This window comes from Microbacterium sp. (assembly GCF_047607465.1).
Lineage (GTDB): Bacteria > Actinomycetota > Actinomycetes > Actinomycetales > Microbacteriaceae > Microbacterium.
On the sequence record NZ_JASGCY010000003.1, the window covers coordinates 1 to 56,840 of the forward strand.

Consider the following 56,840-nt stretch of genomic DNA (forward strand, 5'->3'; position numbering starts at 1 on the left):
CGAGCACCAACTCGGGCAACTACGGCGCGAGCACCAACTCGGGCCACTGCGGCGCGAGCACCAACTCGGGCAACTACGGCGCGAGCGCCAACTCGGGCCACGGCGGCGCGAGCACCAACTCGGGCGACTACGGCGCGAGCACCAACTCGGGCCACTACGGCGCGAGCACCAACTCGGGCCACGGCGGCGCGAGCACCAACTCGGGCCACTACGGCGCGAGCACCAACTCGGGCCAGTACGGCGTCGCCGTGAACGTCGGTTACAGAGGGAAGGCGCGCAGCAGTGTTGGTGGATGGATCGCGCTCATGGAGCACGACGAGTCCGGGGAGCCGATCGATTTCCAGGCGTTCAAGGTGGACGGCGAGATCATCAAGGCCGACACGTTCTACACTCTCAAGGACGGAAAGGCGGTGGAGGCGGAGTGATCTACACACCTGAGAACATCACCCGCCTGGAGCCGGAGCAGGTCTTCGTCTTCGGCAGCAATGCGGACGGCATCCACGCAGGCGGCGCGGCGCGAGTCGCGTACGAGAAGTTCGGGGCGGTCTGGGGCGAAGGCCACGGCCATCACGGGCAGTCGTACGCGATTGACACGATGAGCGGGTTCGACGTGCTGGCGGCGGGCGTCTACGTCTTCATCGACTATGCGCACTCGCACCCCGGTCTGACGTTCCTGGTTACACCGATCGGTTGCGGCATTGCCGGGTACACACACGCCGAGATCGCACCCTTGTTCGAGGGCGCACCCGCGAACGTGATCCTGCCGGAGGTATTCGCATGACGCGGTTCGACAGTTTGACTGATCAGGTCATGCACGGCATCTACGCGCGTGACGCACTGCGTGACAGCGAGAACATGATGGCGCGCATAGCGCAGTGGGACACCCTGCGACCCGCCGAGAAGTGGGCGGAGTTCGACAAGGGGTCTTCGTCACGGTTTTTCGACGTGCCAGGGTTCACGCCGGCCTGGTGTGACTCGTGCAAGTCCGAAGTGCACCCCGACTACCGCAACGACCCCGAGGGCGAATGCCCGTTCTGCCACACCTGGTTGAGCAACAACGTGCCAGACCGGGCTGCGGCCTAGGGGCAAGGAGAAGAGAAGATGAAGAAACCTGATCGCAAGGCACTGATCGAGAAGGCGCTGGCGCTGGATGCTGCGCGCAAAAGCGCACGGGCACGCGAGGAGATGATCGCGAAGGCGCAGGCAGAGGCGCGAATCCGGGAGTACCACGAAAGGTACAACGCCTACCTCGCGTTCCTGGTGGACGACGAGGGCTTGAGCGTCAACGAGATTTCGCGGCTGATGCGCAAGAACTGGCGGACGATCGACGATGCCGTCAAGCTCGGGCGCAAGCTACGCACGCCGAAGGTGGAGGTGTTGGACGACCCGCACATGGTCTACGACTGGGATGGGGAAACCCTGACCGTCACGGCCTCCCCGGTGGCGCTGATCCCCTTCGCTCCGATGCTATCGACTTTTCCGACAGCATCGGAGACGTGGAGCTTCACGGCGGACGGCGGCCGCATCCTACCGGTCGACGCGAACGTCGACGCGACGTGGGGTAACCCGGTCGTCCAGGCCGTCATGACCGAGCAGGGTAAGCGGGACGCGCTCGCGTTCATCGCCAGCGTCAAAGAGTAGGAGGTTGCAATGGCGCGTTTGAAAACGCACGACTACCAGACGGAAACCATCGAGAAGGTTCTTGCGGAACCAACGCGCGCTGCGCTGATCGGGGAAGGCGTGGGGCGGGGGAAAACGCTCTGCGCCACTGAGATCGTCCTGGCTGGCGGGTGGAAGCGCGTGCTTTTCATCGGCATCGCGGAAACGTTCGACCAATGGAAGGCAACCATTGAGGGCCAGTCGGCGGGCGCTGCGAGCATCCGCCGACTGGACTCCACGAAGGCCGGGAAGCAAGTTTATGCCGACTTCCTGGCCGGTGAGGACGGCTTCTTCTTTGCCACGATTCACTGGCTGATGCGCCAAGATTTCGCGTACCGCGACAAGCTCGACTTCGAAGGCAACCCGATCGAGAAGATCGACAAGAAGACCGGGATGCTGACGGGCAAGTTCGAGCGGGAGAAGGTGCACCTGAAAACGTTCGACAAGATGTGCCGCCGCAAGCGGGGCGGCCTGGATGCCGTGGTGTTCGACGAGGCCCACGCGGTCAGTAACCGCAAGTCGACCGGCCGAACGACGCTTCTCAGTTTCCGGGGCCGGCTCCTCGAGGATGGTGAGCATGAGCAGATGTGGAAGATCGCACTCTCGGCGACATGGGCGGGGAACAGTTTCGAGAACGCCTGGTCATTGACACGCTGGCTGTGGCCGACGCTGATTCCGGCGTTCTGGAACTGGCACGACGAATGGTGCGAGGTTGAGAAGGTGTACATCCCTGGCAGGAGCGACCCGGTTCCGCGGGTGGTGGGAGAGAAGGAGCCGGGGGCGTTCGTGAAAACCCTCCCCTGCTACGTGGCGAACGGTGCCACCGAGGAGGCCCCTGAGGCCACCGTAATCCACGTCGACCCGACCCCGCAGCAGGAGGCACAGATGCAGGATTTGAAGCGCGACCTGATGACCTGGGTGGAAACCGATGGCGGGGAGCACCCGCTCGTAGTGGACGTGCCGGGTGCGCTGTATGCGCGCTTCAAGCAGTTGGCACTGGCGGAGCTGACGATCGGTGCGGACGGCGAGAGCGTCGAGTTCGCCCCGGGCGCCGCCAGCGCTAAGCTGCGCGCCCTGAAAGGCATCCTCGACCATTGGGGTGCGCAGCCGGTCGTCCTGCTCACTGACAGCAAGCTGTTCGCCAACCTGGCGACAGACCGGATGCGGGCGGCCGGGTACAACGCCGTCGCCTGGACGGGGGATGTGCCGCGGAAGGAACGCGAGCGCATCAAGCAGGCGTTTATCGCGGGCGAGTACCAGTACCTTGTCGGCACGGTGCAGGCAATGGGTACCGGCCTCGACGGGCTTCAGGCGGTGTGTTCGAAAATCGTCTGGCTGAACAAGCCGGACGGCGACCCGAAGCTGGAAATCCAGGCTCGCGGGCGCATCCTCCGGCAGGGGATGACGAAGAAGTACGGCGAGTTCGAGGAAGTCGTGCTGGTGCAGAACGAGTCGCACGACACGAAGATTCTGGAAACCCTGCTCGCGAAGGCAGAGACATTGCGGGCGTCGATTGGTAAGGAAGCACTTGCGGCTTGACGTTGCAAAATGTAACCTAAAGTTTGAACTTGAATTGAGGGAGGGTGACACATGTCGAAGCTGTTGATCTTGCGGGGCATCCCCGCATCAGGAAAGTCCACGTTCGCGAAGGCGTGGGTGCAGGAAGACCCGCCGAACCGCATCCGGGTGAACAGGGATGACCTGCGCGGGATGGGGCGGGCGAGTACCCGTACTGATGAAGGCGAAGTCCCCACAGTTCTACCTGCACGAGACGGCGCAACTGGACGCCGGCGAAATCGACCTGGAAGGCGGGGAAGCGGCATGAAGGGAATCGCCGCTGTGCCGGCACTGCTCGGGGCGCTCGCCCTGGCGGGCTGCACCCCCTCTGAGGCACATGTCCAGGGGACTCCGCAGCCGAACGTCGTGGGGTCTGGATGGGGCCTTGCTGACAAGCTGTACGCCGAGACGATCATCCTCCCGGACGGGCGCACGGTGACGTGCGTGGTCCTGGAGAACCGCGCGCAGAACTACTCGTACGGCGGGGTCTCCTGCGACTGGGACTCCGCGAACAACCTGATCCCAGAGGAGGGGAGATGACGCAAATCACGGTCCCGAACATCGTCACGCCGTGCTGTGGCGAACCCATCATCATCCTGACCACCTGGGAGGGAGGGTATTCGGGCGGGACAAGCGCCCCAAGGGGCACGCCATCAAGGTGCTCACGCGGCTCGCGGCTCGCAGCTCGCAGCTCACAAAACCAAAGACAAACCAGAATTGGTTTTCTCGAAGCAACCGGGAGAGACGATGACTGAGATGCTGCCCTATCGCTGCACAAAGGCGGTCGCGCTACCCATCCCGTTCATGCTTGAACAGTGCGTGCTCGATCACGGGCATGACGGTGGACACAAAGTCATACTGGAATGGGGTGACTCGGATTTCGACGAGGAGGAGGGCGAATGGTAGCCGACTACACCATTGAGACCGTGAACCTGTGGGACCACGCCAGGGGCGAGATCGAAGCGGCCCGATCCGCCGGCACCGACCCGCTCGAGATCGCGGACACTCATGAGCGCACGGCGGCAATCATCCGCCACATCGTGAAAATGGAGGGGGAGTTGTGAACAACGCGCAGCGTGCTGCGCAGTTGTACCGGGAAGGCGTCACGCGCCTGGAGTTGACGATCAGGTTCGGGGTGTCAGAGCGCACCATGCAACGCTGGCTCCGGAAGGAGCTGGACTCAGGCGAGTATCGCGCATCCCGCCCGCTAGCGCCGGAGGCCAGGGCGCGGGCCGTGGTCCTGTGCAGGGACGGGGTGCCGGACGGCTGGGTGGCGGAGGATGTCGGCGCCGACCCCGCCACGATCCGCAAGATCCGACGCGAAGAAGGCATCCCGCCGACGCCGGAGTGGAAGATTGTGGCACAGCAGATCAGGCACAACTCCATCCTGGCCGGATACCACGCCGACCTGCGCCCGAGAGGGCGCACACACTAGCGCCCGTCTTGGTTCCTCTTTACCAATGGATGGTGACCATTGATGAGAAAATCCAGGCCGTAGAAGATTTCCTAGACTGGCGCGAGCAGTCCGGCGCGACAGACCCGATCGCCTCCTCGGTGGAGCGATGGCGCTCCAGCCTTCAAGCTCAGGCCGACTTCGACTTGCTTCGCGAACTTCGGAAGGAAGCGGAGTTCGCGCGGGGCAACGCGGAGGATGCGCTGGCGCTCATGGAGAAGATCATCGGTGGCTAAGGCGTATAGGCACAGGCATGGGCGCCGACCGACGAAAGAGTACGCCGGCGTCATGGCTACCGCTGTGGACGACGAGGGGGCACCGCAACCGTTGTGTGCGGGCCGGTCGGCAGAGTTCATGGACTACGAAGGCTACCCGCCTTCCGAAGACGAGGCGAAAGCCATGTGCGCCGGGTGTCCGCTCTTGGAACAATGCAACCTGAACGCTCGCCAGCAGCTCCCCAGTTGGGGCGTCTGGGGCGGGATCGCCTGGATCGACAGGCGCCAGGCGCACATTCTCAAGCCCGCTGACCCCCGCTGGTCCTGGTGCGAGAACGAAACATGACTTGGATAAGAACTTGTTCTTGACATGCTCTCCGATCACATGTAGCCTCTAAGCAGTCATAAAATGTGACCTTGTTACATCGACAAGAGGGAGGGCGAATGACTGGCTGCGGAGGGATCCCCAGGAGGAAGTGAGGGTGGCCGGTTTCAGGCCGGCCACCCTTGCCACCAAAATTAAGCGGTAAACCCAACCATAGACTCGACAATCCAAGGAGGATGTCATGATCACGATGACGATCGCCGACCTGACCGCGAGGAAGGTCGCACTGGCCGAACAGATCGACCGGCTCACGCAGGAGAAGAAGCAGATCGACGAGAAGCTCGCCGAACTCGGCCCCGGCAAGCATGACGCGGGGGAGTGGACGGTCACCGTCTCACCCAACCGCCGCATCGACACTGCGCGCATCGAACAGCGCTTCCCCGTCGCGCAGTACCCGCACCTATACCGCCCCGCCGTCGACACTGCGGCACTGAAGGAGTACATGGCCCCGATCGAGCTGAACGCCTTCTACATCGAAGGCCAGCCGCGAATCCTCGTCAAGTGACGTTCCAGTCCGCCAAGGAGTCCGTGTACTCGATCATCGAGCACGCGATCACCCAGGAGCCTCGCACGTTGCAAACGACAATGGGGCCGAGCGAGCTTGCGATGGGCTGCGAGCACTGTCTGGCTGCGCGCCTGGCGGGCTGGGCGAAGGCGCCGGAGGCGGCCTGGCTGCCCTGGATAGGAACCGCTCTGCACGCCAAGCTGGAGGAGACGTTCAAGCCGTTGCCCGGCTGGCTTGTGGAAACCCGCGTACAGGTGGGTGAGGTACGAGGCCAGGTGGTCAGTGGCACGTCAGACCTTTTCGCTATCGAGCTGGGGCAGGTGATAGACCATAAGTGTGTCGGGAAGTCCACGCTGGACGGCGCGAAGCGCGGGCCGACTGAGCAGTACCGAGGGCAAGCGCACCTGTATGGGCTGGGCTTCTTCCGCGCAGGGTTCGACGTGAAGAGCGTTGCGATCAACTACCTCCCGCGCAATGACATCAGCCTTCGACGAGGAGTCTGGTGGGAGGAGGAGTGGGACCCCAAGGTCGCACTCCAGGCCCTCGCTCGCGTGGAACGCCTGGGCGATCTGCTCGACTCATTCCCGAGCATGGAGGCACGAGACGCCTACATAACCAACCTCGCTCGCAGTTCGAAATGTTTCGATTGCGGCAAGTATTGGGACGCCCCAAAGGCGTCGAAACCGACAACACTCGACGAACTGGTTGGGGGCGTCTGGTGAACCATCAGTCAGCAAAGACGCATTGCCCGAAAGGGCATGAGTACAGCGACGCGCACAAAGACTTCCGGGCGGCCGCTCGAAAGAACAAGAAAGACAACATGATCAAGGAGATAAGATGAGCAACACTCTCGATGACCTGATTGCCGGCGGCGGCAAGACGGCCAAGTTCGAAAAGCCTGGCACGACCTGGAGCGGCGTGGTGGTCAAGGCCGAGCCCCGTCAGGCGACCAACTTCGATACGGGCAAGCCCGACCATTGGGACGATGGTCAGCCGAAGATGCAGGCCGTCGTCTCCATCCAGACCGACCTTCGCGAGGACGAGACCGATGACGGCGTGCGCGCTATCTACATCAAGATGTGGGGCGACCAGAAGAAGGCGTTCCGTCTCGCGGCACAGCAGGCCGGCGGTGCGCCCCACCCCGGCGACATCTTCACGGCCACCTACTACGCGGACGGCGAGAAGCCGCAGCGCGGGTTCGCACCCAAGCTGTTCCGCTACGAGATCAAGAAGAAGTCCGCACTGGACGCCGCGCTCGAGGCGCCGGCACCGGCCACCCCGCAGGCGGCGGGTGCGGGCGCAGACCCGCAGCTCGAAGAGCGGATCAAGGTGCTGATCGGCAAGTCGCTGGACGACGAGGCCATCGCTGGTGTCATCGAGGGCGCGACGGTTCAGACGGTGAACGCCGTCCGACTCCGCCTCGCCGCCGCCGCGTCCAACGGCTTCTAAGTAGTACGGTCTGGCCCACCGCTAACGGGCCGCACGGGCTGGATGGGTAGCGCCAGCGCGGAGGTTCGAATCCTCCCCAGTCCGCACGATACGAAGTCAGATCGACCGAGAAGGGAGCAGGGTCATCGGGAATCTCGACACGGCTCTCGCACTGGCCGACCTGGGCGCTCACGTCTTCCCCGCCTTCGAGGCGGACGAGGTGGTGGATGGGCGCCTCAGGGAGGCGAAAACCCCGCGCACGCGGCGAGGGCACCACGAAGCGACCAGTGATAAGAAGCAGATCCTCGACTGGTGGACTCGCTGGCCTGACGCGCTAATCGGCGTGAACGCCGGAGCGTCGGGTCTTGTCTGCGCGGATATCGACATGGGGGAGGATCGCGCAGGTAACAGTCACGACGGGTGGGCAACGCTGGCCGAGAACGGCCTGGACGACCTGCCCGAGACTTTCAACTATGAGACCCGCCGCGGCGGCAGCCACTACGTCTACCGCCCGGTCGACGGCCGCCACCTGGCTCCGACGAAGAACCATGTCACGCCGGAAGGTGTGGTACTGGACTCGGTGGATCGCCGCGCAGGCTCAAGCTACTTCCTGTGGTGGACAGAGCGCATACCGGCAAGCCGCGACGAGTTCGCGCCCGCGCCAGCGTGGCTCCTGACGCCATCCGAGGAGCCAGAGCTGGCGCCGTACAGCGGGACGGTCGACGAGTGGCTGAGCAAGTGCGCTCCGGGCGAGCCGGGACAGTTTCTTCTCGAGTTCGTGGACAGCATCCCGAAGAGCGACTTCGGGCATGACGACATGATTCAGATGCAGGCAGCTCTTGTCGGCATGGGGGCCAGCGGCAGGAGCGGCATCCCGTGGGCATTGGAGCGGCTGAAGGCTGAATGGCTGCGAGGGCCTTACGACACGCAGGTCTACCGTGAAGACTGGGCTCTCGGACTGAGGGGGGCAATCGAAAAGTACGGCGCCTTTGAGGCGGACATCCTGGGCGAGTTCGCGACGCCACCCAAGGCGGAGCCTGCGATCGACTACGTGGACGCGGCCGGGAGGGTGGACGACGCGCAGTTTTTCGCCGCCTGGACGACCCTGCCCAATCCGCCCACGCCGGAACGCTTGGTGGAGCAGGTGCGCCTGGTCCTCAACCTGGCGTTGGAAGACGGCGGGGTAAACCGCCGGGAGGCGGTCGAGATCGCCTGGAATGCCGCAGCTCGCAAGCACGTATCGTGCCCGATCACATCTCGCGAGGGTGTGGAGGCCCTCGCATCCGCTACCTTTCCGGGCGAGCCGGATGTCGAAGTGGAAGCGAAGGACAACCGTGTCCAGCTCTTGGCGGCGGCCGAGGCGGCGGCGCTTCAAAACGTCACATGGTGGGGCGATGACAAGAGGGAGGAGAACTTCATGTCACGGATGAAACAGATCAACCCTGTGATGAGCGAGGCGTACTACCGCCTGAACCGCTGGATGATCCTTTCGCTCATCTTCGCCAGCAAGGCTGTCATCCCGACCGAGAACGGGACGATGGTTCCACTCAACTTCTATGGCATCCTGCTCGGGCCTTCAGGTACAGGCAAGTCGGAGTCGTTGAACTGTGTGACCGACATGATGAACGCCTATTACCTGCCTGAGGACGATCCTGACATCGGTGGCGATGCCACTACGGCCGGCCTCACGCAGGCCCTCATTCGCAAGGATGGGCGCTCCAGCTTCTTCCACGGGGACGAGGCAGACGCGGTGTTTCGTAGTTGGTCGGACTCGCAGGGTGCCTTCAGTGGCATGAAAAACCGCATCATGGACATCTTCGGCGGCAAGGTCCCGATGCTTCACCGGACTGGGGCGAAAGACATCTCCGGCATCCGGGCGAAGGCATACCTGTGCGTGCACCTCACGGGCGTGGACGAGCGGATCGCGGACGCGATCGAGCCGCACGACTGGGAGAGCGGGTTCGTCAACCGGTTTGTCTGGGCGAACGGGCACCGCAAGTCGCGCACCCGTGAACAGAAAAGGTTCCGCATCAGGCGCCCCGGCAAGGGCGCCCAACGCGGCATCGAGACCTGGTACGCGCAGTGGGCGTCCCGCTTCCGTCAAACAGTGGAGTTGAAGCTGACACGCGAAGACGGCAACCCGACATGGATCGACTTCGACGACGATGTGCTGGAAAGGCACATCGACACAACCGAGAAGTTTGAGCGGATCGCCGAGAACAGCGCCTACCCGGATCGGCTGAGGCCGACGTTCACCCGCATGGAGATGACGGTTTTGAAGTGCGCGGCGCTTGTCGCGATCACCGAAAGGCGCACCTGCGTGGAGATGAGCGACTATTTGCTCGCGCTTGAGCAGGCAGAGGAATGGACGGAGAACATCTTGGAGATGGTAGAGGCCACCGACGAGTCGCCACGGGCGAGGCAGGTGAACAGGCTGGCAAGCATGCTGGAGGCTAACGGCGGCGGGATGAAGCGCAGCGAGATCCACTCAGTGAAAGGTTACGCGGGCGACGAGAGGACCACCAACGGCCTGATCAGCGAGCTGGTCGCACAGGGGCGCGCAGACGTGCTCCCGTTCGGCAAGAACGATGCACTCATCCGACTTGCGGGGTGGGGGGAATGATCAACCTGACGCCGCTCGAAGAGGCGGCATGGGTGTACGAGCATCAGGTCAACTACACGCGGCAGCAGCGTTACGATGCGGTCGCGTCGCTCTGGGGTTGGGGTATCTTCTCCGCCATGCATGTCGGCGCGATCGTGGGTATTTCGCACACGACGGTCTACAAGCTGACCGCGCCGCGCGAAACCCGCATGCGGGGGAAGTTCGACCCGGCATGCCTGGCTGGCTTGCTCAAGCTACGAAACGCCCACGCACGGGGCGAGCGTGTCAGCGCCGAGGATGTGACGGCGATGTTGGACGCAGGCCAGGGCACGTCCGTGATGTTCGCAGCTCGGCTGAGCGGAATCCCCGACTGGTGGTTGAGGCGCCGTTACCGGAAGGAGGAGAAGTGAGCATTGTTGATGTGATCCCGCTTCCCGTATTCCCGTGGCCGGTCAGCGAAGCTCGCATGGGCTTGCTGAAGGCCGCGAAGGCCCGGATCAGTACGGACGTGCGGATAGTCCCTCAGGAGGCCGCCTACGGCTCGCCAGGGCGCGTCCTGGCATGGGGGGCGGTGCCGCCGTTCACCTGCAAGAGTGTTCCGATCCGGGCGGAGAACGCGGAGAGCATCGATTCCATCGAGGCGGCGCTGCGGTTTTGGCTTGAAGACTTCGGGGACACCTGCTTCGACGAGGCGTGGCTTTACTCGCAGTGGATGGGGTGCGACGTGCGGCTGGTTCACGAAGAAGACCAGGCGGGCAAGGTGCGCTTTGTCTGACAAGTCGGCACTGTGGGGCGACTGGGCGGCGTACCACAAAGCGTTGAACGACGAGCACGCGGAGCCGGTGCGCGAGCCGGACGAGCCGATCCGCGTCATCCAGCCAGGGCGCGAACTGGACGGCACAGAGAAGGCCGCACTGAAAGGGACGCTCGGCTCGCTGTTCAAGCGCCTAAACGGTCGAGGGTGGACGGTGCGAGTCGGGTACTCACGCGCATGGAACCCGGCCGTCCGCTACGAGAACGACGGTGACGACTACTCGAAAGGCGACGTGCGATACGCCGCCTTCGAGGCGGACTGTTGGGAGGTGTTCGCGCACAAGAGCGCGGCCGGCGCGACGGTCGGCCTGCACGCGACCTGGGCGCAGAAAGACGGCAAACCGCTGTCGTTCCTGGGGGCGCGAACGCTGGACCCGTACCTGGGTGAGGAGTGGCGCCCAACCGCTTCCAAGCCGCGCAAGCAGCGCGACTGGGAGGCGGAGGAGGGCGTCCCGGCGCCCATGAGCTTCACGGAATGGCTCAAACTGGTCGCCCCCACCGAGGCGGAGTTGAAAAAACGAAAAAAGGAGGCAGCAGATGGCTGAAGAAACGAACCCGCGCCGGATCAGGCGCATGGCGAAAGACTACGCGACACGCCACTACGCGCAGCAGGGTGCCAAAGAGCGGAATAGGATCTGGTTCGCGTGGGACCGCGGTTACTGGGCGGCCCGAAACGAGTTCACCGAGCGGCTCCGCCACCTGGAGGCGTGCAAGACGGACGCCGACCTGCTCGCCGCCGCCGACATCCTGGTCGACGAGTATCTGGGAGAGGCCGAAGCATGAGCGTCACGCCTGGGAAGAAGCTCCTCACACTTGAGGTGACGCCGGAGCAGAAGGCACGCATCGAAGAGAATGCGGCGTGGTGGGGGGAGAGCATCGCGGCGTACGTCCGGGCGGCGGCACTCGGCGAGACCATCGAGCGGCCGAGGAACAGAAGGAAGGTGGCGGCATGATGACGATCCTTCAATTGTGCGCGGACACGGGCTCCGACACTTGGCCGTATCGCAGCGACCCCGGATATGAGGTGATCACAGTGGGCGCTGATATCGGCGTGGAGAACTACTCGCCCGACAGGCCGATCCGCGGCATCATCGCGAACCCCGTCTGCACGCATTTCAGCGCGGTCAGGCGCGGCAAGCCGGGTCAGAAGTACCCTCACGTCAGCGACCACGAGGAGGGGATGCGACTCGTGCGCGAATGCCAGCGAATAATCGCCGAAGCGAAGCCGAAATGGTGGGCCATCGAGAACCCTGCCATTGGTGCGCTGCGCAACTATCTTGGCAAGCCTGGCTTCACGTACCAGCCGTGGCAGTACGGTTCGCCCTGGACGAAAGCTACGGCCCTCTGGGGCAACTTCACTCCGCCCCCCCCCTCTGTACGAAACGTGGGATGACGTGCCGGGCAAGCTGAACCTCTGGGCCAGGCCGGGACGGAAGCCGAGCATCGCCTACCTGCACAAGAGCGCGTTCAACCTCATCCCCGAGTTCCGAGACTCCGGGATGCCCGCACCGACAACCGACGCCGAACTGCGTTCGCTCTGCTCACAGGGCTTCGCAAGAGCATTCAAGGAGGCAAACCCATGATGACCGAAGAAGAGGTGTGCGACGCGCTGCGGAACTGGCGTGCTGGCTTGGAGTTTGCGGCGCTGACCCATGATAAGACGGGGGAGGCCATTGCGACAGGCTACGTCGGCGCGCTCGAGATGGTGCTGCGGGGTGGGAAGTGAGCCATCTCCGCGCGGTCGACTACTACATCGAGGACATTCCGCACGCCGCAGCCTTGGATCTCGTGCAGCGCTATCACTACGCAAAGGGTGGCTCGAATACCGCAGTGTTCCGTCACGGCCTGTTTCGCGCTGGGCAATCCGAGCCAGTCGGGGTTGCGTGGTGGCTGCCGCCGACAAAACCCGCCGCGGTCAGCGTCGCTGGCGATGGGCGGAAGGGGGTTCTGGTGCTTACGCGCTTGGTCGTGGCGCCGGAGATCCCGACTAACGGCGCCTCGTTCCTTCTCGGGCGAAGCATCAGGCGCATCCGCCAGAACCCTCGCTGGACACACTTGGTCACGTACGCCGACGAGGGCGAGGGGCACCTGGGCCAGATTTATCGGGCGACCAACTGGGAGTACCAGGGCGCGATGCGCGGGCACCCGGGCTGGGTCGACAAGGAGGGTAGGCGCGTCTCAGTGAAAGCGGCGACCAATCGCACCTACGAGGAGATGGAGGAGATGGGGCTTACGAAGCTCCCCGCCTCCCGCAAGCACAAGTTCACGATGGATCTACGAAAGGAAGCGGCATGACTTTCCAACTGAGCGTTGATCCCGGTCTCAACACCGGAATCTCCCTCGGCTTCTACGACGCGACCACGCCATACCGCCTGCTGGGGCGTTGGCAGGTTCACAACGGGCTGACCGGGTTCATCGCCTGGATGGACGCCAATGCGGGCACGCTCACTGGTGTCGATGAGGCGGTGGTGGAGCGGTTCGTCTACGAGAAAGGCGCCAACGCCGACATCTCCGGCGTGCCGATCGAAGGGGTGGTGGCGCTGTGGGCGCATCAGAGCGGGGCGACGGTGCTCTGGCACACCCGTTTCGACAAGGCCGGCCTGACCGGTTACCCGCCCGAGGCGACCACGAAAGCTCAACGGCAGCGGGTCAGGTTCGACCTGCTGGAAAGGTTTGACATGTTCGCGCCCGGCACCGAGAACGACGACTCGAACGACGCGATCTGTCACAGCCTGGTCAATCTCAAGAACCGAAGGCACGCCCCAACGCTTCGGATGCTGGCAGGAGGAAAGGATTCAGCATGAACCCTAAAGACATGAGTACCCGCAAACTGAAGCGGGTGTATTTGCGAGCCGTGAAGCGCGAGTGGCGTTGGGCGTCCCGGAAGGGGAGTCCCAGCTACCTCGAAGTTGAACGCGCCGAGGAGCAGGCCGAGGCGGGCCTCTTTGTGCGGGCCTGTGCCGACGAGTTGCGCCATCGGGGGTGGTCGGCATGAGCCTCATTTTCATGACCGAGCACGGTTCCCGCTTGTACGGCCTTGCGCATGAAGGCTCCGACTTCGACTTTTTCGCCGTCTACGACGACGACCGACTGATGAGGCGGTGGGTGGAAGGCGACTCCGATTGCACGGAGGTTGGCCTGCCGCGATTCCTTGAGTTGGCGTTCAGCGGGTCGCACCAGTCCGTCGAGGCGCTGTTCTCCCGCCAGAAGTTCTGGTGGCCCGCCGGCGAGAAGTGGCGCCCCATGCTGGATGCCGCACGGGTCAGCGGGGCGGACGTGTTCGAGAAGTATGAACACACCATCCGCAAGTTCTGCTTCGGCGATTTCAAGCGTCGGCGGCACGCTGTCCGCCTGTCGATCAACCTCAGGTATCTGCGCAGGTTCGGGAGGTTCGACCCGCACTTGTCCACCAGCGATGCCAGGTACGCCTCTTGGATGGCGGAGGGGCTTACGGGCGCAGACCTGGCATCCAGGCTGGGGGTGCTTCGTTGAAGGAGCGGTGCTCCTGCGGGGCTTCGATCAAGGTTCCGTTCTGGCGCCTGAAGGCGTTGCGGGAGTGGCGCACAACGCACCGGCACGACCCGCAGCCGGTGCCAGAGCCCGGCGACGACCCGATGATCGACGTTGCTGGCGCGCAGGTGGAGATGGCGATGCCGTTCGGGTTCGCGATGGCTCCGATAGGCGGATGGGGAGCTTGAAATGCGCGCCCCGGCTATGGCTACGTCGACATAGCCGAATGCCCGGCAGGTTCGCCCTGCCGGGCATTGGAGATGGTGATCACCCCCTGGCTAGGCGCCGATGGACGTATCGTCCGGGTTGTCTGAGCCGTCACCCTTGTAGAACAGGATGCTCGTCGCGACGGATGCGAGCGCCGTGCCGCCCGCGAGCGACGCGATCACGCCCCAGTCCAGGTCGAACAGGCCCGCACCCAGCAGGCCGCCGACGAAGAGCGTCTGGATGACGGTCTTCAGGGCGCGCTCACCGGCGTAGTCCCAGAACGTGGCGGTAAAGAACTTTCTCATCGGATGGGTTCTCCTATCTCCCGGCGACCCCTAGTGGGCCGCACGTCTGTCGAGCGCCCGCAGCAGGTACTGGAGCGCGATCATCTGGTGGTCGTCGATGTGCTTCATGTCGCAAGACTGCCGCACCCAGTCGTCCACGAACTCGAGCAGGTCCGCTTCGCCCGCGTTATACCCTTCGGCATGACCGGCGTGCCATTCCTCCGTGCGCGTGGTGCTCACAGGATGCTCACGCTCCCCAGGTCGAGGCCGTCCGCGGTCACGTCGAAGACGAGAAGCCCAGGCTCGGAGTCCCGCCCGGCTGTCTGGCGGAACCAGTCGGAGCCGTTGTCCAAGGTCGGGCAACCGAACACCATCCGCTCCCGGTTGGTGAACGGGTTGGTGCCGGCGACGCCTGCCGAGAAGGAGTGGTAGTGCCCGTGGACCATCACGTCGCAGTGCGCCACGGCCTGCCCGCCGAACGCCTGCGCCTGCCACCAGTCGATCGCCTTGCCGGGGGCGAACTGGTTGCCGTGCACGAAACCGAGAGGCACGCCGAGGATGTCAACCCGGAGGGATTCGTCATACTCGGCCGGGTAGTTCCAGTCGGCCCGGATGCCGGCGGCTTCGGCGACTTTCTGAACCTGCTTGTGGGTGAAGATCCCGAAGTCGTCCGAGGGGTTCCCCAGAACCTGCTTGCCCCTGCGCCAGGCTGCGTGATTCGAGGCCACGACGGCCACTGAGACGTCAGCGAAGCCGCCCGCTTGGGCGACGAACTTGAACATCTCTGTCGAGTAGGCGTCCAACTGGTCCGGCAGCGACAGGTCGTTGGTGAACGCCGGGTTGCCGCCCGATTCGAACCCTTCGATCCCGTCGCCCAGGTCTGCGATGAGGATGCGTCCAGGGTGGCGTTCGGCGTAGAGCGCGTCCAGTTTCCCCCGTTTCGCCTCCAGGCGGGCGAGTGTGTCCGCGGTCCCGCCACGCCGCGCCACCTTCCCCAGTTGCATGTCGGCCACGCAGACGACGGTGGCGCGCGCTGACCCCGTGACGGGCGCGGCAGAACGATACTGTTTCCGGTACCGTTCTGCCTCCGCGTACAGGTGCGTGAGCGGGTAGGTTTCCGCTAGCGCGACACCCGCCTTCGGCCAGGCTGAGATCTTGTTGCTGGACTGGTCGGAACCGTAGCTGATGGTGCGGATGGACACGTTGTACGCATCCGGGTTGTCGCCGCTGGAGCGGATCAGCTCGCGGGCGTCCTCAAGGGTGACGGGCCTGTGCCGGATGAACTGGAAACGCCGGGTTCCGTCACCGTTGTCGGTGATCTCATCCGATTCGCCGTGTTCACGGCTGCGCGCCGTGTCGGCCGTTGCGCCCAGGTGCTTGCGCACGTCGACGACAAGCCCGGATGAGACCTGCCATTCTTCCATGATCTCGTTTTTCGGGCGGTCGCTGGCGCATGCGGCCAGGAACTCCGCGTTTTCCCAAAGTGGTGACTTAGGCACACCCTCTCCTTGCCTTGAGGTTATCGGTAGTCGGTTGGCTGGGTGGGGTAAGGGTCGACGGGGAGCCCGTTGTCGATGAGGCGGCGGCGGTGGACGCCCAGTGCCTCCTCGAGGATGCGAGCCCAGCGCTCCCACCACGACGCGATCTCCCGCAGCTCAAGGCGGGCGGCGTCCCTTTCGGCCACCGCCTTGTCCTTCTCGGCGATGGCGCGTTCCACTTCGCTGCGGCGCGCGGCGATGACGCCGGCACGCTTGTCGCGCATCCATCGGATGAAATCTTTGATGAAACCACCACCGAAGGCAGCCACGGCAAGGCCCACCCAGTAGGCGATCGGGTCGGTCACTTCTACCTCCGTGGATCGAAGCTGTACCAGCGAATCAGCTCCAATTTGACAACGAACAGCCCTGCTGCCAGCACCAGGACGCCGAGCTGCGTGAGCCGGGAGCCTGACGAGGTGAAATGGAGGGAGAGGACGACGGCGCCGTAGATGCCGATCCCCATGAGAATCGACCCGATAGACCACCTCTCCCACTTCCATCGGCCGTTCAGCACGGTCGACATGCCGCCAACGCCGCCGGCGATGAACAGCGACGACCAGACGACCACGAGGGCGCGTCCCAGCACGCCTTCAACGGACTGGGGCGGGAACAGCAAGGTGACGACCCCGGTCCCGGTGGCGACGGCGTACAGGAAGGCATACAGAGCCTTCAGCCGCCTCGGTTCGGTCACGCGGTCCCAGAGGGAGCGGAGCGCGGCGAACCGGCCGGGGTTGGTCGGGGTGGGTGCGGTCATGGCTCGGGCCGGGTTACTTCCGTGCGAGGAGCTGCTTGAGGAGCGCCCGGTTGGCGCGGTCCCAGTTCCACATGCCCCCGGCTTCGTGCTTGCCGGTCTCCGGGTTCAGCACCCGCCCGGCGGCGTCGATCATCGCCACCCCGTCGATCCCCTGCGGGATGCCGAAGTGGTCCAGCCACCCCGCGAGCGCGGCGACCTGCTCCGCGTTGGTGCCGGTGAGATCGACCTGCTTGTGGCCGGCGGCGATTGCGCGCTGCACCACCGCCGTGTCGATCTCGTGCTTGATCTGCTGGGGCGACAACGTGTAGATGTTTCCGTTCGCCTTCACCATCAGGGGCATGTCATCCTCCTCGGAGACAGGGGGGTTCGTATTCGTGGTAGTGGCGCCAGTGAGCGTGGGTGCCACCCAAGGGTTGTTCAGGTCGACGACATGCCAGAGTTCACGGGGTGTGACGTAATCGACAGCGAAGCCCGCATTGTTCATGAGGCGGGCGAAATCCGCCCACGGCACGGCCTGCCAGTTGTCCACGTCCACCGCGAAGACTTCGCGCCCGCCGACGAACCCGCCGTGGGTGGAGTAGCCGGGCGCGGCCGCCAGGTTGCCGAGCTTCTTCTTGTAGAGGATCTGTGCAGACATGGGGCGGTAGGCGTTCCAGCCGCCCAGCCCGTCACGGTCGGGTGTGATGCGGAATGTGACACCGAAACGCCGCTTGCCTTCCGCGACAGCCCACAGCCAGCGTGCGGCCGTGCCGGGCGGCAGGTAGTGGTTTCCGCCCAGGTGGACGAGCAGGTGCAGGGGGACGAGCCCGTTCGGGTAAGCCATCAGGCGCCACCCGGCCCGGCGGCGGTGGCCTGGATTGCTGTCCATTCGATCGTCCCTGCGCTCTGCTGCCCGTCGAGGCCGTAGATGCGGACGTTGAAGCCGGTCGTGGTTGCCGCCTCCGAGCGGTGGGGCACGTACACGAGGCCGGCGACGGAGATCACGGAGCATTGCACGATGGGCGGTTGCGTGAACAAACCGGTGGGGAACGTGACCGTGGTGGCACCCGTCCCGGCGACCGCGACAGTGCCGGTGGCAACCGCATAAGGTTGTGCGACCCGCGACCAGGCGGCCGCGTTGCGGCGGCGCTTCACCCCGGTGTCGGTCTCGTTGAACTCGATGCCGTTGCGCAGGCTGGAACCGCTCATCGCGGCCCGGTCAGCGGCGGTGCCGATGTAAAGAGTGGTCCCCGCGTCAACCTTGGTGTCGATGCGGGCGTCCACTGTGTTGAGGGCGGTGTGGAGTGCGTTCGCTTGCGCGTTGAACGGCGTCTGGATCGGCTGCACAATGGTCGCCCCGTCCACGAGGGGGATGTTCCAGGGCGATCCTGTGGTTGCCATGCCTACGGAGTCTAAGCCCCGCCTCACCCCTTCCGGCGCTTCGTGCGAACTGATGCACTTTCAACGTTAGATGCGCACAGGCTCCTTAATTTAGAACGGGGCGGGGGTCAGTTGAAGACTGGCGTCGCGACGATGAAACGGTTTGCAAGGACGGCGACCGGCGCGCTGGTGCCCCACCCGTTTGTCCGGAATTGGAGTTGGATGGTGTACGCGGTCCCGACTGTCGTGTTGATCGGGACGGACCCCACTACAGGCCCCATGCGGGGCTCGGCAGCAGTCGCCGAGCAGTTCATATAATCGCTGGGGGCGAAGTATGGTCCGTTCGTGGCGGACAGTCGCGTGCCGTTCACTGTTGGGGCGACGAGCACCTGAACCGAATGGCCGGCTGCGTAGGGTGCCGACCACACTTGCCCGAAGTTGATCAGGTACACGGGTGCGACAGCGGTGAAGACGACCTGGAGGGATTCTGTCGTGTGGCGGCTCCACGGACCCCACGTTCCCGGCCCGCCATTCGCGGCGCTCGTCTCGGAAACTGGCACTGCATAGCCGAGGCTGTCGGTTTTCGCGTCAGTGACCGAACCGAACGCGGCATCCGACAGCGGCACCAGCGACCCGGTGCCAGGGTTTCGAATCGACATGCCGGTCGAGATGCCGTAACCAATGCGGAGGAGCTCTTGGCTACTGCTGTTAATCACGCGGATGCCGGACGTGTTCATCTCCGTCCGGGCGCCGGATGCCGCCGTGCGGATCAGCGCGCCCGTGATCGTCTTACCGTTGATCGCATCGGCTGCAATCGCGTTGGCGGTAACGGCGCCCGCCGCCAGTTTCACCGTGGTGATCGCGCCTGCCTCGATCTTGTCGGCCGTAACGGCGCCCGCCGCCAGTTTCACCGTGGTGATCGCGCCTGCCTCGATCTTGTCGGCCGTGACGGCGTTCGCCTTGATGTGCCCCGCCTCGACGGACAGTGCGGCGAGTTCGCTGGCGGTGATCGCGTTGGCGGCAATCTCATCGCCGGTGATGCTGTTGGCGACGATCTCGTTGGCGCCGATAGAGTTCGCGGCGATCTTTCCCGCGGTGACGGCGCCCGCGGCGAGCGTCCTGGCGGTGATTGCGCCATCCACAAGCAACTCGCCTTTGGAGCGGCGGCGGATCACAATGTCGTCCAAGACGATCGACCCGGCCGTGTTGTCACGGAACAGAACGAAATACACCCTCGTCACACCGGCAGGGACGGTGCCGGTTCCGGAGATCAGTGTCCAGGTGGATGCGGTCGGCACGGCGGCCGCACTATACGACCACGACCCGATCTGCGCCCCGGTGTCTGTACGTCGCATGGAAAGTTTCGCATTGCCGGCGGTGCCGTTGTAGGCGGCGTCCCGGTAGGCCCACAGTTCGACGTAGAACCCGTCGCCTTCCTGCACGTTGAAGGTCGCGAAAGTGGGAACATTACTCACGGTCCCAGCCGAAGACATTTCGAGGGCACCAGTGCCGGAATGAGCGGGGCCTGTCGTAACGTGGGTGATGGTACCTGGGGCGTTGGCGAGGTTCCAGGGGATCGTCGCGGCATCCTCGAAACCCGACCCGTCGACCAGGTTTTCGAAATCCCCGATGGCGATCTTCTCGGCGGTGATCGTGTTCGCGCCGATCCGCCCCGCGTCGATGATGCCGGTGGTGATTTTGGCGGCGTCAATGGAGCCGAACACGGCGTTTTGGAACTCGCGCGGGGACCATGCTGTGCCCGTCCACTCCCACATGCCGATCACGCCGCCGGCGGCGTCGTTGCGGTACCACAACGCACCGACCGGCTTCCCCGCGCCGTCAGGGACGGTGGGTGCGTTCAGGCTGGTCGTCACCCTCCCGTTGGCGGTCACGGCGTCAGCTGCGGCGTTGTTGATCGTATCGCGGGTCAGAGAATCCAACTTGTCCATTGACACGGCGTTGTCTTTGAGCACGTCCGTGTCCAGCGTGTCCAGTTTCACGTTCACGCCGTCGATCACCCGGCCGATCAGGTCCGTGTTCACCAGAGGCGTCACGGCCACCGACACCCTGGTCGACGCCAGCGACCGGTTACCGGTGTAATCGACAGCGACCAGGTAGAACCAACGGGTGGCGTTGTACTCCTGTTCGGGGGCGTAGAAGGTGTCGCCGTCCTTGTCGATCGTCCCCACCTTGTAACCGGACCCGCCGGAGGAGCTCGCCATCAGCACTTCGCAGTGGGAGAAGTCCGCCGGCTGGGTTTGACCACCCGAGGTGAGGCCATCCCAGTTCACCATCACCTGCCCGAGGCGTGCCGTACAAGTGGGTGCGGACGGCTGCGGGGGCGGGGTGGTGTCTTTGGTGAGCGTCACCGTCAACACCGCCGACCGTTCGCCGACGACGCCATGAATGGACACGGCCGCCATGCAGAAATCCCACTGCTCCCCGCCGGGCAGGGGTGCGTACTTGAACTCCGGGGGGAGTGCGTACGAGTCGGCGAGCTTCTGCCACGCCTCACCGGCATTGGTGGGGCGCCCGTACATTTCGTGGTAGCTCACCTCTATCGGGTTGCCGTTAGTGTCTTTCAGCACCGGCGCGCAAGAGCCCCAGACGGTCGCCTGCGGGCGCCCGTACTCGTCGAAGTAGGCATTCGCACTCACCTGCGCGTCGGCAGGCGCGGCAGGGACGCGGCGGGCGTCGGCGACTGTCTCCGTCTGCTCTTTGATGGTCAGGTTGGCGTCAGCGATAGCATTGGACAGTGACTCTTGCGCCTTCTGGAGGGCCGCGCCGTTCACCTGCCAGGTTTTGAAGGTGCGCTTTTGCGCGTCCAGCTCCTCCTCCATCTTGCGGCGCCAAGCCTGCGCCTCGTCGGGAAGGTTGGATGCGGGCCAGTTGGTCACAGCGAGAATCCGTTCGTCGGGTCGGCGTTGAAGTCATCGGCAGTCAGTCCGGCCGGGTAGGCGGCGTTCCATGCAGTCGCAGTGCGGGAGGACGTGCCAGTGGCGTAAGACAGGAGGGCGGAGTCCATGAGCCCTGTGTGGTGCTGTTCGGCGGTGAAACGGGCGCCGCCGGGCGTGTAGGTGACGCTACGAATACGGAACACCATCCCTTCCGCGAAAAAGAAGGAGCCTTCAAGGTTCCCGAACGGGTGCGCCGCAGGGTCGTTGCTGATGTCCTCGGAGCCGAAAAAGGTGATCACATTCTCCGGCCCCGCCTCCACCTGGGTGACGGTGCCGTTGATCGTGTACGTGGCGGACGAATGCTTCGACAGCACCCCCACCGCCGCCCTGTGTGCGGCGTCGTAAGAGTTCAGGAACGGGTTGTCGATGATCGGCGTGGTCTCCTGCGGGGCACGGTCGCCGTCCAGGCCGGTCTGCATTGTCAGGACACCCCGCTTGAACCGCATCGCGTTGCCGTACAGGCGCAACGACGAATAGGCGTCACTGGTGCCGCTGGTCATCGCGATCTGGTACGGGGCGTACTCGGTCTCACTGGAGCCGGTGATCGTCACCTTCAACTTCAGGCCGGCCTCCAGGATCTCCACCTTTAGATCCCCGCCACCCGCCGTCCACTGTGCGGGCTGGATCGGCAGCCCGTCTTTCCCTGCTACGGCGTACACGGATGCGGTGCCGCTGTACTGTCGGGCGACGGACGCCACGCAGGAAGGCTGGTCAATGCTGAGCACGCTCATACCGATCGGCTTCGCTGCATCCTCCTGCGGCATCATGTCGATCTCGTAGGTGGCTATCTCACCCGCGCCCACCTGGAACACCGGCACGTCCGCAGTCCACCCACCCGCCGGGTACACGATCTGGCTGGTGGGCTGGCTGGTGTCGTACCAGGCGACCTCCACGTTCTGCGCGAGTTGGTCCTCGCTGGCCTGCCATGTCCAGTCGTCGAAAGACCGGGCGAAGACGATACGACTGCCGGGTTCGCGGAACACGTAGAACTGCCCGACCTGAGTCAACTCCATCTGCTGTGCGGCGCACAGGTCTTTCAGCTTGTCGAGCACGTTGCCCTGCCAGCCGATGTAACGCACGCTCCGTGTCGCCAAGGAGGCTTGCACGGCGATCCTCTGAGTCACCCCGCACAACCCCAGGTAGTAGAGGATGGCGCCGCGCAGGGTGCCCGTGTACGCCTCCGCTGTACGGTTCACGTTCAACGCCGCGATCTTCGAATACCCGGTGATAGTGGTGTTCACGCCGTTGCCGCCCGCCAGGCGCAGCTCGCCGGCCATCGTGCCCATGTGCGGGTCGACGAGAAGGCACGGGTCGCCTTGGAGGCGCTTCGACTTCGCGGCCTCCGGGAGGGTGAATGACACCGCACCGACACCACCGGTCGTGTCCCCGGCAACCAGGGGGGTGCAGGAGGATTCCACACTCCAGTCGGAGAGGCTGTAATACCAGGCGTCGCCGATTTTCACATCGACGGCGGTCACGGCCCCACCTCGATCAGCTTCGCGGCGACACTCATCCGCTCACGACCCTCCACGGCGTGCAAGGCCACCTCTGTCGCCGGTTCGAACATGCGGCACCCGCTGTTTCCGCCGCCACGGATGAACCCGGTACCAGACGGCGACTGTCCATCCGGCAGGACTTCGACCATGATCCCTGCGATCGTCCCCGAATTGGGGGTGGTGACGGTGCCGAACGTCTCACCAGGCGCTATGCGGATCGACAGCCCGGTCATCGCCCCAGTGCGGGGGAACGTCGTCGTGAACCGAGTGGTCGACGACGTGGAGATCCACGGGAGGACCGTGCTCGACCCGATCGCGGTCTCGCCATTCATCGGACGGGCCACCACAATGCTGTTGCCCGTGCTGGTGGTTCCGCCGTGCACACCTATGTGGGCCGTGTAGTCAGGGGGTATCGGGATATAGCACTGCGGGGCGACGCCGGCACCAAGCGTGTAAACCGCCGACGTGGCGGGCAGGTTTTTCGTGTTCGTGGCGGTGGACACGGCGGTCGGCCGGGTGAGACCGTACAGCACCGGCCCGTCTGTGCACCCGAGGCCGGGCATCGACCAGTGCGCAGGGAGGACGTTTTCCAGCATCGGGTCGAGCCAGTGGATGAGCCCGCTCCCGGCGACGCCGTAAAACCAGTCGTTCACCTTCCGCCCCTCAGACGCGGAGATGGTAGGCCACGACAGGTCGTACTCCATGTGCGTCACACGCGACGCCCGCCCCGTCACACGGCCGTTGCGGCCCTGCGTGGTCGCACTCCACCCGACAGGCTGGAAGGCCGCACGGGGCGCAGGAGCCTTGAACCACTGCTCCGCCCCACGGACCCCGATCCACACGTTTTTAGCCATCAGGCATTCCCCCTCGAAGTGCGGGCGACGTTCACCGAACCGACAGACCCGGCGAGTTGCGCGCCCGGAAGGACGACGGTCAGGTTTGCGGCCAGCATGTCAGCCAGCAACCGCGCCGAACCCGCCGACAGGTCGACCACACCCGAACCCGCAGCGCCGATCCCGACCGGGCCGGCGACCTTGCCGCTTTTCGCCATGTTGTGCATGTAGGCGAGGTTGTTGACGCCGAGCGTCCGGGTCGCCGCAGCACTGAACACGAACTCTTTGCCGTGCACGAGGCCCGCGATCTGGCTGGCCGACGATCCGCCGGTGTAGCCGCCGGACGAGAACTCGCCCCCGCCGCCACGGCCGCTACGGCGCCTACCGTCGGTCAAGAAGTCGACGACGGAGACGCCGTTCACTGTCGTCATAGGGAGCGGGTTGCGCTTAACGGTGTCGGTCATGCTGAACCATGCCGACTCCCAGTACCACCGCATGTCGCTTGCGGACTGGGCGGCCTGTTGGACGGCGCTGTTGAAGCCGGCGCCGACGCCGGAGGCGATCCCGCTTCCGGCGCGTGAACCGGACTCTTGGGCTTTCGCCACAAACTCGTTGAGCGCCTGGAGTGCAGGGTCGATGTTTGCGGTCACGGTAATGTTTCGGGGCACGCGGTCGATCGCCACGGACATGTCGTCGAACGAGCGAGCGTACAGCTCTACCTGGTCGCGGTTGTACCCCATCGAGACCGCTTGCTGAACGAACTCGGCACGAAGCTGCTGCGCCTTCTGCTGAAGTTCCGCCTGCCCCATTCCGGATGCCGCGAGGGACTTGAGGTAGTTCTGGTAGCTGCCCACCAGGCCGAGGATGTCACCGCGGTTGTTGATCGCGACCTCGCTGTTCCCCACCAGGGACTTGTTCAGCTTGTCCTGCTCGGTGGCGAGTTCCGCTTTCTCTTTCGCCATATCGGCGTCGATCTCAGACAGTTCTGCGCGCAGCTTGGCGGCGCGCAACTCGTCGCCGTAGTTTTCGGCCTGCTTGAGCCAGTACTGCTTGATCGACCTGTCGGCGGCCATGTCTGCCAGCGCGCGGTGATGCTCCTCGATGGCCTCGCGGGCCTTGTCGGCGGCGTTCGCGATCTTGATCCAGTTGGAGTTGATGTCATCGAGTCCTTGGATTCCGCCGAACCGGATATCGAACGCACGCTTCCACACACCGCTGAGGTCGTTGGCGTAGTCGACGAGGGTGCGGATCTCCTTCTTGAGACTACTGCCACTACCACCCCCACCGCCGATAGCCTTAGCCGCCTTTGCGGCGCCCGTGGAGATGCCGTTGAAGAACGAGCTGAAATCGCGGGTAGCGGGCTCTACGGAGGTGGAGCCGGTCAACTGGACGATCTTCTGCCGGATCACTTCAAGTTGGCTTGCCGTGGCGTACCCGCCCTGGATCAGCGTGTTGTAGAGGGCCTGGAAGTTCGCAGCGATCGAAGCGGCGTTACCGGGGGTTTCGGCGGCGATGGCGTCCAGCACGGCGTACAGCGCGCCCAGGTTAGCGCGGCCAGCCTCGCTGAAGATGTCCCAGACGCCAGTGTTCTCGCCGACCGCGGAGCCGAGCGCGTACATCCTGCTCTCGGTGGACAGCGCGGCGTTTTCGACATCGAACAGCGCATCCGCGAGGCCGGCGACGCCGCTCGCCGCACTGTCCGCCTCCGGGCCGACGCCCGCTATCGATGTGCCCGCATACTCGGCCGCAACCCCTGCCTCCTGCGCTGCGAGCGTCGCAGTATCCGTCATGCGCGCGTATTCTTCGAGCGCGTCAGCAACGCTGAGGAGCGCCGCCCCCTGTTCGACCACAGCGCCCATGCCGACGTCCGCGAGGGGCGTACCCATGGAGTTCCCCTCGTCGAGAAGCTTGTTGGCCTCATCGCGCAGTCCCTGGATGTAGGCGGTCATGCCGCCGTTCTTCTGCATCCCGGAAGTGATCAGTTCCCCAACCGCGAAGCCCGCGGCCTCGGCCGCTGCGCGCAACTCCGGGTCGTTCGCCAGCTGCTTGAAACCCTCGTCCCGGGCGAGCTGGCTGCGGTAGAACTCTTCGGTGTTCTTTCCGAGTGCCCGCGTCTGCTCCTCGATCTTCGAGGTGGCCTCGGCGGCCTGTGAGACGATGCCAGCCTGCGTGCCCGCGTACTGCTGGGCGGCGGTGGCCGCCCCTTCCGCGGCGCTCGAGTTCTCTTCAAGCTTTGTGGTGAAGGTGCGGACTGCCTCGCCACTGCCGTTGAAGATCCCGGTGTCGGCGTCGATGGCACGGTTCAGCCCGTCGACCACCGGCTGAAGCTCCGCACTCAGCCCGCCTGCGCTGTCGGCGGCGCTGGTCAGCCATCCGGCGAGGGAGCCGACGAGGGATACGACGATCCCGATACCAGTGGCCCACATGGCGACACGGAGCACCTTCATGCTCGTCGTGGCGGCACCGGCCGAAGCCGTAAGGCCAGTGAGCGCACCCATCAGGCCGCGTACCGTGAGGGTTTCGACGCCCATCGCCAAGGTGGCCTGGGAGACGGCGGTGCGGAACGCGACGAACGACGCGCCCGCCAATGCGGCCGCCGCGAGCAAGCCAGTCAGAGCCGCCGCCACGCCCCCCAGGATTGCGATGAGGCTGACGAAGAACCCGCCGATCGGGTTGGACGCGAACTCTGCGAAGCCCTGGAGGAGCCCGGTGACAACCGCGAGTGCGGTACCCAGCGGGCCAGCCAGCGCGGCGCCGACACCAGCGCCTGCGTCCTGGATGGCGTTGAGGAAGATCTGCCAGCGGGAGGCCAGGTCGTCGACAACCTTCCCATACTGGTCGCCCAGCTCGGTGCCTTCCATCCAGCCCTGGTTAGCATTCGCGAGCGCCTTGTTGAACACGCCGACGTTCGCGCCGACACGGCCGAACACCTCGCCGGCACGGATGCCGCTGAGGCCCAGCTTGTCGAGCGCGCCCGTCTGGGCGATCTGGTCCATCTCCCCAAGGCCGGTAGCGAGGCGCTGGAAGAACTCGACCGGATTGGAGCGCACCATCGCCTCCACGTCGGCACCAGCAACCCTGGCGATGCGCCCGAACTCTTCGAGACGGGGGCCACCCTCGGAGATGGCGGTGTTGAGGCGGTTGAAGTAGACCTCCATCACGCCCTGCGCGCGCTCGGGGGCGATGCGGAGCGAGGCGAATGCGCCAGACAGCGCCACCACCTGATCGGCCGTGAAGCCGGCATTGGAGGCAGACGCGGCGAGCCGGGTCGTCATGGAGACGATCTCCTGCTCGGTCGCAACCGAGCGACGCCCGACGAGGGCGATGGAGGAGCCGAGCGCCTCGTAATCCCGCGCCTGCACGTCGAGCAGGGTTCCCAGGGAGCCGAACGCCTGGGCGGAAGCCTCCGCGGTCAGGCCGGTCACTGCGGAGAACCTTGCGACCGTCTCCGTGAACGCGGACACGTCGTCAGCGGCGACACCGAGCTGGTTGCCGAGGGTGGCGATCTTGGCGACGTCTGCGAACGCGAGAGGGATTTCCCTGGTCAGGCCGACAAGCTCGGTGCGGAGGGCCTGCACCTTAGCCGGGTCGGTAACGCCGTCGAGTGTCCGCTCCACGTTGGTGAACGAAGACTGCATGGAGGCGAACGCTACGACACTCGCCGTCCCCAGCGCGGTGATCGCCGACGCCGTGAAACCCGCCGTAGTCGCCACGTCGTAGAGCGCGTAGCGCAAGGTCGGCAGTGTGGACAGGTCGGATTCACGAGCGGAACGAAGGGTCTGGTGCGCGCGTGCCAGATCATTGTTGACTGTCGTGAGCGCCCTCGTTGCGGCAAGCTGCGCGCGCGGGTCGGCCCCGGCGGAGAGAAGATTCCGCTGGGCTTCCGCCTGCCGCCTGGTCGCCTCGGCGACACCCAGACGCGCCTGGGCGACAGAGTTCTCGCGAGCGGGGTTGATGGCGACGGAGAGGTTCCGATTGGATGCGGCAAGCTTCTCCTGCGCGCCGACGAGGCTCTGTGTGGCTCGCTGCTGTTCCGCAATCGCCTTGGCTTCCGCGCGGGCGCGCGCGTCCATCTGGCGGTTGCTTTCTTTCGCCTCCGCCGCCTGGCGCTTCAGCTGCGCGGCCGTGAGCCGATTCTCGGCGGCAGCCAGCTCGTCCTTCGCCTTGGCTTCCGTGCGGACCTGGGCCGACTGGTCTTTGACCAGCCCGGCGTTCATGCCCTGCCTGTACTGAGTCATCATGGCGGACGTGATGCCCTGACCCGCCATGAACTTGTCTATGTTCGGCGCGGACTTGCCGGCGGCGGCACGGCTTTTCGCCAACTCGCGGTAGGCAGCCTCAGCTTCGCGCACCTTCTTGGAGAGCGCCTGCCACTCGGCAGAGCCCTCCTTGTCGGGGTTCAGGCCCTTCTTGACCTGGTTGGCAGCATCGCCCGTCTCACGGAACGCCTTACCTGCGTCGCGCATCGCCTTCTCAGCGTTGCGGATGTTCTTAGCCAGTTGATCGGCAGCCTTGCCGGCCGTCATCGTGCCCTCAGCGACACGCTCCAGGTCGTTCAGGGCTTGCCGGGCGCCGACGATGAGGAACTGGAGTTCCGCCCTGGCGTCGAATGCGTCAGACATCATCCTCCACCAGTCGGGTCTTTGCGATCATCTTCAAAGTTATGGCCGTTTCGGCCGCTTAATTTCGGCGCCTAGTCGTTCTCTTCGGCATCCTCGGCGCGCTCTGCCGCCAATTGTTCGTAGTAGGCCCGCCGGAACTCGTGCAGCGGCGTCCCGTCCGTCGTATAGAACTCCGGGTATGCGATACCGGACTTGTCGTCGTCTTTCCGGCGCCGCTCCTCGAACTTGTCGATCTCCTGCTTGGCGTAGCACTCGTCGACTTTCACCCTCACTTGGATGCGCGGGTCGCTATTTCGGCACAGCCATCGCGGCACTCCGCATTGACTGCACCGCTCGTCTTTGACGATCTGGTACGCCTGCATGACGAGCACGTCCAGGTTTGACCACTTCTTGCGGTTGTCACCCCCGAGGATCATCGTCGTAGGCCGGACGCCGGCAGTGATCGATGCCTCAATGAGAGGGACGTACCCCGCCCCGGCGTCCGAGGCGAGGTACTCCGCTAGAAATCCGCGTTGTCAGTGGCGCCATCGGCGATGGCCGCCTGGAAGCTCAACTCCGACACGGCGGTGTCGATGCGCGCATACTGGCCGATAGGAAGCCAGTCGCGAAGGTCGTTAACCTGCTCCGGCGTGATCCCCGTGTAGGTCACCCCGGTCTGGCGGTCAACCCACTTCTCCACGGAGGCGGCGATGAGGCGTGAGGCGAACTCGGCGTTGAAGTCGTCCGCCTTCGCTTCCGGGATGTTCTTCCCCTTGATCCCGAGGGCGACCTTGGCTTCGCGGCGCGCCTTGCGGTCGGCGATGCTGGGCAGGGAGATCAGGTGGAACTCGAAAGCAGTGCTTTCAAGATCCTTACGGACGGCCGCCAGTTCTTTCTCGATCTTGCCGATCTGCGCCTTGATCTCCTTGACGCGCGCCACGTCCACGTCGGGGATCTCCTGGCCGGACTCCTCGAGGAAGTCGAAATGCTTGTTGAGCGCCTCCGCCTCCTCGTACAGCGCGTCCAACTTCCCCGCTAGGCCCTTGCGGGTGCGCCGGCCGGTCTTGATGCCGCCAGGGAGTTCCTCGTCGACGGCGTAACCGATCTTCTCGCCGATCGCGGCATCCGTGTAGACCGTGACGACGCGGCGGCGGTTGTTGGCGTTCGCCAGGCGTGCCCGGAAATCGAAGCCTTCGCGAGCTTCGGCCTGGATCTCCTCGATCTCGGCCTGCAATGCATTCTTCTTGCCCATGAAAGAGCCCTCCTCTTGTGGTCACTTCAACGGTAGGTGCGTTTCCGTACCTTAATTTGGACACAGAGAACCCCCGCCAAGGAGGGGAAGGCGGGGGTTCTCTGCTCCTGAGGTAGCGGCGTCAGGAAACTGTGATGGCCTTTGCTGTGCCAGCGGCGGAGCCGGGGTAGGTGGCGGTGATGTTCACGGAGCCGGCCGCGACACCGATCACGAGACCGTGCTTGGTGACGATGGCCTTCGTCTCATCGGACGACACCCACACGGCGCCGACCGTGATGTCGTTGCCCTCGTAGGTCGCCTTGAGCTGGATGCTGTTTCCCGGCGCAACGGTCGAGCCGCCCGTGATGGCAACAGCGGTCGGGACAGTGGACGGGATGATCCGGTTGACGCCGACAAAGCCCTTCGGCTTGAAGTCGACCGTGTAGTACCGGTTCTTGTCGCCGCGCTCTTCCTTACGTGCGTCGGTGATGACGTGGTAAGTGTTGACGACCTGGCCCGCAGCGAAGGCTGCGCCGGCCGGGTAGCCGTCGCGCTGGACGTTCACCATCTCGGTGTGAGGCTTCGCCACGAGGTTGCGGGTCTGCCGGTAGATGGAGCTGGTGTCGGCCGGCGTGGGCGTGTAGAACGCCACCGAGCCACCGAAGTTCTCGTAGCCTCGCGTCGCCGCACCCGCGGCGTCCGTGAGGGCGCGATCCTCGTCCTGCTCCGACGCTTCGATGCCGAAGTCGTAACCGTCCCACTTGGTTGCGTCGGACACGTTGGTGAGCGTGTTCAGCTGCGCCAGGGTGGGCGTGAGGACGTCGGCGACGGCGGCCTTCGGCCCGGTGGCGAGCAGTGTGTTCTGGTTCGACTTGATCTTGACTGCGGGCATGTTCTTCTCCTTACGCTGCGAGCACGTAGTTGGGCTTGGCGACCGACTTCGGGATGAAGACCTGCTGGATCTTCTGCTTCCCACCGTCCTCGTGCACGTTGACGGGGAGGTCGGTGTGAGCGTAGTAGACGTCGATCTCCTGCCCGACTGCGAAGGGCGTGCTGGACGGGTAGCCAACGCGGTGAACGATCAGGTAAGGCACGTCAGGCGCGAACGTGAGGTTCTTCCACAGGACGAACACGCTATCCGTGGCGGCCGGGTTGGCGTCGCGGAAGCCAGTCATGTCGGCGTCGAAGTTCAGGTCCGTCAGGTCGGTGGAGTTCGCCGGGTCGCAGAGGGACTTCTCGTCGTCCTCAGCAGAGTCAGTGAAGCCGAGAGTGAACCCGTCCGAGACGAGAGCGCAGGAGACGTTGCCGCCGGCTCCAGCGTTCGCGTGACCCGTGCTGGTCACAACCGCCCAGCGGTTGAGGACGGCAACGGTGAGTGCGTCGTAGGGGACGAGGCCGGTGGGCGTGATGGCGTTGGGGATGCCGATCACCTCGTGGGCAGGGATCAGGAGGACCGTATCGGTCTCGTTCAAGGTCTTGTCAGGAATGGGAACCACCACCTTTTCTATTGGCCCACATCCTGGGCGTTCACTTCAACGCTAGGCTCGTTTTTGTGGCTTAATTTAGGCGTCGAGTAGACTTTCGGGATGCCAACCATGCCGCGCTCTAAGCCTCGATGCGGGTATTAGCTACCTGAACGCTTACGCCGCGCAGCCTTTGCGCCTCGCGGCATAGTCTCATCCGACTCGCTTGCGCGGGATGCGAGGTACTCTTCAACTGCCTCGCGGGGGATCGGAGTGAACGCCAGTGGCTTCGTGCCCGGCGGGACTTCGATGAGTTCAGGGTGCGCCAAGGCGACCCTGGGGTCGTACTCACCGAGCAAGCCGGTGAGCTTGTGCCGGTACAGCCTGTTGTCGTTACTCACGCATTCAACGCTAGGCGTGTTTTAGGCGCTTAATTTCGACGATGTTATGCGTCGACGCCCTGATTGGTGACCGCTTCCAGATACAGCCCCTCGGCGAACCTAGTGGGCACAGCGGCGGTCGCGGGGCGGCGCGACCCGAAGCCGCCTTTCGCCTCGTAAGAATCGCAGGTATCGCTGGGTGACCAGTCCACCAGCAGGTCGAACGCCGCCGCCATGAGCGCCTGCGCGTCATCTGCATTCCCCGCGACGCAGGCAAGGGTAGCGGGCAGGACGTGCGGCTGGCCCTGCTCACGCTTTGCCAGGCACCGGTCCCGAGCGGTCTGGATCGGCGCCCCGAAGTCGACGAGGATGTGCGGGAGGACGCGCCCGGACGAGTCCCGGGGAACCTCGTAGTCGTCCGATAGAGCGCCCTGGAAGGCTCGCCCACCGTTGATGGTTTTCAGGCGCGCCAGCGTGGCGCGCCGTTCCTCGAGTCCGTGTCCTGCCAACTCAACTCACCTTGAACCCTGCCTGCTTCAGCTTCGCGAGGTATTCTTCCCGAGCCTCCACGTACGACTGCCGTAGCGCCCTCATGCCTTTGAAGCCCACGTTGAACTTCTCATCGCCGTACTCCTGGTAGATGAAGTAGTCTTCAAGGCCATCCTCCCAACCCCACCAGCCGACAAGACCCCCGCGGCCAGTGCTGGTCACGTTGCCGGTCACGCTGTCGTGCATGTGCCCGGTGTCGATCCGGTCGGTGTACTCGATCATCTTGCTGAGCCCGGTCGACTGGGCTTCGGTCAAGGCTCGGAACCCGGCCTTCTCGGCTTCCTCGATCTTGCTCTCGAAGTAGTCCATGATGTCGGATGCCATCGCTGTGAACACGCCCTTGGTGGCGCCGTGGTAGACGCGCTTAGGCATTGCGGCCACCCTCCGTCGAGCAGTCGATGGTGCGGACGGCCGCATGGGAGGAGTTGGTGGCGAACTCCACCTGGAAGGTCATCTTCGCAAGCTCCGGGTCGCGGCCGCCGTCAAAGGTGACCACCAGGCCCTTCGTGATGCTTGCGTCACCAGGAAGCAAGTCGCACTGGAACTGGTAGGTGATGGATGTCTGCGAGCCATTGCCGTCACTAACGACGCGAGGTGCTCGAAGGTGCTGTGCGCGCGCGGGGCGGGGGCCCAGAACAATCTCACCAGGAGCATCGGGAAAACGGTCGCCTGTGATCGGGTCGTAGCCGCCGGGTGTGCCCGGCCTGCGGATTGTGATCGTGCCGTTGAACTGCCCGCGCGCCACGGCGGCGATCTCGTCCGGCCAGGAATCGGCGGAGAGGTGCTTTGGACGGGACAGGGCCATACATCCAGGCTACGACCGGATCATGCTCCTAATCCGGCTACGCCGACTTCAGCAGCGAGAGGACGTTGGCGCGGGACTGCCGGGTATCCGAGATGGAGGGGGCGGGGCGAGCGTCCTCGCGGGTCAACTCCAGTACGGCCTGAATGTCCGCCTCCGTCATCAGGCGCCGACGCTGGGAGATCTTGCGGTGCGGCCAGCGGCCGGCGTACACGGCGTCCCGGAGGGTGCGGTACGGCATGTGCAACCGCACCGCAGCTTCCTCCAGCGTGTAGATCTCCTCATTCATTAAAGGTGATGCTACACGAATAAGGTGCTACATTTAGTGACTTAGCGCTCAACGCTTCATGATCTCGCCGATCATGGTCGCACCGGCGGTCTGCGCCTTCTGCATCAGGTGCCCGTAGATCTGCTCAGTCGTGTTCGTGGACTTGTGTCCTAGGCGCTTGCTGAGGTCGTAGACGGACATCCCCTCGCTGAGCATCCAGGAGGCGTGCGTGTGCCGCAGGTCGTGAGGGCGAGGTGTCTTACGGAGTCCCTTCTTGCGTGCGGCCTTGACGGCATCCTGCCAACCGGCGTTGTGGAACGTGGTGTTCCGCAACTGCCGACCGAACTGATTGGGGAAAACGAGACCGCCTGGCTCGAAGTTCTCGATGTGCTCAAGGATCTCTGCGGCAAGGTCGGCGTGGATGGAGACGTCCCGAACCGACTCTGCCTTCGGTGCCCCCAGGTGGAACCCTCCCGCCTTCGACTTCTTCCACGCGCGCACGACGGGCAGCGCTGGAGTCTTCCGCGCGAGAGCTTCCTGTGTGGTCTCGACCTCGAGTGCAGTCATCTCGGAGAATCGCAGCCCGGAGGCGACGAAAGCGCGCAGCATCAGTCGATGACGTTCAGCGAACACGTCATGCAGGAGCCAGAACTCCTTCAAGGTGAGGAACGTGGCCTTGCGCTCGGTGTCGACCTTCTCTGGAAGGCGCACCAGATCGCAGGGGTTGGCGGGTGCCCAACCGCGTCGGACAGCCGTCTTGAAGACGGAGGAGAGCAAGCCGACGCTGTTCGCCATCGTCTTGTGGGCGTAGACCTTCAGCCCCTCCTTGAGCCAAGCCCCCACTTCCTCGTCGGTCACTTTGGCGACCGGTAAGTTTCCGAGGTCGGAAGCAATGCGGCGATGCTCCCACATCTTCTCGTACTCCGCGGTCGTGTGCTCGTTTGCCCGCGTCAAGGATTTGATGTGCCGCTCGAACGCCTGATTCAACGTCATCTCGGCGGCTGGGGATGCTTGCTGGAGGAGAGCTTCCGCCGCGGCGAGCCGCTGCCCGTTCGCGTTCAGAAGTCGCTGGAGAACGATGGCGTTCGCCTCGACAGGGAACGGGAGCGAGGTCTGCTTCCCGGTGTCAGGGTCTCGCCAGAGGACGTAGAAAGTCTTCGACCCGTCCTTCTTGGTGTGCTCCCGAATGCTAGCCATAGGGGACAAGAGTAGGGCTCGCAGGCCCTCGTTTCAACCGGATCAGAATCCGTTTCAACAAGGCCCTCGCGAGCCCTACTTTCTACTGGCGGTGACGGCGGGATTCGAACCCGCGGTTGCTTGCACAACACACGCTTTCCAAGCGTGCTCCTTCGGCCGCTCGGACACGTCACCAGGGAACAACCTGAACAGTCTAGCCGATCGGCGGCGGGCTCTGTGACCGAGCCCACCGCGTAGGATTCCTGGGTGGCAACACCCAAGATCATCCTCTTCTACGTCTTCACGCCGCTCGCCGACCCCGAGGCGATCCGGCTGTGGCAGCGTGATCTCGGTGAGTCTCTCGGCCTGCGCGGCCGCCTCATCATCTCCAAGGACGGCATCAACGGCACGCTCGGCGGCGACGTACTCGTGCTGAAGAAGTGGGTGCGCAAGTTCCGCGGCTACGCGCCCTTCAAGGACGTCGACATCAAGTGGAGCGAGGGGAGCGGAGTGGATGCCGACGGCCGCAGCCTCGACTTCCCGAAGCTCAGCGTCAAGGTGCGCGACGAGATCGTGTCGTTCGGCGCCCCGGGCGAGCTCCACGTCGACGAGGGCGGCGTGATCGGCGGCGGCATGCGGCTGAGTCCTCAGGCCCTGCACGAGCTCATCGACGAGCGCGGCGACGAGGTCGTGTTCTTCGACGGCCGCAACGCCCTCGAGGCGCAGATCGGCCGGTTCAAGAACGCGATCGTCCCCGAGACCGAGACGACGCGCGACTTCGTGAGTCTGCTCGACTCCGGCGCCTACGACGATCTCAAGGGCAAACCCGTCGTCACCTACTGCACCGGCGGCATCCGCTGCGAGGTGCTGTCGAGCCTGATGACCGCGCGCGGCTTCGGCGAGGTCTATCAGCTCGAGGGCGGCATCGTGCGCTACGGCGAGAAATACGGCGACGACGGGCTCTGGGAGGGCTCGCTCTACGTCTTCGACAAGCGCCGTTCGATGGACTTCTCCGACCACGCCGCCGTCATCGGCGTCTGCGCCGGATGCGGCGCGGCAACGAACCGCACCGCGAATTGCCCCGACCGTTCCTGTCAGACCCAGTCGGTGGTGTGCGAGGCGTGCGATGCGGTGCCGTGCCGGGCGCACGCCGCCATCCGCTGATCGCCCGGTCGTGCACGCAGGGCGCCCCCGGCCACCGCACCGTTCAGCGCCGGTCCGCCTTCCCGTCTCCGACGAGCTCGCCGAACCACTCGGGGTCGGGCTCGATGTCGACGCGTCCGACCGGCCGCGAGGCGATGAGCGAGCGCGGCAGCAGCAGCGCCGCGGCCCGCGCCCGCCGATCGACGCTCCTGCGGACTCCGCGCAGCACCGTGCGCAGCGCGGGGGAGAGGTCGTCCGCGCTCCCGGCACGGGCATAGCTCGCCCGTTCGACCGCATCGACGAGCATCGCCGTCGCCGCGGCATCCGCGCTGTTCTCCCTCACCAGCAGGGTGCCGCGGATCCGTGGCGAATCGGCGTCGGAGATCGCGATCTGCAGGTCGATGAGGGTGGCCCGCAATTCGGCCCAGGCCGCCCCCGCGTCACCGCGCCGCGCCCGGCGGATGCGGAGCACGCGCACCGTCCAGCGGATGAGCATCGGCAGCAGCAGCACCAGCGCGATGCCGAACCCGACGAGCACGACGGGAGCCGGGTCGAGGCGGCGCAGCTCTCCGCCGGAGGTCGTTCCGCCGCCGACGTCGCCGCGGTCGATCTCGGCAGGGGAGGTCGCGGTGCTCGTGGGCACCGACGTCGGTGCGGGGGTCGCCTGCCCCGCGGTCCCGCCCGAGGCCTGCTCCGACGCGAACGCGGTGGGCGTGCCGAGCGTGGCGGTCGGCTCGAACGGCACCCAGCCGACGCCGGGGAAGAGCACCTCAGGCCAGGAGTGCAGCTTGTCGCTGGCGACCGAGTAGATGTACTCATCGCCGCGCCGCTCCGACGTGCGCGTGCCAGGGAGATAGCCGACGACGATGCGCGACTGCATGCCCAGGCTCTGCGCCATCAACGTGAACGCGCCGGCGAAGTGCACGCAGTACCCGGATCTCACCTCGAGGAAGGTGGCGACGGCATCCGCCCCTGTCCCGTCGAACCCCTCCTCCACCGGCGTCTCCAGAGAGTAGGCGAATTCGCTGCGGAACCAGCTTTGCAGCGCGATCAGCCGGTCGTAATCGTTCGTCGCCGCGGCGGTGACGGCGGCGGCGGTGCTCGCGATCGACGCCGGCAGCTCCACCGGGTCGCCGCCGTCGCTGGCGGGCGCCGCGGGCAGGTTGCGGATCTGTTCGAGCGTCGGCGTCACCCGCAGCGAGGCGACGGTGTAGTCGTTGCCGACCGCGTCCGCGGTGCGGGAGGCGAGCGTGCGGTTCTCGGGCATCACGCGCCACGACGAACCGACGCCCTGCACGCTCGTCGCCGGATACGGCACTGGTAGCCACGAGCTCGACATGCGCGTCACCCTGATCGAGGTGCTCTCCTCTGCGACGGCGATGTCCGGTCCCCATTCCGCGGCGCCGAAGCCGTCGCTCGTGGGCTGCAGCGCGCTGCGATCGGGGCTCCAGACGCGGCCGTCGAAGTCGGACAGGGTGGTCAGCCGCAGGTACGGGGCGGTGGTGCGCGCCGTGGCGAGGGCGAGCACCTCGACCGGGCTCGGCTGACGCAGATCGTCGCCCAGCCGCAGCGACGCGTCGACGCGCACGCCGGGGCCGACGCCGGCCAGCGTCGCGGCCACCGGCAGTGCGGGGGAGATGAAGAGGGAGGCCGCGATCGCGACAGCGCCGGCGCTGACGACGGCGACCGGCGCGAGCCGGCCGGGGGACTCCGGATGCCGCAGCGCGGTGCACCGCAGGAGGATCAGCACGATGACGGCGAGCATGAGGAACCAGACGATGTTGACGCCGCTGCCGACGACGGCCATCGGCACCACCCCGACGCCGGCTACGAGCAGGCCGGCGAGCACGGCGCCGCGCGTCGCGATCAGCTGATCGAGCAGGAGCGTGACGGCCGCAAAGCCCGCCCCGAGCAGGAGACGCAGCCCCGGCGTGCTGTCCAGCGGCGCGACGCCGTGGATGATCTGATCCCATCCGGTGCCCGAGAGCGCCGCGAACGATGTCCATGTGGCGTCCGTCGGGACGACGCCGAGCACCGCACTGCTCGGCGCGACGAGCTGGGTGAGCAGGCCCAGAGCACCCAGCAGCTGCGCCACCAGGGCGACGACCTCGCGCGCCCAGACGCGGCGGTACCGGAGCGCGACGCGCACGCCGAACCCGATCAGCGCCACGGCGCACACCATCACGACGGCGGTGAACGACCAGGCCCCTGGTTCGATCACCGACGTGTACGGCCAGAGCGCGACCAGGGCGGATGCCGTGGCCAGCACCGCTGGCACGAAGAACACCTCGCGCGGAGCCTCGTCGCGATGCCAGCGCAGGTGCGGCGCCCTGGGCTCAGCGCGGGACATCGCCGACTCCGATCTGATCGGGAAGCGCGTCGTCCCATGCCGCGGCGACGTCGTCGCCGAGCTCGGCCACCCGCCATCCGCGGCGCCCCGCGGCGGCGGCAGCACCATCGCCGAGGGCGGTGGCGAAGAGCATCCCCGCGGCCGCGGCCGCGGTGCGCAGCGCATCGGCGTCGTCCTCCTCGAGGCTCCCGGTGATGTACACGAGGGGGCCGGGCGGGGTGCCGCCGACGAGCGCGGTCGCATCGCGCGCCTCGCCGCGGGGGGTGGTCATCGCCAGGGCGACGAGCAGGCTCTCCCTGTCGTCCTCGTGGCCGCGCAGCGTGCCGAGGGCGTTGCCGGCGCTGTCGATGACGTCGACGCCGTAGCCCTCCTGCTCGAGGTGCACGGCGGCGGAGGCGCACAGCGACACGGCGGCCTCGAAGGCAGGATCAGCCTCGTCGCCCGGCTTCGCCCAGCGGGCGGCGCTGCGGTCGAGGATCACCAGCGCGTCGGGGCTCGACTCGGCCTCCTCCTGTCGCACCATCAGCTGACCGCGGTGCGCTGTCGCGCGCCAGTGGATGCGCCGCATCGAATCGCCGGGCACGTAGCCGCGCGGCGAGAGGTTGTCGGCGCCCTGGCCGAGCCGGCTCGTCGAGGTATGCGCGGTGCCGCCGGCGGCGCCCACCTTGACCTTCAGGGGCGTGAGCGCGAAGACCTCGGGGACGACCGTGATCGTGTGGGTCTCACCGAACGCCTGCTCGCGCTGGGCGAGACCGAACGGATCGACGGTGCGCAGCATGAGCGGCCCGATCGACCAGACGCCGCGCCGTACGCCCGTGATGGAGTAGCCGAGCCGCCCGTTCGGCGTCGGGAACTCGCCGGCCGCGTCGCCGGATACCGCGTCGGGGAGGATGTCGCGCCACAGGGCGCTCGGTGTCCGCAGCGAGCGCAGGTCGAAGCGCACCGACACGCGGGAGGTCTCCGACACGGTGAGCAGGTCGGTCGAGATCTGCCGCGAGACGTTGCCGCTGCGCCGGGGGAGCCGTACGACCAGGACGGCGATCGCGGTGGCGGCGATGAGCAGGATGCCGACGTGGACGAGGATCGCCGCCCCGATGAGGTTCGCGAAGACGATGCAGCCGATACCGGCCAGGAGCGCACCCGTGCCCCGGGCGGTGAGGGTGCGTCGGGGTCGCATGCTTGCAGCGTCCGTCAGGCGCGGGAGGCGACGGGTACCCGCACGCGGGCCACGATCTGCTCGAGGGCGGCCTCGACGGGCTGGGCTCCGGCCCGGTGCGCGCCGCGCGCGGGCAGCAGCCGGTGCGCGAGCACGGGGATCAGGAGCTCGGAGACGTCGTCGGGGATCACGAAGTCGCGGCCGTCGAGGGCGGCGCGCACCTTCGCGGCGCGGATCAGCTGCAGCGTCGCACGGGGGCTCGCACCCAGGTGCAGGCTCGGATCCGACCGGGTGGCCCGGGAGAGCGCGACCGTGTACTCCTCGATCGCGGGGGCGACGTGCACGCTCCGGGCGAAGGCGATGAGCGCCCGCACGGTGTCGGCGTCGGTGACCGCCGAGACCGCGGCGAGGGGGTTCACCGTGTCGCGCTGGCGGATCATGAGGGCTTCGGCGGCGGCATCCGGATATCCCATCGAGATGCGCATCATGAAGCGGTCGCGCTGCGCCTCGGGGAGTGCGTAGGTGCCCTCCATCTCGAGCGGGTTCTGGGTCGCGACGACGAGGAACGGATCCGGCAGCGGATGGGTGGCGCCGTCGACGGTGACCTGGCCCTCCTCCATCGCCTCGAGCAGCGCCGACTGGGTCTTGGGTGATGAGCGGTTGATCTCGTCGGCGATGACGATGTGCGCGAAGACGGCGCCCTGCTTGAACTCGAACTCCCGGTCGACGGGGTTGTACACGCTCACCCCGGTGACGTCTCCCGGCAGCAGGTCGGGGGTGAACTGGATCCGCCGCACCGTGGCGTCGATGCTCGCGGCGAGGGCGCGGGCGAGCATGGTCTTGCCGACGCCTGGCACGTCCTCGATGAGCAGGTGGCCCTCGGCGAGAAGGCAGACGAGGGCGCTGCGCACGGCTTCGGGCTTGCCGTCGATGACCTGGCCGACCGAGGCCGCGATCGCTCCGGTCAAGGCGGCGAAGCGCTCGGACGAGAGTGCTGCCGGGGCGGTGTCTGTCATGCGTTCCCTCTCGCCTGGGCGCTCCGATGCGCGCGTGAACCGATCGTAACCCGATCTCGCGCACGGCGGCCCTCAGACCTCGGGTAGACTGGTTGACGGCTCTCCGCGCGGCGGCATCCAGGCCAATTCCCCCAGGGCGGAAACGCAGCAAGGGTAACCGGGCTCTGCTGGGTGCGCGGAGGGTCTTCTCCTTCTCCGGGGTCTCCGTCGATGCTCCTCACGAGGCGCGCACAGCCCGCACTGCGAGAATCGGATCATGACCGCGATCGAGCCGCAGACCTCGCCGAACAGGATCCGCCGGTTCGGCGCCCCGCTCGTGCTGCTCGCGCTGATGTGGGCGGTGCAGCTGGCCGACAGCATCCTTCCCGGGTCGTTCTCGGTCTTCGGCATCCGCTCCTGGTCGCCGGAGGGCCTGCCCGGCATCGTCGCGGCTCCGCTCCTGCACGCGAGCTGGCTGCACCTCATCGGCAACTCCGCGCCGTTCCTCGTGCTGGGCTTCCTCGTCGCGGCCGAGGGGGGCGCGACGGTTCTGGGTGGTGACGCTCTTCGCCACCGTGATCGGCGGGCTCGGCACCTGGATCGTCAACGCACCGGGAACCCTCACCGTCGGCGCATCCGGTCTCGTCTTCGGCTACTTCGGCTATCTCGTGATGCGCGTCTTCGCTCCAGGCCGGGTGGCCCACCGCATCCTCTACGCCGTCGTGGCGCTCGTGGTCATCGGGGTGTACGGCGGGTCGATGCTCGCCGGCGTCTTCGCCGCCGCGGCCGGGGTCTCCTGGCAGGGGCACCTGTTCGGCGCGATCGGCGGAGGAGCGGCCGCGTTCGCCGGCCGGACCCGCGCGGACAGGCGTTGAGGCGGCGGCACGATGTCGAAGACCCCGAGGCGCTCGCCGCGGCAGCGCGCGCGACGACGGATGCGGCGCAAGCGGATGCTGCGTCGCACCGCCATCACCCTGGCCGCCGTCTCCGCGGCGACCGTCGCGGGCGTGCTCGCCGCACCGGCACTGGTGTCCTGGGCGCCGGAGCTCACCGCCGCGCCCGCGTACTGCGCGACCGAGCCGACGCAGCTGGCCACCGCGGATGTCGCCGGCTGGCGCGGCGAGCAGCTGCAGAACGCGGCGACGATCATGCTCACGGCATCCGCTCTGGGATTCGATCGCGACGGGCAGATCCTCGGGGTGATGACGGCGATGGGTGAGAGCAGCCTGCGCAACATCGACTACGGCGACTGGGAGACGAGAGGCATCACGAACCCCGACGGCTCGCGCACGACGAGCATCGGGCTCTTCCAGCAGCAGGAGTGGTGGGGAAGCGTCGAGGAGCGGATGGATCCGGCGACCGCGGCCACGCTGTTCTACCGGAAGCTCGCCCTGGTTCCGGACTGGCAGGCGATGCCGCCGTCGCACGCGATCCACCGGGTGCAGGTGAACACGGATGCCGACTACTACACGAGGTATCAGGAGGATGCGACGGCCGTCGTCGACGCCCTGACGCGCGGCTGCCCGGCGCTGTAGTCCCCGGCGCGCCGTGCGCGTGGTCTGGCGTCCGGCGCGTGAGCTTGGTCGTCCGGCGTCTTGTTCCGGCATCCGTCTGCTTCGTCCGGCATCCGTCCGGCATCCGTTTTCGTTCCGGTCGCGATCTGTGCCGCTTGAGCTCCGGAATAGCGACACGGACTGCGACCGGAGCGGCGACGGAGCACCCGAAACCGGCACGAACTGCGACCGGAACGGCAACGGAGCATCCGAGACCGGCACGAACTGCGACCGGAGCCGTCCGGGAAATCCACGGATCGTCAGGAGAGCGGATCGCGGGGGCTCCGAACTAGGCTGGCACCGTGGCGCGGAGCATCTACATCACCTCAGCCGAAGGACACACGGGCAAGTCGACGATCGCGCTGGGGGTGATCGACGCGCTGATGCGCGTGACGCCGCGGGTCGGCGTGTTCCGGCCGATCGCGCGCTCCGTGACCGAGCGCGACGAGATCCTCGAGCTGCTGATCGCCCACGACGGTGTGCAGCTCGACTATGACGAGTGCATCGGGGTGACCTACGACGACGTGCGGCACGACCCCGAGGGCGCCCTGTCGAGCATCGTCTCCCGGTACAAGGCCGTCGAAGCGCAGTGCGAGGCGGTCGTCATCGTCGGCAGCGACTACACCGACGTCTCCAGCCCCGCGGAGTTCGGCTACAATGCGCGGATCGCTGCGAACCTCGGCTCGCCGGTGCTGCTCGTGCTGTCGGGCAGGGATCAGCAGCACCGGGCCGAGCAGCTGGGCACGACCTCCGCGCGCACCCCGGCCGCCGTCGGGAAGATCGCCGCCCTCGCGCTCGCCGAGCTGGAGGCGGAGCGGGCCGAGCTCTTCGCCGTCGTCGTGAACCGCGCCGACCCCGATGTGCGCGAGGAGATCATCGGGGCCGTGGCCGAGGAGCGTCCGGAGACGCCGGTGTGGGCGATCCCCGAGGACCGCACCCTCGTGGCCCCCTCGATCCGCGGCATCCTCGACGCCGTCGAGGGCACGCTCATCAAGGGCGATCCCGATCAGCTGTCGCGCGAGGCGCTGTCGATCGTCGTCGCCGGGATGTCGATGGTGAACGTCCTGCCGCGGCTCACCGACGACGCCGTGGTGGTGATCCCCGCCGACCGCACCGAGGTTCTGCTGGCGACGCTGCTCGCCGACGCGGCCGGCACGTTCCCGCGCGTGGCCGGCATCGTGCTGAACGGGCCGTTCCCGCTGCCAGAGCCCATCACGCAGCTGCTCGACGGCTTCGCCTCCACCGTGCCTATCGTCGCGACCGACCTCGGCACCTACGACACGGCCGTGCGCGTGATGCACACCCGCGGCCGGCTCACGCAGGCCTCGCGCGTGCGCTACGACCGCGCCCTCGCCCTCTTCCAATCGCACGTCGACTACACGGCGCTCGCATCGCAATTGGGACTGGCGACGTCGACCGTGGTCACTCCGCTGATGTTCCAGTACGGCCTCATCGAGCGCGCCAGAGCCGACCGCAAGCGCATCGTCCTCCCGGAGGGGAGCGACGACCGCATCCTGCGCGCGGCGGCCACGCTCCTCGCCCGCGAGGTGGCCGACCTGACGATCCTCGGCGACGAGGAGGCGGTCAGAGCCCGCGCGGTCGAGCTCGGCGTCGACATCGCCGCGGCCCAGGTGATCAGTCCGACCGATCCCGCCCTCGTCGAGCGGTTCGCCGCCGAGTACGCCCGGCTCCGCGCCCACAAGGGGATCACGCTCGCCCAAGCCGCGGACGCCGTCACCGACGTGTCGTACTTCGGCACGATGATGGTGCATCTCGGTCTCGCCGACGGCATGGTCTCCGGCGCCGCGCACACCACGGCGCACACGATCCGCCCGTCGTTCGAGATCATCAAGACGAAGCCGGGTGTGAACGTCGTCTCCAGCGTCTTCCTCATGGCCCTCGCCGATCGGGTCCTCGTCTACGGCGACTGCGCGGTGATCCCCGATCCGACCAGCGAGCAGCTCGCCGACATCGCGATCTCCTCGGCCGCGACCGCCCGGCAGTTCGGCATCGACCCGCGCGTGGCCATGCTGTCGTACTCGACGGGCGAGTCGGGCTCTGGCGCCGACGTCGACAAGGTGCGCGCGGCGACCGCTCTCGTGCACGAGAGGGCGCCGGAGCTGCTCGTCGAGGGCCCGATCCAGTACGACGCCGCCGCCGACCTCGCGGTGGCGAAGGCGAAGCTGCCGGATTCGCAGGTCGCCGGACGCGCGACCGTGTTCGTCTTCCCCGACCTGAACACCGGCAACAACACCTACAAAGCCGTGCAGCGCTCCGCCGGAGCGGTGGCGATCGGCCCCGTGCTGCAGGGACTGAACAAGCCGATCAACGACCTGTCGCGCGGTGCGCTCGTCGACGACATCGTCAACACGGTCGTCATCACGGCGATCCAGGCGCAGGGAGAGACGGCATGAGCACGGTCCTCGTCATCAACAGCGGCTCGTCGTCGCTGAAGTACAGCCTCATCGACGTCGACCGCGAGCAGGAGCTCGGCGGCGGGCTCATCGAGCGGATCGGCCAGGCGACGAGCCCGGTCTCGCACACGGTGCGGCCGGATTCGTCAGCGGATGCCGTCGCCACGATGCTCGTGGCCGAATACGAGTCCGAGCGGGAGATCGCCGATCACGACGAAGCGTTCGCGGTGATGCTCGAGCAGTTCGCGGCGCACGGCCCGGCGCTGGAGGAGCATCCGCCCTCCGCGATCGGCCACCGCGTCGTGCACGGCGGTTCGCGGTTCGTCTCGCCGACGATCATCGACGCCGAGGTCGAGCAGCAGATCGACGAGCTCTCCGTGCTCGCGCCGCTGCACAACCCCGCCAATCTCGCCGGCATCCGCTCCGCGCGGGCGGTGTTCGCCGAGGTGCCGCACGTGGCGGTCTTCGACACCGCCTTCCATCAGTCGCTCGCGCCGGCGGCGTACACGTACGCGATCGATGCCGACCTCGCCCGCGAGCAGCAGGTGCGCCGCTACGGATTCCACGGCACCAGCCACCAGTTCGTCAGCGCTGCGGCCGCGGCCTTCCTCGAGCGGGACCCGGGGGAGCTCCGGCAGATCGTGTTCCATCTCGGCAACGGCGCCTCGGTCACGGCCGTCGACGGCGGCCGGTCGGTCGAGACGTCGATGGGACTCACCCCGCTCGAAGGGCTCGTCATGGGCACGCGCTCGGGTGACATCGACGCGGCGGCGCTCCTGCACATCGCGCGCCGAGCGGGGTACTCGATCGACGATCTCGACGACCTGCTGAACAAGCGCAGCGGACTTCTGGGGCTCGCCGGGCGCAGCGACATGCGCGACATCCTCGCGGGGCGCGATGCGGGAGAGGATGCCGCCGCTCTCGCGTTCGACGTGTACATCCACCGCCTGCGCGCCTACGCCGGCGCCTACCTCGCGCAGCTCGGCGGCGTGGACGTGATCTCCTTCACCGCCGGCGTCGGCGAGAACGCCGCCGTGGTGCGCGCCGAGGCGATGGCGACCCTGGGCTTCGCGGGGGTGGAGATCGACCAGGAGCGCAACGCCGCCCGTGGGCGCGGCATCCGCCGGATCTCCACCGACGCTTCGCGCGTGACGGTCCTGGTCGTGCCGACGAACGAGGAGCTGCAGATCGCCCGGCAGACGGCCGAGCTCGCCGTCTCGCTCCGCTGAGCGCGCCGCGCGGGTCCCGCCGCACGGGGTGGCAGTCGCGCAGGGTCGCGCAGCGCGGATGCCGGAACACCTGCCACCCGGCGGGCCCCTCCCGCGTGCTCGGGCACGGGAAGCCCTACGCGCTCAAAGAACATGAGTGCCGCGCAGGGGACTACCCCGCCCAGCGCCACCCGACTACGCTGGCAGTCGTGGCACGGAGAGGTGCCGAACCCCTCGTCCTTCTCCTGGAGGTTCCCGTGCCCGATGTCCTGCCCGACCTGCTCGGCGCGGAAGGCGTGCTCTTCGATCTCGACGGTGTGCTCACACCGACAGCCGAGGTCCACATGCGCGCGTGGAAGGCCGTCTTCGACGAGGTCTTCGCCGCCTGGGACATCGCGCCGCCGTACACGGATGCCGACTACTACGAGTTCGTCGACGGCAAGAAGCGCTACGACGGCGTCGCCAGCCTCATGCACAGCCGCAACGTCGAGGTCCCATGGGGCGACGTCTACGATCCGCCAGAGGCGCTCACCATCTGCGGCATCGGCAACCGCAAGAACGCGGCCTTCGCCGCCTCCCTGCGCCGTCAGGGCATCGCTGCGTACCCCGGTTCCCTGGCGCTGATCGAGAAGCTGCACGCGGCGGGCGTGCCCCTGGGAGTCGTCTCCAGCTCGAAGAACGCCGAGGAGGTGCTCGCCGCCGCCGGCATCCGCTCGTTCTTCCAGGTCGTCGTCGACGGCGTCGTCGCCGAACGCGACGGCCTCGCCTCCAAGCCCGCTCCCGACATGTTCGCCGAGGGCGCGCGGGCGCTCGGGGTCGACCCCGGCCTCAGCGCGGCCGTCGAGGACGCGACCTCGGGCGCCGCTTCCGCCGCGGCGGCCGGTTACCACGTCGTTGTCGGCGTCGATCGCGGCACCGGCGCCGACGCCCTCCGTGCGGCGGGGGCGACGGTGGTCGTCGCCGACCTCGCCGCCTTCCTGAACGTCTCGGCCGGCGCTGCCGGCGCGGCATCGGATGCCGTCGCCCCAGGCGCAGCATCCGATTCCGCAACCGACTCCGAGGAGAACGAGTGATCGACCGCGACCGCTTCCCCGTCGACCCCTGGCGGCTCATCGAGACGCGCTACACAGAAGACGGCGTCGGCGAGACGCTGTTCGGCGTCGGCAACGGCTATCTGGGTCTGCGCGGCAACCACATCGAGGGCCGCGGAGCGCACGAGCACGGCACGTTCATCAACGGCCTGCACGAGATCTGGCCCATCAAGCACGCCGAGCAGGCCTACGGTTTCGCCGAGGTAGGGCAGACCATCGTCAACGCGCCAGACGCCAAAGTGATGCGCGTCTACGTCGATGACGAGCCGATCTCCTTCGACGACGCCGACGTACGCGAATACCGTCGCACTCTCGATATGCGCACCGGCGTGCTCGAACGGCTCGTCGTGTGGGAGACGCCATCGGGAAAGCGCGTGCGCATCCGCGACGAACGCATCGTCAGCTTCGTCGAGCGACACCTTGCGATCCTGAACCTCGAGGTGGTCGTCGAGAACTCCGATGCGCCGGTGACGATCAGTTGCCAGATGCTGAATCGACAGGACGGCGCAGGGGTCTATGCCGGCACCCCGGCCGAGGCGAAGGGGGCCGGTTTCGACCCGCGCAAGGCCGAGAAGATCGCCGACCGAGTGCTGCAGCCCGCAGAGCACTGGCAAGACGGCCTGCGCTCGGCGCTGTCGTACCGGGTCTCGGCATCCGGCATGACGGTGGCGGTCGTCGCCGACCACGTCGTCGACACCGAGAACGAGTTCAGCGCCCGCACGCTCATCGAGTCCGACATCGCCAAGAACGTCTTCCGGGTGCAGGCGAAGGCGGGGGTTCCGATCCGGATCACCAAGCTCGTCAGTTATCACACCTCGCGCGGCGTGCCCCCGCGGGAGCTCGTCGACCGCTGCCGCCGCTCCCTCGACCGGGTCGCCGTCGAGGGCGTCGAGGTGCAGTTCGCCCGGCAGGCGGAATGGCTGGCCGCGTTCTGGGAGCGCAGCGACGTGCAGATCGCCGGCCACGACGACCTGCAGCAGGCCACGCGCTGGTGCCTGCTGCAGCTGGCCCAGGCCTCCGCTCGGGCCGACGGCACCGGCGTCGCCGCGAAGGGCGTCTCGGGGTCGGGGTACAGCGGCCACTACTTCTGGGACACCGAGATCTACGTCCTGCCGTTCCTCACCTACACCTCGCCGCAGTGGGCGCGCAACGCGCTGCGCGCGCGGGTGCTCATGCTGCCGGCGGCCCGGAGGCGCGCGGCGCAGCTGAACGAGGCCGGGGCGCTGTTCCCCTGGCGCACGATCAACGGCGAGGAGGCGTCGGCCTATTACGCCGCAGGCACCGCGCAGTACCACATCAACGCCGACGTGAGCTTCGCGCTCGGCAAGTACGTGCGCGCCACCGGCGACGACGAGTTCCTGCGCCGCGAGGGCGCCGATGTCGTGATCGAGACGGCCCGGCTGTGGGCGACGCTCGGGTTCTGGCGCGTCGCGCGCGACGTCGTCGACGATGCGGATGCCGACGGCATCTCCACCTTCCACATCCATGGGGTCACCGGGCCCGACGAGTACACGACCGTCGTGAACGACAACCTGTACACGAACGTGATGGCCCGCTACAACCTCCGCTATGCGGCGAAGGTCGTGCGCGAGATGGCCGAGGCGCACCCCGAGGCGTATGCGCAGGTCGTGGAGCGCACCCGGCTGCGCCCCGATGAGGCCGACGAGTGGGAACGTGCAGCCGAGGCGATGTTCATCCCGTACAGCGAGGGCCTCGGCATCCATCCGCAGGATTCGCTCTTCCTCGAGCGCGAGGTGTGGGATCTCGCGCACACCCCGGCGTCGCAGCGTCCGCTGCTGCTGCACTTCCATCCGCTCGTGATCTACCGGTTCCAGGTGCTCAAGCAGGCCGACGTGGTGCTCGCGCTGTTCCTGCAGGGCAACCACTTCTCGCTCGAGGAGAAGCGCGCCGACTTCGACTACTACGACCCGCTGACCACGGGCGACTCGACGCTGTCGGCGGTGGTGCAGTCGATCCTCGCCGCCGAGGTCGGTTACCAGGATCTCGCCCGCGAGTACTTCGAGCAGTCGCTGTTCGTCGACCTGCACGACCTGCACCACAACGCCGCCGACGGCGTGCACGTGGCGTCGGCAGGAGGCGTGTGGACGGCGCTGGTCAGCGGCTTCGGCGGCATGCGCGACTATGCCGGCGAGCTGAGCTTCGACCCGCGTCTGCCCGCGGACTGGCCGTCGCTGTCGTATCCGCTGCGGTGGCGGGGGTCGGTGCTGCAGGTCACGCTGACGCGCGATGCGCTGCGGGTCGAGGTGCGATCAGGGGATCCGGTGCCGTTCAGCGTGCGCGGCGACGCGTTCATCGCCGAGGTCGACGCTCCCGTCGTGGTGCCGTTGGCCGATCAGGGGCCCGTCATCGCGGGGCGCCCGACGCTGCGGCCGTTCCAGGACGCCGTCCGCGAGGACGGCACTCCGCTCGCCCCGACGGTCCCGGTGATCACGACGGCGATCCCCGTGCTGGACGCCGCCCCGATCGACTGACCCCCGCTCTTCTCTGCTTTTCTCCGTCGGCGCCCCATCTGCGCGGCGACGCCTCACCTGGCTGACGTCAGCCAGGTGGGGCGTCGCGGGCCAGGTGGGGCGTCGGCCGTGGGAAGGGGATGCTGGGGAGAAAGGGGAGGGGATGCTGGGAGGGGGAGAGGGGGAGGGGGATGCTGGCGGCGCGAGTGTCTGCGGCACGCCGTAGGCTGTTCTGGTGACCACAGCCCTGTACCGCCGCTACCGCCCCGAGAGCTTCGGTGAGATGATCGGGCAGTCCCAGGTGACCGATCCGCTGATGACCGCGCTGCGCGGCGACCGGGTCGGGCACGCCTATCTCTTCTCCGGCCCTCGCGGCTGCGGCAAGACCACCTCGGCGCGCATCCTCGCACGCTGCCTGAACTGTGCCGAAGGTCCAACCGACACCCCTTGCGGCACCTGCCCGAGCTGCGTCGAGCTGTCGCGCGCTGGGGGCGGTTCCCTCGATGTCGTCGAGATCGACGCGGCGAGCCACAACGGCGTCGACGACGCCCGCGATCTGCGTGAACGCGCGACCTTCGCGCCCAGCCGCGACCGCTACAAGATCTTCATCCTCGACGAGGCGCACATGGTCACGCCGCAGGGCTTCAACGCGCTGCTGAAGCTCGTCGAGGAGCCGCCGGAGCACGTGAAGTTCATCTTCGCGACCACCGAGCCCGAGAAGGTGCTCGGCACGATCCGCTCGCGCACGCATCACTATCCGTTCCGGCTCGTGCCGCCGGCCGCGATGCTCGCGTACGTCGAGAAGCTCTGCGCCGAAGAGGGCGTCGTCGTCGAGCAGGGCGTGCTGCCGCTCGTCGTGCGCGCCGGCGGAGGCTCTCCCCGAGACACGCTCTCGCTGCTCGATCAGCTCATCGCCGGCTCCGACTCCCCGGCCGGCTCCGAGACCGTCACGGTCGCGTACGAACGAGCTGTCGCCCTCCTCGGCTACACGCATGCCACGGTGCTCGACGAGATCGTCGACGCGCTCGCCGCAGGCGACGCCGCTGCCGCCTTCCCCGCGATCGACAAGGTCGTGCAAACCGGTCAGGATCCGCGGCGCTTCGTCGACGACCTGCTCGAGCGCCTGCGCGACCTCATCGTCATCGCCGCCGTCGGGACCGGCGCCTCCGCGGTGCTGCGCGGTGTCGCCGATGACGAGCTCGAGCGGATGAGGGCGCAGGCCGCGTCCTTCGGCTCGGCGCGCCTGTCCCGCACGGCCGACGTCGTTAGCGCCGCGCTCGACGACATGTCCGGCGCCACCTCGCCGCGGCTGCACCTCGAGCTCATGGTGGCCAGGGTGCTGTCCACAGCCTCGGAATCGGCAGCCGGGGAGTCCGCAGCCGCGAGGTCCGCCGCCGCGAACGTCGCTCCGGTCCCCGCCGAACGTCCGGGTGCGGAGACCGCCGCGGCGGCTCCGGCTCCCTCGAGCGCGACGGCTCCAGCGCCCGCTCCGGCTGCGGCGCCCGCTCCGGCCGCGGCGCCCGCTCCGGTTGCGGCGCCCGCTCCGGTTGCGGCATCCGTCTCCTCCGGCCCCGTCACGATCGAGCGGATCACCGCCGCGTGGTCGGGAGTCCTCCGGCGCCTCGAAGACATCAGCCGCACTTCGTGGTTGCTGGCGACGGCGGTGCAGCCGCTCGCCTTCGACGCCGACGGCGACGTCCTGACGCTCGGGTTCACGAGTCAGCACGACGTGCAGAAGTTCAAGGGCGCCACGCCCGGATCCGGCCCGTCCGACCATCTGCGCACCGCGATCGAGCAGGAACTCGGCATCAAGGTCAAGTACCGGCCCGCGCCGCTGCCAGTCGGGGGAGCACCGCGCCAGAGCGCGCCGCAGGCGGCGCCGACCAACGACGCACCGGCGCCATCGGAGCCTGCGTCAGCGGGCTCTTCCCGTCCGCAGACCCGTGCCGATTCCGCCGCTGTGACCGAGTGGGCGGTCGCGTCGATACCGTCAGGAGCGGATGCCGTCGCCCCCGCGCCCGCGGAGCGATCGAGCAGCGCGATGGCGGGCGCTGCTCCGGCTGAGGGCGTCGCGGGCGAGGCCACGCCTTCGGAGACCGTCTCGGACAGCCTCGCGCCCACGGATGCTGCGGCGACCGGGCCTGCGTCTGCGACCGCTTCCGCCTCGACGGCCCCCGTTTCCCCCACCGCGGCCTCCGCGTCGTCCGGCGGCAGGGTGGCGTCCGGCGAGAGCACTCCGCCGTATGACGGCGCACCCTCCCAAGACGACACGCCCTCCCACGAGCCCGCACCCTCCCAAGACGACACGCCCTCCCACGAGCCCGCACCCTCTTACGACGGCGCACTGTCCCGCGACGGGGCACTGTCCCGTGACGTCGCACCCTCTTACGACGACGTACCCTCCTACGACCCTGGACTCTCCTACATCCCCGAGCCCCCCTACACCCCCGAACCTCCGTACGACGCCGAACCTCCGTACGACCCCGAGTACGACTCCGCGCCCCCAGAGCGGGGCGGCCACTGGTCGACGACCGGTGAACCGGAGTCCTACGGCTCCGCCGGGAGAGCGGCTGCGCGACCCGTCGCGCCCGCCCAGCCTCCCGCCGGCGCTTCGGCCGCACCGGCATCCGATGCTCCTGCCGCCCCTCGCCGCCCCGCGGCGTCCGCGCCCGTCGTCAGCGAACGCACGCCGACCGGCGGCGTGCAGCGTTACGGCGAAGCCGTGATCCGCCAAGTGCTCGGCGCGACATTCGTGCGCGAAGAGCCCTACGAGCCCCCGACGAGGTTCAACTGATGTACGACGGCATCGTCCAGGAGCTGATCGACGAGTTCGGCCGACTGCCCGGCATCGGACCGAAGTCTGCGCAGCGCATCGCGTTCCACATCCTGCAGACGCCGACCTTCGATGTCGCGCGTCTCGCTGAGCTGCTCACCGAGATCCGGGTGCGGGTGCGCTTCTGCGAGGTGTGCGGCAACGTCGCCGAGCAGGAGCGCTGCGCGATCTGCCGCGACCCGCGGCGCAATCCGGCGCTCATCTGCGTCGTGGAGGATGCGAAGGACGTCGCGGCCATCGAGCGCACACGTGAGTTCCGCGGTCTCTACCATGTGCTCGGCGGCGCGATCAGCCCGATCGCCGGCATCGGCCCCGAAGACCTGCGCATCGCGCAGCTGATGACACGGCTCGCCGACGGCACGGTGCAGGAGGTGATTCTCGCGACGAACCCCAACCTCGAGGGCGAGGCGACGGCGAGCTACCTGAGCCGGCTGCTGACCACCATGCAGATCACGGTGTCGCGGCTCGCCTCCGGGCTGCCGGTCGGCGGCGACCTCGAGTACGCCGACGAGGTCACCCTTGGTCGGGCCTTCGAAGGGCGGCGCGTACTGTGAACTCGGGGTTCTCCCGACGCGGCTGGCTGCTCTTCGCCGCGATGTGCCTGCTCTGGGGCGTCCCCTACCTCTTCATCAGCATCGCGGTCGAGTCCCTCTCACCGCCTGCGATCGTCGCGGGGCGCACGCTCATCGCCGCGCTCCTGCTGCTGCCGTTCGCGATCCGCTCCGGCGCGCTCAGGGCCGCGCTGCGACGGTGGCCCTGGGTGCTCGCCTTCGGACTCGTCGAGATGGCGGGGCCGTTCGTGCTGCTCGGGCACGCCGAGACGACCCTGCCCTCCGGGATGACCGGCCTGCTGGTCGCCACGGTGCCGCTGTTCGCCGCGCTCATCGCTCTCGGCGGCGGGGACCGCAGCGTGCTGCGCCCCGCCAGGGCGATCGGACTCGTCGTCGGCTTCGTCGGCGTCGCGATCGTGGTCGCAGGTCCCGGATTGTTCGGTGGGGACGTCAGCCTGCTCGCCGCAGCCGAGGTGCTGTTCGTCGCGGTGCTGTACGCGATCGCCCCGTTCATCGTGGCGCGCAAGCTCGGAGACGTGTCCTCGCTCGGCACCATCACGCTGTCGCTCATGATGATCGGCATCCTGTATCTGCCGATCGGCCTGCTCACGCAGCACCAGGTGCCGACGCTGCCGTCGATCGTCGCTCTGCTCGTGCTCGGTGTCGTGTGCACGGCCGTGGCCTTCCTCGCGTTCTTCGCGCTGATCGGCGAGGCGGGGCCGGTGCGGGCGCCCCTGTTCACCTACGTCAACCCGGTCGTCGCCATCGTGCTCGGAGCGATCGTGCTCGCCGAGCCGTTGACCCCCGGGCTGCTCATCGGATTCCCGCTCATCATCGCCGGATGCTGGTTCGCCGCCACCGGCGGACGGCTGCGCCCCGCGGCATCCGCCCCGCTGCCACCGGCTCCCTGAGTCCGCCCGGCGTCCGACACATGCGCCTGGGAGCATACAGACGCTCCGTAGAATGGGTGCGGGCGGATCCGCCCGACATCCCAGGGAGTGAACGTGGCCCTCATCGTGCAGAAGTACGGCGGCTCGTCTGTCGCCGACGCAGAGAGCATCAAGCGCGTCGCCAAGCGCATCGTCGACACCCGTCGTGCTGGCCACGACGTCGTCGTCGCCGTCAGTGCGATGGGTGACACCACCGACGAGCTGCTCGATCTGGCGAATCAGGTCGCCCCGATTCCGGCGCCGCGAGAGCTCGACATGCTGCTCTCCAGCGGGGAGCGCATCTCGATGGCGCTGCTGGCGATGGCGATCCACTCGATGGGTTTCGAGGCGCGCTCGTTCACCGGCAGCCAGGCCGGAATGATCACAGACTCGCAGCACGGCGCTGCCCGCATCGTCGATGTCACCCCTGTGCGCCTGCGCGAGGCTCTCGATGAGGGTGCGATCGTCATCGTCGCCGGCTTCCAGGGCTTCAACCGCGACACCCGTGACATCACCACTCTCGGACGAGGCGGCTCAGACACCACCGCTGTCGCCCTCGCCGCTGCACTTTCCGCTGATGTGTGCGAGATCTACAGCGATGTCGACGGCATCTTCACAGCCGACCCGCGCGTGATTCCGAAGGCCCAAAAGCTCGATCACATCTCGAGCGAGGAGATGCTCGAACTCGCAGCGAACGGCGCGAAGGTGCTGTACATCCGCGCCGTTGAGTACGCACGCCGTCATGGCGTCCTGATCCACGCCCGGTCGACGTTCTCGTCGACGGAGGGCACCTACGTTCTGGGTGAGGGGCAGAAGTCCCCCCGCGCATCCGAGGGAGAAACCATGGAAGAGCCGATCGTCGCAGGGGTTGCCACCGACTTCAGCCAGGCCAAGATCACCGTTGCCGGGGTACCTGACGTCCCAGGCAAGGCCGCCGAGATCTTCAAGATCGTTGCGAAGTCCGGGGCGAACGTCGACATGATCGTGCAGAACGTGTCAGCGACGGGCCGCACCGACATCTCGTTCACGGTGCCGAAGGCCGATGCCTCGGCTGCTCTCAAGGCGCTGGCCAGCGATCAGTCGGAGGTGGGCTTCGCAAGCCTCGTGCACGACGATCAGATCGGCAAGCTGTCGGTGGTCGGCGCCGGAATGCGAACGCATTCCGGTGTCTCGGCGATCCTCTTCGAGGCGCTGTCGGATGCCGGCATCAACATCGAGATGATCTCGACCTCAGAGATCCGCATCTCGGTGGTGCTGCGCGACTCTGATCTTGCGGAGGCCTCCCGCAAGGTGCACACGGCCTACGGGCTCGACGGCGAGACTGAGGCCACAGTCCACGCAGGCACCGGCCGCTGACGGCATCCATTCACGGCATCCGCTGCGCAATCTGCGCGCCATACCCGGCGCGGTAGACTCGCCGGTGCCCTGACAGCAAGGAAATTACCTCATGACCAGCATCTCCGACTCAGGACTCTCCGTCGCCATCGTGGGCGCCACCGGCCAGGTGGGCACGGTGATGCGCGAGATTCTCGCCGAGCGGTCATTCCCGGTCCGCGAGCTGCGCCTGTTCTCCTCCTCGCGTTCGGCGGGTACGGCGATCGAGTACGGCGGCGCGACGGTCATCGTCGAGGACGTCGAGACGGCGGATGCCGGTGGCATCGACATCGCGCTCTTCTCCGCGGGCGCGACCGCCAGCCGCGCCTACGCGCCGCGCTTCGCCGAGGCGGGCGCCGTGGTCGTCGACAACTCCAGCGCGTGGCGCAACGATCCAGAGGTGCCCCTCGTCGTCAGCGAGGTCAACCCGCATGCGATCGACGAGCGCCCGAAGGGCATCATCGCCAACCCGAACTGCACCACGATGGCCGCGATGCCCGTGCTGAAGGCGCTGGATGCCGCAGCCGGCCTCGAGCGCCTCATCGTCTCGACCTACCAGGCGGTCTCCGGCTCCGGTCTCGCCGGCGCCCAGGAGCTGCTCGGCCAGGTCGAGGGCGTCCTCGCCCAGGGCGACACGCTGCGTCTCGTGCACGACGGCTCGGCGATCGAGTTCCCTGCACCTGCGAAGTACGTCGCCCCCATCGCCTTCGACGTGATCCCGCTCGCCGGCAGCATCGTGGACGATGGCGAGAACGAGACCGACGAGGAGAAGAAGCTCCGTAACGAGAGCCGCAAGATCCTCGAGCTGCCCGGGCTGCGCGTTGCTGGTACCTGCGTGCGCGTTCCCGTCTTCACGGGTCACTCGCTGTCGATCCACGCCGAGTTCCGCGACGACATCACGCCGGAGCGCGCAGCCGAGGTGCTCGCCGCAGCGCCGGGTGTCGTGCTCGAAGAGGTCCCGACGCCGCTGCACGCCGCAGGCAAGGACCCGAGCTTCGTTGGCCGCATCCGCGCCGATCAGTCGGCGCCTGAGGGCAAGGGGCTCGTGCTGTTCATCAGCAACGACAACCTGCGCAAGGGTGCGGCGCTGAACGCCGTGCAGATCGCCGAGTTGGTCGCACAGCGCATCGCAGTCTGAAGGTCCCAGCGGTTCTCACTCCGACCCGCCGAGAATGCGACCACCCAGTAGTGTAAAACGCCGGTGTCTAGGCTATCCAACCTGGGAGTAGCACTTCTGTGAAAGCCACGCGGGTCGCCAGATGGGTCGTGGTCTCTGCGACAATGTTCCTCCTTGGCGGCTGCACAGCCACGTCCGATCCCCCTTCACGCGTCGCGGTGTATGAGTCTGTCGCCGGCAATGCAGGAGCGGCCGCGGCACAACTCTTCGGCATCCTGACGGTCGAGGCTGGATGCACCTACCTTCAAGATGCCGACGGCACGCGTTGGCTTCCTGTCTTCGCCGATTCCGTCTCGTCAGCGACGCAAGAAAGCGGGCTCCGCTACGGTGCGACGACCTTCCTCTATGGCGAGGAGGCTGAGCTGCCCGGTGGCGAGACCACGCGCCTCGACTCAGACACGATCCCGGCCGCGTGCGACGAAGAGGCCCCGATCTGGCGAGTCGCACAGCCGTGAGTGCCGCATGCCGACGGGCTCGACCCGGATCGACCTCACCTGCCTGATTGCTTGTGGGGAGTCTTGTCGTTCGGCGAGGTCAGCCGGCAGGCATCCGCGAACTAGACTAGTCCGGTGACCGAAAACGTCGATGTCGTCCTGATCGGCGGTGGCATCATGAGCGCCACCCTGGGTACCCTGCTGCACGAGCTGCAGCCGGAGTGGAAGATCGTCGCCTTCGAGCGACTCTCCGACGTCGCCCAGGAGTCGTCCAACCCCTGGAACAACGCCGGCACCGGCCATGCGGCGCTGTGCGAGCTGAACTACATGCCGCAGGTCCCAGGTCAGCCGCTCGATCCCGCCAAGGCCGTCGGCATCAACGAGCAGTTCCAGCAGAGCCGTCAGTTCTGGTCGTCGCTGGTCGAGAAGGGCGTGCTCGATGAGCCCAAGACCTTCATCAACGCGACGCCCCACATGACGTTCGTGCGCGGCGAGAAGGACGTCGCGTACCTCAAGGAGCGTTACGAGGTGCTCAAGGAGCAGCCGCTGTTTGCGGGCATCGAGTACAGCGAGGACTCCCGGGTCATCAACCAGTGGGCGCCGCTGCTGATGCAGAAGCGCCGCAAGGGCGAGCCGTTCGCGGCGACGAGGGTGCCCGCTGGCACCGACGTCGACTTCGGAGCGCTCACCCACCAGCTCTTCGATCACCTCACAGCATCGGGTGTCGATCTGCGCCTGAACCACGAGGTCAAGAGCCTCAAGAAGCAGAAAGACGGCAGTTGGAAGATCGGCTACCGCAACACCCTCGGGCACACCCCGAACGAGATCAAGGCGCGTTTCGTCTTCGTCGGTGCGGGCGGCTGGGCGCTCAAGCTCCTGCAGCGCTCGGGCATCCCCGAGATCAAGGGATACGGGGTCTTCCCGATCGGCGGCCAGTTCCTGAAGACCACGAACCCGGCGATCGTCTCGCAGCACAAGGCGAAGGTGTACTCGCAGGCATCAGTCGGCGCCCCGCCGATGTCGGTGCCGCACCTCGACACCCGCGTCGTCGACGGGGAGTCGTCGCTGCTGTTCGGTCCGTTCGCGACGTTCAGCCCGAAGTTCCTGAAGCAGGGCTCGCTCCTCGACATCGTCAC

Annotated in this window: 61 protein-coding genes, 1 tRNA gene, 1 other RNA gene and 2 pseudogenes (1 of these 65 running past the window's edge); 41 read left to right on the plus strand and 24 right to left on the minus strand. The window is 66.8% G+C overall.

Going from position 1 to position 56,840, the window contains the following annotated elements:
* From QM568_RS00120 to QM568_RS00245, 26 genes and pseudogenes are all read left to right on the plus strand, one after another.
* Positions 1-425, plus strand: a pseudogene (locus QM568_RS00120) (hypothetical protein); the annotation flags it as partial.
* Positions 422-781, plus strand: a complete 360-nt coding sequence (locus tag QM568_RS00125; protein ID WP_415134562.1) for a hypothetical protein — start codon at positions 422-424, stop codon at positions 779-781. The pseudogene QM568_RS00120 and the gene QM568_RS00125, both read left to right, overlap by 4 nt.
* The gene (locus tag QM568_RS00130; protein WP_415134564.1) at positions 778-1,083 is read left to right on the plus strand and encodes a hypothetical protein; all 306 of its coding nucleotides are present in this window, start codon (positions 778-780) and stop codon (positions 1,081-1,083) included. Before QM568_RS00125 ends, QM568_RS00130 begins: the two co-directional genes overlap by 4 nt.
* 18 nt (positions 1,084-1,101) lie before the next feature.
* Entirely contained in the window at positions 1,102-1,641 is a 540-nt protein-coding gene (locus QM568_RS00135) for a hypothetical protein (RefSeq protein WP_415134566.1), read from the plus strand.
* A gap of 9 nt (positions 1,642-1,650) precedes the next feature.
* Entirely contained in the window at positions 1,651-3,198 is a 1,548-nt protein-coding gene (locus QM568_RS00140) for a helicase-related protein (protein WP_415134568.1), read from the plus strand.
* Between the two features lie 51 nt (positions 3,199-3,249).
* Positions 3,250-3,375: pseudogene (locus QM568_RS00145) on the plus strand (AAA family ATPase); the annotation flags it as partial.
* Between the two features lie 105 nt (positions 3,376-3,480).
* A complete protein-coding gene (locus QM568_RS00150; protein WP_415134708.1) occupies positions 3,481-3,756 on the plus strand; it encodes a hypothetical protein in 276 nt (91 codons plus the stop codon).
* A gap of 359 nt (positions 3,757-4,115) precedes the next feature.
* Positions 4,116-4,280, plus strand: coding sequence for a hypothetical protein (locus QM568_RS00155; protein WP_415134570.1), 165 nt, complete (start codon positions 4,116-4,118; stop codon positions 4,278-4,280).
* Positions 4,277-4,651, plus strand: coding sequence for a hypothetical protein (locus QM568_RS00160; protein WP_415134572.1), 375 nt, complete (start codon positions 4,277-4,279; stop codon positions 4,649-4,651). Before QM568_RS00155 ends, QM568_RS00160 begins: the two co-directional genes overlap by 4 nt.
* Before the next feature lie 32 nt (positions 4,652-4,683).
* A complete protein-coding gene (locus QM568_RS00165) occupies positions 4,684-4,905 on the plus strand; it encodes a hypothetical protein (RefSeq protein ID WP_415134574.1) in 222 nt (73 codons plus the stop codon).
* Positions 4,906-4,957: 52 nt separating this feature from the next.
* Positions 4,958-5,230 carry a WhiB family transcriptional regulator gene (locus tag QM568_RS00170; protein WP_415134576.1) on the plus strand — a complete coding sequence of 91 codons (273 nt, stop codon included), beginning with the start codon at positions 4,958-4,960 and terminating at the stop codon, positions 5,228-5,230.
* 220 nt (positions 5,231-5,450) lie between these two features.
* Entirely contained in the window at positions 5,451-5,774 is a 324-nt protein-coding gene (locus QM568_RS00175; protein ID WP_415134578.1) for a hypothetical protein, read from the plus strand.
* Entirely contained in the window at positions 5,771-6,496 is a 726-nt protein-coding gene (locus QM568_RS00180) for a hypothetical protein (RefSeq protein WP_415134580.1), read from the plus strand. Before QM568_RS00175 ends, QM568_RS00180 begins: the two co-directional genes overlap by 4 nt.
* Before the next feature lie 115 nt (positions 6,497-6,611).
* The gene (locus tag QM568_RS00185) at positions 6,612-7,223 is read left to right on the plus strand and encodes a hypothetical protein (protein WP_415134582.1); all 612 of its coding nucleotides are present in this window, start codon (positions 6,612-6,614) and stop codon (positions 7,221-7,223) included.
* A gap of 151 nt (positions 7,224-7,374) precedes the next feature.
* The gene (locus QM568_RS00190; RefSeq protein WP_415134704.1) at positions 7,375-9,825 is read left to right on the plus strand and encodes a bifunctional DNA primase/polymerase; all 2,451 of its coding nucleotides are present in this window, start codon (positions 7,375-7,377) and stop codon (positions 9,823-9,825) included.
* Positions 9,822-10,214, plus strand: coding sequence for a hypothetical protein (locus tag QM568_RS00195; protein WP_415134584.1), 393 nt, complete (start codon positions 9,822-9,824; stop codon positions 10,212-10,214). The genes QM568_RS00190 and QM568_RS00195 overlap by 4 nt, the downstream gene beginning before the upstream one ends.
* The gene (locus QM568_RS00200; RefSeq protein WP_415134586.1) at positions 10,211-10,579 is read left to right on the plus strand and encodes a hypothetical protein; all 369 of its coding nucleotides are present in this window, start codon (positions 10,211-10,213) and stop codon (positions 10,577-10,579) included. Before QM568_RS00195 ends, QM568_RS00200 begins: the two co-directional genes overlap by 4 nt.
* A complete protein-coding gene (locus QM568_RS00205) occupies positions 10,572-11,162 on the plus strand; it encodes a hypothetical protein (protein ID WP_415134588.1) in 591 nt (196 codons plus the stop codon). Before QM568_RS00200 ends, QM568_RS00205 begins: the two co-directional genes overlap by 8 nt.
* The gene (locus QM568_RS00210) at positions 11,155-11,400 is read left to right on the plus strand and encodes a hypothetical protein (RefSeq protein ID WP_415134590.1); all 246 of its coding nucleotides are present in this window, start codon (positions 11,155-11,157) and stop codon (positions 11,398-11,400) included. Before QM568_RS00205 ends, QM568_RS00210 begins: the two co-directional genes overlap by 8 nt.
* Positions 11,397-11,570: a plasmid mobilization protein gene (locus QM568_RS00215; protein ID WP_415134592.1), complete on the plus strand. Its 174-nt coding sequence runs from the start codon at positions 11,397-11,399 to the stop codon at positions 11,568-11,570. Before QM568_RS00210 ends, QM568_RS00215 begins: the two co-directional genes overlap by 4 nt.
* Positions 11,567-12,010, plus strand: a complete 444-nt coding sequence (locus QM568_RS00220; RefSeq protein WP_415134594.1) for a hypothetical protein — start codon at positions 11,567-11,569, stop codon at positions 12,008-12,010. The genes QM568_RS00215 and QM568_RS00220 overlap by 4 nt, the downstream gene beginning before the upstream one ends.
* A gap of 186 nt (positions 12,011-12,196) precedes the next feature.
* Positions 12,197-12,343: a hypothetical protein gene (locus QM568_RS00225; protein WP_415134596.1), complete on the plus strand. Its 147-nt coding sequence runs from the start codon at positions 12,197-12,199 to the stop codon at positions 12,341-12,343.
* Positions 12,340-12,912, plus strand: coding sequence for a hypothetical protein (locus tag QM568_RS00230; RefSeq protein ID WP_415134598.1), 573 nt, complete (start codon positions 12,340-12,342; stop codon positions 12,910-12,912). Before QM568_RS00225 ends, QM568_RS00230 begins: the two co-directional genes overlap by 4 nt.
* Positions 12,909-13,421: a hypothetical protein gene (locus QM568_RS00235; RefSeq protein ID WP_415134600.1), complete on the plus strand. Its 513-nt coding sequence runs from the start codon at positions 12,909-12,911 to the stop codon at positions 13,419-13,421. The genes QM568_RS00230 and QM568_RS00235 overlap by 4 nt, the downstream gene beginning before the upstream one ends.
* Complete coding sequence (locus QM568_RS00240; RefSeq protein ID WP_415134602.1) at positions 13,418-13,612, plus strand: hypothetical protein; 195 nt, start codon at positions 13,418-13,420, stop codon at positions 13,610-13,612. Before QM568_RS00235 ends, QM568_RS00240 begins: the two co-directional genes overlap by 4 nt.
* Before the next feature lie 11 nt (positions 13,613-13,623).
* Positions 13,624-14,109 carry a hypothetical protein gene (locus QM568_RS00245; protein WP_415134604.1) on the plus strand — a complete coding sequence of 162 codons (486 nt, stop codon included), beginning with the start codon at positions 13,624-13,626 and terminating at the stop codon, positions 14,107-14,109.
* A gap of 296 nt (positions 14,110-14,405) precedes the next feature.
* On the opposite strand, the gene QM568_RS00250 is transcribed toward QM568_RS00245, so the two are convergent.
* The 21 genes from QM568_RS00250 to QM568_RS00350 all read right to left on the minus strand — a co-directional run bounded on the left by QM568_RS00250 (position 14,406) and on the right by QM568_RS00350 (position 34,220).
* Positions 14,406-14,639 (minus strand): holin, encoded by a 234-nt coding sequence (locus QM568_RS00250; protein WP_415134606.1) that lies wholly within the window; start codon positions 14,637-14,639, stop codon positions 14,406-14,408.
* A gap of 30 nt (positions 14,640-14,669) precedes the next feature.
* Positions 14,670-14,858 (minus strand): hypothetical protein, encoded by a 189-nt coding sequence (locus tag QM568_RS00255; RefSeq protein ID WP_415134608.1) that lies wholly within the window; start codon positions 14,856-14,858, stop codon positions 14,670-14,672.
* Positions 14,855-16,117, minus strand: coding sequence for a hypothetical protein (locus tag QM568_RS00260; protein ID WP_415134610.1), 1,263 nt, complete (start codon positions 16,115-16,117; stop codon positions 14,855-14,857). Before QM568_RS00260 ends, QM568_RS00255 begins: the two co-directional genes overlap by 4 nt.
* Before the next feature lie 20 nt (positions 16,118-16,137).
* Positions 16,138-16,461, minus strand: coding sequence for a hypothetical protein (locus tag QM568_RS00265; RefSeq protein ID WP_415134612.1), 324 nt, complete (start codon positions 16,459-16,461; stop codon positions 16,138-16,140).
* 2 nt (positions 16,462-16,463) lie between these two features.
* Positions 16,464-16,910, minus strand: coding sequence for a hypothetical protein (locus QM568_RS00270; RefSeq protein ID WP_415134614.1), 447 nt, complete (start codon positions 16,908-16,910; stop codon positions 16,464-16,466).
* A gap of 13 nt (positions 16,911-16,923) precedes the next feature.
* Positions 16,924-17,733, minus strand: a complete 810-nt coding sequence (locus QM568_RS00275; RefSeq protein WP_415134616.1) for a hypothetical protein — start codon at positions 17,731-17,733, stop codon at positions 16,924-16,926.
* Entirely contained in the window at positions 17,733-18,290 is a 558-nt protein-coding gene (locus tag QM568_RS00280) for a hypothetical protein (RefSeq protein ID WP_415134618.1), read from the minus strand. Before QM568_RS00280 ends, QM568_RS00275 begins: the two co-directional genes overlap by 1 nt.
* 107 nt (positions 18,291-18,397) lie before the next feature.
* On the minus strand, positions 18,398-21,166 hold the full coding sequence (locus tag QM568_RS00285) for a hypothetical protein (RefSeq protein ID WP_415134620.1): 2,769 nt from the start codon (positions 21,164-21,166) through the stop codon (positions 18,398-18,400).
* Entirely contained in the window at positions 21,163-22,704 is a 1,542-nt protein-coding gene (locus tag QM568_RS00290; RefSeq protein WP_415134622.1) for a hypothetical protein, read from the minus strand. Before QM568_RS00290 ends, QM568_RS00285 begins: the two co-directional genes overlap by 4 nt.
* On the minus strand, positions 22,701-23,576 hold the full coding sequence (locus QM568_RS00295; protein WP_415134624.1) for a hypothetical protein: 876 nt from the start codon (positions 23,574-23,576) through the stop codon (positions 22,701-22,703). Before QM568_RS00295 ends, QM568_RS00290 begins: the two co-directional genes overlap by 4 nt.
* Positions 23,576-28,177, minus strand: coding sequence for a phage tail tape measure protein (locus tag QM568_RS00300; protein ID WP_415134626.1), 4,602 nt, complete (start codon positions 28,175-28,177; stop codon positions 23,576-23,578). Before QM568_RS00300 ends, QM568_RS00295 begins: the two co-directional genes overlap by 1 nt.
* A gap of 71 nt (positions 28,178-28,248) precedes the next feature.
* On the minus strand, positions 28,249-28,593 hold the full coding sequence (locus QM568_RS00305) for a hypothetical protein (RefSeq protein ID WP_415134628.1): 345 nt from the start codon (positions 28,591-28,593) through the stop codon (positions 28,249-28,251).
* Between the two features lie 83 nt (positions 28,594-28,676).
* Entirely contained in the window at positions 28,677-29,390 is a 714-nt protein-coding gene (locus QM568_RS00310; RefSeq protein ID WP_415134630.1) for a hypothetical protein, read from the minus strand.
* 139 nt (positions 29,391-29,529) lie between these two features.
* A complete protein-coding gene (locus QM568_RS00315) occupies positions 29,530-30,279 on the minus strand; it encodes an Ig-like domain-containing protein (RefSeq protein ID WP_415134632.1) in 750 nt (249 codons plus the stop codon).
* 10 nt (positions 30,280-30,289) lie between these two features.
* Positions 30,290-30,883 (minus strand): hypothetical protein, encoded by a 594-nt coding sequence (locus QM568_RS00320; protein WP_415134634.1) that lies wholly within the window; start codon positions 30,881-30,883, stop codon positions 30,290-30,292.
* Between the two features lie 412 nt (positions 30,884-31,295).
* On the minus strand, positions 31,296-31,739 hold the full coding sequence (locus tag QM568_RS00325) for a hypothetical protein (protein WP_415134636.1): 444 nt from the start codon (positions 31,737-31,739) through the stop codon (positions 31,296-31,298).
* A 1-nt stretch (position 31,740) separates the two neighbouring features.
* Positions 31,741-32,151: an HK97 gp10 family phage protein gene (locus tag QM568_RS00330; RefSeq protein WP_415134638.1), complete on the minus strand. Its 411-nt coding sequence runs from the start codon at positions 32,149-32,151 to the stop codon at positions 31,741-31,743.
* Entirely contained in the window at positions 32,144-32,584 is a 441-nt protein-coding gene (locus QM568_RS00335) for a DUF6093 family protein (protein WP_415134640.1), read from the minus strand. The genes QM568_RS00330 and QM568_RS00335 overlap by 8 nt, the downstream gene beginning before the upstream one ends.
* 37 nt (positions 32,585-32,621) lie before the next feature.
* Positions 32,622-32,870, minus strand: coding sequence for a helix-turn-helix domain-containing protein (locus QM568_RS00340; protein WP_415134642.1), 249 nt, complete (start codon positions 32,868-32,870; stop codon positions 32,622-32,624).
* A 48-nt stretch (positions 32,871-32,918) separates the two neighbouring features.
* Positions 32,919-34,046 carry a tyrosine-type recombinase/integrase gene (locus tag QM568_RS00345; protein ID WP_415134644.1) on the minus strand — a complete coding sequence of 376 codons (1,128 nt, stop codon included), beginning with the start codon at positions 34,044-34,046 and terminating at the stop codon, positions 32,919-32,921.
* 86 nt (positions 34,047-34,132) lie between these two features.
* Positions 34,133-34,220, minus strand: a tRNA-Ser gene (locus QM568_RS00350).
* A 72-nt stretch (positions 34,221-34,292) separates the two neighbouring features.
* On the opposite strand from QM568_RS00350, the gene QM568_RS00355 reads away from it, so the two are divergent.
* Positions 34,293-35,189 carry a rhodanese-related sulfurtransferase gene (locus tag QM568_RS00355; RefSeq protein WP_415134646.1) on the plus strand — a complete coding sequence of 299 codons (897 nt, stop codon included), beginning with the start codon at positions 34,293-34,295 and terminating at the stop codon, positions 35,187-35,189.
* Positions 35,190-35,232: 43 nt separating this feature from the next.
* On the opposite strand, the gene QM568_RS00360 is transcribed toward QM568_RS00355, so the two are convergent.
* Genes QM568_RS00360 through QM568_RS00370 form a run of 3 tightly spaced genes read right to left on the minus strand, consistent with a single transcriptional unit; the run spans position 35,233 to position 39,690 of the window.
* On the minus strand, positions 35,233-37,518 hold the full coding sequence (locus tag QM568_RS00360) for a transglutaminaseTgpA domain-containing protein (protein ID WP_415134648.1): 2,286 nt from the start codon (positions 37,516-37,518) through the stop codon (positions 35,233-35,235).
* Positions 37,505-38,695, minus strand: coding sequence for a DUF58 domain-containing protein (locus tag QM568_RS00365; RefSeq protein WP_415134650.1), 1,191 nt, complete (start codon positions 38,693-38,695; stop codon positions 37,505-37,507). The genes QM568_RS00360 and QM568_RS00365 overlap by 14 nt, the downstream gene beginning before the upstream one ends.
* Positions 38,696-38,709: 14 nt before the next feature.
* On the minus strand, positions 38,710-39,690 hold the full coding sequence (locus QM568_RS00370) for an AAA family ATPase (protein ID WP_415134652.1): 981 nt from the start codon (positions 39,688-39,690) through the stop codon (positions 38,710-38,712).
* A 94-nt stretch (positions 39,691-39,784) separates the two neighbouring features.
* On the opposite strand from QM568_RS00370, the gene ffs reads away from it, so the two are divergent.
* The 14 genes from ffs to QM568_RS00440 form a co-directional block, all read left to right on the plus strand.
* Positions 39,785-39,881: signal recognition particle sRNA small type (gene ffs, locus QM568_RS00375), an RNA gene on the plus strand.
* 345 nt (positions 39,882-40,226) lie between these two features.
* Complete coding sequence (locus QM568_RS00380; protein WP_415134654.1) at positions 40,227-40,544, plus strand: rhomboid family intramembrane serine protease; 318 nt, start codon at positions 40,227-40,229, stop codon at positions 40,542-40,544.
* A 12-nt stretch (positions 40,545-40,556) separates the two neighbouring features.
* Positions 40,557-41,204 (plus strand): hypothetical protein, encoded by a 648-nt coding sequence (locus tag QM568_RS00385; RefSeq protein ID WP_415134656.1) that lies wholly within the window; start codon positions 40,557-40,559, stop codon positions 41,202-41,204.
* A gap of 320 nt (positions 41,205-41,524) precedes the next feature.
* Positions 41,525-43,636: a phosphate acetyltransferase gene (gene pta, locus QM568_RS00390; RefSeq protein ID WP_415134658.1), complete on the plus strand. Its 2,112-nt coding sequence runs from the start codon at positions 41,525-41,527 to the stop codon at positions 43,634-43,636.
* Positions 43,633-44,865: an acetate/propionate family kinase gene (locus QM568_RS00395; RefSeq protein WP_415134660.1), complete on the plus strand. Its 1,233-nt coding sequence runs from the start codon at positions 43,633-43,635 to the stop codon at positions 44,863-44,865. Before pta ends, QM568_RS00395 begins: the two co-directional genes overlap by 4 nt.
* A 236-nt stretch (positions 44,866-45,101) precedes the next feature.
* On the plus strand, positions 45,102-45,917 hold the full coding sequence (locus QM568_RS00400) for an HAD family hydrolase (RefSeq protein WP_415134662.1): 816 nt from the start codon (positions 45,102-45,104) through the stop codon (positions 45,915-45,917).
* Positions 45,914-48,427 carry a glycoside hydrolase family 65 protein gene (locus tag QM568_RS00405; RefSeq protein WP_415134664.1) on the plus strand — a complete coding sequence of 838 codons (2,514 nt, stop codon included), beginning with the start codon at positions 45,914-45,916 and terminating at the stop codon, positions 48,425-48,427. Before QM568_RS00400 ends, QM568_RS00405 begins: the two co-directional genes overlap by 4 nt.
* 214 nt (positions 48,428-48,641) lie before the next feature.
* Entirely contained in the window at positions 48,642-51,200 is a 2,559-nt protein-coding gene (locus QM568_RS00410; protein WP_415134666.1) for a DNA polymerase III subunit gamma and tau, read from the plus strand.
* Positions 51,200-51,793, plus strand: coding sequence for a recombination mediator RecR (gene recR, locus QM568_RS00415; protein ID WP_415134668.1), 594 nt, complete (start codon positions 51,200-51,202; stop codon positions 51,791-51,793). Before QM568_RS00410 ends, recR begins: the two co-directional genes overlap by 1 nt.
* Positions 51,790-52,701, plus strand: coding sequence for a DMT family transporter (locus tag QM568_RS00420; RefSeq protein WP_415134670.1), 912 nt, complete (start codon positions 51,790-51,792; stop codon positions 52,699-52,701). Before recR ends, QM568_RS00420 begins: the two co-directional genes overlap by 4 nt.
* A 93-nt stretch (positions 52,702-52,794) precedes the next feature.
* The gene (locus QM568_RS00425; protein WP_415134672.1) at positions 52,795-54,075 is read left to right on the plus strand and encodes an aspartate kinase; all 1,281 of its coding nucleotides are present in this window, start codon (positions 52,795-52,797) and stop codon (positions 54,073-54,075) included.
* Positions 54,076-54,166: 91 nt separating this feature from the next.
* On the plus strand, positions 54,167-55,231 hold the full coding sequence (locus QM568_RS00430) for an aspartate-semialdehyde dehydrogenase (protein ID WP_415134674.1): 1,065 nt from the start codon (positions 54,167-54,169) through the stop codon (positions 55,229-55,231).
* A 98-nt stretch (positions 55,232-55,329) separates the two neighbouring features.
* Positions 55,330-55,725 (plus strand): hypothetical protein, encoded by a 396-nt coding sequence (locus QM568_RS00435; protein WP_415134676.1) that lies wholly within the window; start codon positions 55,330-55,332, stop codon positions 55,723-55,725.
* A gap of 114 nt (positions 55,726-55,839) precedes the next feature.
* Positions 55,840-56,840, plus strand: partial view of a malate:quinone oxidoreductase gene (locus tag QM568_RS00440; protein WP_415134678.1) — the 5' portion only. It continues 472 nt past the right edge of the window; only the first 1,001 of its 1,473 coding nucleotides appear in the window; it begins with the start codon at positions 55,840-55,842; the stop codon falls past the right edge of the window.

Excerpts from the sequence above, each read along its gene's own strand:
- QM568_RS00295 (WP_415134624.1), bottom strand. The coding sequence starts at position 23,576 with ATGGCTAAAAACGTGTGGATCGGGGTCCGTGGGGCGGAGCAGTGGTTC.
- QM568_RS00300 (WP_415134626.1), bottom strand. The coding sequence starts at position 28,177 with ATGTCTGACGCATTCGACGCCAGGGCGGAACTCCAGTTCCTCATCGTC.
- QM568_RS00220 (WP_415134594.1), top strand. The coding sequence starts at position 11,567 with ATGATGACGATCCTTCAATTGTGCGCGGACACGGGCTCCGACACTTGG.
- QM568_RS00235 (WP_415134600.1), top strand. The coding sequence starts at position 12,909 with ATGACTTTCCAACTGAGCGTTGATCCCGGTCTCAACACCGGAATCTCC.
- QM568_RS00385 (WP_415134656.1), top strand. The coding sequence starts at position 40,557 with ATGTCGAAGACCCCGAGGCGCTCGCCGCGGCAGCGCGCGCGACGACGG.
- QM568_RS00215 (WP_415134592.1), top strand. The coding sequence starts at position 11,397 with ATGAGCGTCACGCCTGGGAAGAAGCTCCTCACACTTGAGGTGACGCCG.
- QM568_RS00245 (WP_415134604.1), top strand. The coding sequence starts at position 13,624 with ATGACCGAGCACGGTTCCCGCTTGTACGGCCTTGCGCATGAAGGCTCC.
- QM568_RS00365 (WP_415134650.1), bottom strand. The coding sequence starts at position 38,695 with ATGCGACCCCGACGCACCCTCACCGCCCGGGGCACGGGTGCGCTCCTG.
- QM568_RS00240 (WP_415134602.1), top strand. The coding sequence starts at position 13,418 with ATGAACCCTAAAGACATGAGTACCCGCAAACTGAAGCGGGTGTATTTG.
- QM568_RS00280 (WP_415134618.1), bottom strand. The coding sequence starts at position 18,290 with ATGGCAACCACAGGATCGCCCTGGAACATCCCCCTCGTGGACGGGGCG.
- QM568_RS00250 (WP_415134606.1), bottom strand. The coding sequence starts at position 14,639 with ATGAGAAAGTTCTTTACCGCCACGTTCTGGGACTACGCCGGTGAGCGC.
- QM568_RS00225 (WP_415134596.1), top strand. The coding sequence starts at position 12,197 with ATGATGACCGAAGAAGAGGTGTGCGACGCGCTGCGGAACTGGCGTGCT.
- QM568_RS00370 (WP_415134652.1), bottom strand. The coding sequence starts at position 39,690 with ATGACAGACACCGCCCCGGCAGCACTCTCGTCCGAGCGCTTCGCCGCC.
- QM568_RS00170 (WP_415134576.1), top strand. The coding sequence starts at position 4,958 with ATGGCTACCGCTGTGGACGACGAGGGGGCACCGCAACCGTTGTGTGCG.
- QM568_RS00360 (WP_415134648.1), bottom strand. The coding sequence starts at position 37,518 with ATGTCCCGCGCTGAGCCCAGGGCGCCGCACCTGCGCTGGCATCGCGAC.
- QM568_RS00315 (WP_415134632.1), bottom strand. The coding sequence starts at position 30,279 with ATGCCCGCAGTCAAGATCAAGTCGAACCAGAACACACTGCTCGCCACC.
- QM568_RS00150 (WP_415134708.1), top strand. The coding sequence starts at position 3,481 with ATGAAGGGAATCGCCGCTGTGCCGGCACTGCTCGGGGCGCTCGCCCTG.
- QM568_RS00340 (WP_415134642.1), bottom strand. The coding sequence starts at position 32,870 with ATGAATGAGGAGATCTACACGCTGGAGGAAGCTGCGGTGCGGTTGCAC.
- QM568_RS00140 (WP_415134568.1), top strand. The coding sequence starts at position 1,651 with ATGGCGCGTTTGAAAACGCACGACTACCAGACGGAAACCATCGAGAAG.
- QM568_RS00430 (WP_415134674.1), top strand. The coding sequence starts at position 54,167 with ATGACCAGCATCTCCGACTCAGGACTCTCCGTCGCCATCGTGGGCGCC.
- QM568_RS00395 (WP_415134660.1), top strand. The coding sequence starts at position 43,633 with ATGAGCACGGTCCTCGTCATCAACAGCGGCTCGTCGTCGCTGAAGTAC.
- QM568_RS00210 (WP_415134590.1), top strand. The coding sequence starts at position 11,155 with ATGGCTGAAGAAACGAACCCGCGCCGGATCAGGCGCATGGCGAAAGAC.
- QM568_RS00195 (WP_415134584.1), top strand. The coding sequence starts at position 9,822 with ATGATCAACCTGACGCCGCTCGAAGAGGCGGCATGGGTGTACGAGCAT.
- QM568_RS00330 (WP_415134638.1), bottom strand. The coding sequence starts at position 32,151 with ATGCCTAAGCGCGTCTACCACGGCGCCACCAAGGGCGTGTTCACAGCG.
- QM568_RS00175 (WP_415134578.1), top strand. The coding sequence starts at position 5,451 with ATGATCACGATGACGATCGCCGACCTGACCGCGAGGAAGGTCGCACTG.
- QM568_RS00335 (WP_415134640.1), bottom strand. The coding sequence starts at position 32,584 with ATGGCCCTGTCCCGTCCAAAGCACCTCTCCGCCGATTCCTGGCCGGAC.
- recR (WP_415134668.1), top strand. The coding sequence starts at position 51,200 with ATGTACGACGGCATCGTCCAGGAGCTGATCGACGAGTTCGGCCGACTG.
- QM568_RS00155 (WP_415134570.1), top strand. The coding sequence starts at position 4,116 with ATGGTAGCCGACTACACCATTGAGACCGTGAACCTGTGGGACCACGCC.
- QM568_RS00275 (WP_415134616.1), bottom strand. The coding sequence starts at position 17,733 with ATGGCTTACCCGAACGGGCTCGTCCCCCTGCACCTGCTCGTCCACCTG.
- QM568_RS00130 (WP_415134564.1), top strand. The coding sequence starts at position 778 with ATGACGCGGTTCGACAGTTTGACTGATCAGGTCATGCACGGCATCTAC.
- QM568_RS00185 (WP_415134582.1), top strand. The coding sequence starts at position 6,612 with ATGAGCAACACTCTCGATGACCTGATTGCCGGCGGCGGCAAGACGGCC.
- QM568_RS00305 (WP_415134628.1), bottom strand. The coding sequence starts at position 28,593 with ATGATCCTCGGGGGTGACAACCGCAAGAAGTGGTCAAACCTGGACGTG.
- QM568_RS00135 (WP_415134566.1), top strand. The coding sequence starts at position 1,102 with ATGAAGAAACCTGATCGCAAGGCACTGATCGAGAAGGCGCTGGCGCTG.
- QM568_RS00345 (WP_415134644.1), bottom strand. The coding sequence starts at position 34,046 with ATGGCTAGCATTCGGGAGCACACCAAGAAGGACGGGTCGAAGACTTTC.
- QM568_RS00270 (WP_415134614.1), bottom strand. The coding sequence starts at position 16,910 with ATGACCGCACCCACCCCGACCAACCCCGGCCGGTTCGCCGCGCTCCGC.